This window comes from Streptomyces sp. NPDC002776 (assembly GCF_053592195.1).
The window spans coordinates 1-57,671 of the sequence record NZ_JBSFVG010000007.1 but is presented as its reverse complement, the minus strand read 5'-3'; the positions used below and the strand labels follow the sequence as shown (position 1 = coordinate 57,671).

At 72.9% G+C, this 57,671-nt stretch carries 47 protein-coding genes and 1 pseudogene (1 of these 48 running past the window's edge); 26 read left to right on the top strand and 22 right to left on the bottom strand.

The genetic code is table 11. The annotated features are described in order from the left end of the window. From ACWD11_RS16285 to ACWD11_RS16270, 4 genes are all read right to left on the bottom strand, one after another. On the bottom strand, positions 1–1,790 hold the 5' portion of the coding sequence (locus ACWD11_RS16285) for an ATP-binding cassette domain-containing protein (protein ID WP_451283585.1). It extends 43 nt beyond the left edge of the window; 1,790 of the gene's 1,833 nt are visible here — the first part of the coding sequence; its start codon is at positions 1,788–1,790; its stop codon lies beyond the left edge, outside the window. Positions 1,791–1,972: 182 nt separating this feature from the next. Beyond that, positions 1,973–2,101, bottom strand: coding sequence for a mycelium formation morphogenetic lantipeptide SapB (gene ramS / locus ACWD11_RS16280; RefSeq protein ID WP_345491208.1), 129 nt, complete (start codon positions 2,099–2,101; stop codon positions 1,973–1,975). Continuing rightward, complete coding sequence (gene lanKC / locus ACWD11_RS16275) at positions 2,098–4,779, bottom strand: class III lanthionine synthetase LanKC (protein WP_451283583.1); 2,682 nt, start codon at positions 4,777–4,779, stop codon at positions 2,098–2,100. The genes ramS and lanKC overlap by 4 nt, the downstream gene beginning before the upstream one ends. Before the next feature lie 1,012 nt (positions 4,780–5,791). Further along, positions 5,792–6,400, bottom strand: a complete 609-nt coding sequence (locus ACWD11_RS16270; RefSeq protein ID WP_389417119.1) for a LuxR C-terminal-related transcriptional regulator — start codon at positions 6,398–6,400, stop codon at positions 5,792–5,794. 312 nt (positions 6,401–6,712) lie between these two features. Between ACWD11_RS16270 and ACWD11_RS16265 the strand changes: the two genes are divergently transcribed. Next, entirely contained in the window at positions 6,713–8,869 is a 2,157-nt protein-coding gene (locus tag ACWD11_RS16265; RefSeq protein WP_389417467.1) for a SpoIIE family protein phosphatase, read from the top strand. A gap of 34 nt (positions 8,870–8,903) precedes the next feature. Here ACWD11_RS16265 and ACWD11_RS16260 read toward each other — a convergent pair whose 3' ends face one another. Further along, positions 8,904–9,761 (bottom strand): RICIN domain-containing protein, encoded by an 858-nt coding sequence (locus ACWD11_RS16260; RefSeq protein ID WP_451283580.1) that lies wholly within the window; start codon positions 9,759–9,761, stop codon positions 8,904–8,906. A 161-nt stretch (positions 9,762–9,922) separates the two neighbouring features. After that, on the bottom strand, positions 9,923–11,209 hold the full coding sequence (locus ACWD11_RS16255; RefSeq protein ID WP_451283579.1) for a S1 family peptidase: 1,287 nt from the start codon (positions 11,207–11,209) through the stop codon (positions 9,923–9,925). Positions 11,210–11,397: 188 nt separating this feature from the next. On the opposite strand from ACWD11_RS16255, the gene ACWD11_RS16250 reads away from it, so the two are divergent. The 11 genes from ACWD11_RS16250 to ACWD11_RS16200 all read left to right on the top strand — a co-directional run bounded on the left by ACWD11_RS16250 (position 11,398) and on the right by ACWD11_RS16200 (position 22,726). Then, a complete protein-coding gene (locus ACWD11_RS16250) occupies positions 11,398–11,811 on the top strand; it encodes a PaaI family thioesterase (RefSeq protein WP_451283577.1) in 414 nt (137 codons plus the stop codon). Positions 11,812–12,264: 453 nt separating this feature from the next. Further along, positions 12,265–12,480, top strand: a complete 216-nt coding sequence (locus ACWD11_RS16245; RefSeq protein ID WP_250071740.1) for a type A2 lantipeptide — start codon at positions 12,265–12,267, stop codon at positions 12,478–12,480. Between the two features lie 136 nt (positions 12,481–12,616). Continuing rightward, complete coding sequence (locus tag ACWD11_RS16240) at positions 12,617–13,423, top strand: HlyD family efflux transporter periplasmic adaptor subunit (RefSeq protein ID WP_389417115.1); 807 nt, start codon at positions 12,617–12,619, stop codon at positions 13,421–13,423. Then, positions 13,420–15,642, top strand: coding sequence for an NHLP family bacteriocin export ABC transporter peptidase/permease/ATPase subunit (locus ACWD11_RS16235; RefSeq protein WP_451283574.1), 2,223 nt, complete (start codon positions 13,420–13,422; stop codon positions 15,640–15,642). The genes ACWD11_RS16240 and ACWD11_RS16235 overlap by 4 nt, the downstream gene beginning before the upstream one ends. Position 15,643: 1 nt before the next feature. Beyond that, positions 15,644–18,460 carry an NHLP bacteriocin export ABC transporter permease/ATPase subunit gene (locus ACWD11_RS16230; protein WP_451283572.1) on the top strand — a complete coding sequence of 939 codons (2,817 nt, stop codon included), beginning with the start codon at positions 15,644–15,646 and terminating at the stop codon, positions 18,458–18,460. Between the two features lie 93 nt (positions 18,461–18,553). Continuing rightward, positions 18,554–19,579, top strand: a complete 1,026-nt coding sequence (locus ACWD11_RS16225) for a Ppx/GppA phosphatase family protein (protein WP_389417112.1) — start codon at positions 18,554–18,556, stop codon at positions 19,577–19,579. Between the two features lie 28 nt (positions 19,580–19,607). Further along, positions 19,608–19,799 carry a hypothetical protein gene (locus ACWD11_RS16220; RefSeq protein WP_451283571.1) on the top strand — a complete coding sequence of 64 codons (192 nt, stop codon included), beginning with the start codon at positions 19,608–19,610 and terminating at the stop codon, positions 19,797–19,799. 81 nt (positions 19,800–19,880) lie between these two features. Further along, positions 19,881–20,915, top strand: a complete 1,035-nt coding sequence (locus tag ACWD11_RS16215) for an iron-containing redox enzyme family protein (protein WP_389417110.1) — start codon at positions 19,881–19,883, stop codon at positions 20,913–20,915. Then, a complete protein-coding gene (locus tag ACWD11_RS16210) occupies positions 20,916–21,590 on the top strand; it encodes a HemK2/MTQ2 family protein methyltransferase (RefSeq protein ID WP_389417109.1) in 675 nt (224 codons plus the stop codon). It abuts the gene before it with no gap. Further along, entirely contained in the window at positions 21,571–21,768 is a 198-nt protein-coding gene (locus ACWD11_RS16205; RefSeq protein ID WP_389417108.1) for a CDGSH iron-sulfur domain-containing protein, read from the top strand. The genes ACWD11_RS16210 and ACWD11_RS16205 overlap by 20 nt, the downstream gene beginning before the upstream one ends. A 142-nt stretch (positions 21,769–21,910) precedes the next feature. Next, entirely contained in the window at positions 21,911–22,726 is an 816-nt protein-coding gene (locus ACWD11_RS16200; RefSeq protein ID WP_389417107.1) for a VOC family protein, read from the top strand. Positions 22,727–22,865: 139 nt separating this feature from the next. Here ACWD11_RS16200 and ACWD11_RS16195 read toward each other — a convergent pair whose 3' ends face one another. Continuing rightward, a complete protein-coding gene (locus ACWD11_RS16195; protein ID WP_389417106.1) occupies positions 22,866–23,300 on the bottom strand; it encodes a protease inhibitor in 435 nt (144 codons plus the stop codon). A 483-nt stretch (positions 23,301–23,783) separates the two neighbouring features. Here ACWD11_RS16195 and ACWD11_RS16190 point away from each other — a divergent pair, with 483 nt between their 5' ends. Then, positions 23,784–24,953: a lactate 2-monooxygenase gene (locus tag ACWD11_RS16190; RefSeq protein ID WP_451283568.1), complete on the top strand. Its 1,170-nt coding sequence runs from the start codon at positions 23,784–23,786 to the stop codon at positions 24,951–24,953. Beyond that, positions 24,950–25,933 (top strand): 2-hydroxyacid dehydrogenase, encoded by a 984-nt coding sequence (locus ACWD11_RS16185; protein WP_451283567.1) that lies wholly within the window; start codon positions 24,950–24,952, stop codon positions 25,931–25,933. The genes ACWD11_RS16190 and ACWD11_RS16185 overlap by 4 nt, the downstream gene beginning before the upstream one ends. On the opposite strand, the gene ACWD11_RS16180 is transcribed toward ACWD11_RS16185, so the two are convergent. The 3 genes from ACWD11_RS16180 to ACWD11_RS16170 all read right to left on the bottom strand — a co-directional run bounded on the left by ACWD11_RS16180 (position 25,920) and on the right by ACWD11_RS16170 (position 28,571). Next, positions 25,920–27,503, bottom strand: coding sequence for an RICIN domain-containing protein (locus tag ACWD11_RS16180; protein WP_389417104.1), 1,584 nt, complete (start codon positions 27,501–27,503; stop codon positions 25,920–25,922). The genes ACWD11_RS16185 and ACWD11_RS16180 overlap by 14 nt on opposite strands. Before the next feature lie 441 nt (positions 27,504–27,944). Then, positions 27,945–28,322 carry a toxin Doc gene (locus ACWD11_RS16175; RefSeq protein WP_389417103.1) on the bottom strand — a complete coding sequence of 126 codons (378 nt, stop codon included), beginning with the start codon at positions 28,320–28,322 and terminating at the stop codon, positions 27,945–27,947. A 3-nt stretch (positions 28,323–28,325) separates the two neighbouring features. After that, positions 28,326–28,571, bottom strand: coding sequence for a hypothetical protein (locus ACWD11_RS16170; protein WP_451283566.1), 246 nt, complete (start codon positions 28,569–28,571; stop codon positions 28,326–28,328). A gap of 247 nt (positions 28,572–28,818) precedes the next feature. Here ACWD11_RS16170 and sigJ point away from each other — a divergent pair, with 247 nt between their 5' ends. From sigJ to fxsT, 5 genes are all read left to right on the top strand, one after another. After that, complete coding sequence (gene sigJ / locus ACWD11_RS16165) at positions 28,819–29,763, top strand: RNA polymerase sigma factor SigJ (protein WP_451283565.1); 945 nt, start codon at positions 28,819–28,821, stop codon at positions 29,761–29,763. Next, complete coding sequence (qcrB, locus tag ACWD11_RS16160; RefSeq protein WP_451283563.1) at positions 29,760–31,232, top strand: cytochrome bc1 complex cytochrome b subunit; 1,473 nt, start codon at positions 29,760–29,762, stop codon at positions 31,230–31,232. Before sigJ ends, qcrB begins: the two co-directional genes overlap by 4 nt. A 137-nt stretch (positions 31,233–31,369) precedes the next feature. Next, positions 31,370–32,836 (top strand): VMAP-C domain-containing protein, encoded by a 1,467-nt coding sequence (locus tag ACWD11_RS16155; RefSeq protein WP_389417099.1) that lies wholly within the window; start codon positions 31,370–31,372, stop codon positions 32,834–32,836. A gap of 26 nt (positions 32,837–32,862) precedes the next feature. After that, the gene (locus tag ACWD11_RS16150; RefSeq protein ID WP_451283561.1) at positions 32,863–33,795 is read left to right on the top strand and encodes a MoxR family ATPase; all 933 of its coding nucleotides are present in this window, start codon (positions 32,863–32,865) and stop codon (positions 33,793–33,795) included. After that, a complete protein-coding gene (gene fxsT / locus ACWD11_RS16145) occupies positions 33,792–37,589 on the top strand; it encodes an FxSxx-COOH system tetratricopeptide repeat protein (RefSeq protein ID WP_451283560.1) in 3,798 nt (1,265 codons plus the stop codon). The genes ACWD11_RS16150 and fxsT overlap by 4 nt, the downstream gene beginning before the upstream one ends. On the opposite strand, the gene ACWD11_RS16140 is transcribed toward fxsT, so the two are convergent. From ACWD11_RS16140 to ACWD11_RS16125, 4 genes are read right to left on the bottom strand one after another with little or no spacing between them, the layout of a single operon-like run. Then, positions 37,532–39,448 carry an HEXXH motif domain-containing protein gene (locus ACWD11_RS16140; RefSeq protein ID WP_451283558.1) on the bottom strand — a complete coding sequence of 639 codons (1,917 nt, stop codon included), beginning with the start codon at positions 39,446–39,448 and terminating at the stop codon, positions 37,532–37,534. The two genes, fxsT and ACWD11_RS16140, sit on opposite strands and share 58 nt — an antisense overlap. 31 nt (positions 39,449–39,479) lie before the next feature. Further along, entirely contained in the window at positions 39,480–39,662 is a 183-nt protein-coding gene (locus ACWD11_RS16135; RefSeq protein ID WP_389417095.1) for a hypothetical protein, read from the bottom strand. Positions 39,663–39,692: 30 nt separating this feature from the next. After that, the gene (locus ACWD11_RS16130; RefSeq protein ID WP_389417094.1) at positions 39,693–40,826 is read right to left on the bottom strand and encodes an effector-associated domain 2-containing protein; all 1,134 of its coding nucleotides are present in this window, start codon (positions 40,824–40,826) and stop codon (positions 39,693–39,695) included. Positions 40,827–40,860: 34 nt separating this feature from the next. Then, positions 40,861–43,101 carry a glycoside hydrolase family 9 protein gene (locus tag ACWD11_RS16125; protein WP_451283556.1) on the bottom strand — a complete coding sequence of 747 codons (2,241 nt, stop codon included), beginning with the start codon at positions 43,099–43,101 and terminating at the stop codon, positions 40,861–40,863. Between the two features lie 279 nt (positions 43,102–43,380). Between ACWD11_RS16125 and ACWD11_RS16120 the strand changes: the two genes are divergently transcribed. Next, on the top strand, positions 43,381–45,762 hold the full coding sequence (locus ACWD11_RS16120) for a SpoIIE family protein phosphatase (RefSeq protein WP_389417092.1): 2,382 nt from the start codon (positions 43,381–43,383) through the stop codon (positions 45,760–45,762). Between the two features lie 378 nt (positions 45,763–46,140). Next, positions 46,141–46,289, top strand: a pseudogene (locus ACWD11_RS16115) (DUF4232 domain-containing protein); the annotation flags it as partial. 153 nt (positions 46,290–46,442) lie between these two features. On the opposite strand, the gene ACWD11_RS16110 reads toward ACWD11_RS16115, so the two are convergent. Both ACWD11_RS16110 and ACWD11_RS16105 read right to left on the bottom strand, forming a co-directional pair. Then, positions 46,443–48,275 (bottom strand): ricin-type beta-trefoil lectin domain protein, encoded by a 1,833-nt coding sequence (locus ACWD11_RS16110; protein ID WP_451283553.1) that lies wholly within the window; start codon positions 48,273–48,275, stop codon positions 46,443–46,445. A gap of 224 nt (positions 48,276–48,499) precedes the next feature. Further along, entirely contained in the window at positions 48,500–49,468 is a 969-nt protein-coding gene (locus ACWD11_RS16105) for an aldo/keto reductase (RefSeq protein ID WP_389417089.1), read from the bottom strand. Positions 49,469–49,646: 178 nt separating this feature from the next. Here ACWD11_RS16105 and ACWD11_RS16100 point away from each other — a divergent pair, with 178 nt between their 5' ends. Beyond that, positions 49,647–50,501 (top strand): hypothetical protein, encoded by an 855-nt coding sequence (locus tag ACWD11_RS16100; protein WP_451283551.1) that lies wholly within the window; start codon positions 49,647–49,649, stop codon positions 50,499–50,501. 10 nt (positions 50,502–50,511) lie between these two features. Here the strand turns inward: ACWD11_RS16100 and ACWD11_RS16095 are convergent, their stop codons facing one another. From ACWD11_RS16095 to ACWD11_RS16085, 3 genes are all read right to left on the bottom strand, one after another. Further along, entirely contained in the window at positions 50,512–51,429 is a 918-nt protein-coding gene (locus tag ACWD11_RS16095; protein ID WP_451283549.1) for an adenosine kinase, read from the bottom strand. 100 nt (positions 51,430–51,529) lie between these two features. Next, the gene (locus ACWD11_RS16090; protein ID WP_389417086.1) at positions 51,530–52,063 is read right to left on the bottom strand and encodes a flavoprotein; all 534 of its coding nucleotides are present in this window, start codon (positions 52,061–52,063) and stop codon (positions 51,530–51,532) included. 9 nt (positions 52,064–52,072) lie between these two features. Continuing rightward, positions 52,073–52,519, bottom strand: a complete 447-nt coding sequence (locus tag ACWD11_RS16085) for a nuclear transport factor 2 family protein (protein ID WP_451283547.1) — start codon at positions 52,517–52,519, stop codon at positions 52,073–52,075. 105 nt (positions 52,520–52,624) lie between these two features. Between ACWD11_RS16085 and ACWD11_RS16080 the strand changes: the two genes are divergently transcribed. Then, positions 52,625–53,176 (top strand): TetR/AcrR family transcriptional regulator, encoded by a 552-nt coding sequence (locus ACWD11_RS16080; RefSeq protein ID WP_389417084.1) that lies wholly within the window; start codon positions 52,625–52,627, stop codon positions 53,174–53,176. A gap of 2 nt (positions 53,177–53,178) precedes the next feature. On the opposite strand, the gene ACWD11_RS16075 is transcribed toward ACWD11_RS16080, so the two are convergent. Further along, entirely contained in the window at positions 53,179–53,856 is a 678-nt protein-coding gene (locus tag ACWD11_RS16075) for an FMN-dependent NADH-azoreductase (protein WP_451283545.1), read from the bottom strand. A gap of 66 nt (positions 53,857–53,922) precedes the next feature. On the opposite strand from ACWD11_RS16075, the gene ACWD11_RS16070 reads away from it, so the two are divergent. Then, entirely contained in the window at positions 53,923–54,819 is an 897-nt protein-coding gene (locus ACWD11_RS16070; RefSeq protein WP_451283543.1) for a sigma-70 family RNA polymerase sigma factor, read from the top strand. On the opposite strand, the gene ACWD11_RS16065 is transcribed toward ACWD11_RS16070, so the two are convergent. Continuing rightward, on the bottom strand, positions 54,803–55,009 hold the full coding sequence (locus tag ACWD11_RS16065; RefSeq protein WP_389417081.1) for a ferredoxin: 207 nt from the start codon (positions 55,007–55,009) through the stop codon (positions 54,803–54,805). The genes ACWD11_RS16070 and ACWD11_RS16065 overlap by 17 nt on opposite strands. A gap of 136 nt (positions 55,010–55,145) precedes the next feature. Next, the gene (locus ACWD11_RS16060; RefSeq protein ID WP_451283541.1) at positions 55,146–56,066 is read right to left on the bottom strand and encodes a cation diffusion facilitator family transporter; all 921 of its coding nucleotides are present in this window, start codon (positions 56,064–56,066) and stop codon (positions 55,146–55,148) included. Between the two features lie 172 nt (positions 56,067–56,238). Here ACWD11_RS16060 and ACWD11_RS16055 point away from each other — a divergent pair, with 172 nt between their 5' ends. Beyond that, a complete protein-coding gene (locus ACWD11_RS16055; RefSeq protein ID WP_389417079.1) occupies positions 56,239–57,249 on the top strand; it encodes a glutathione S-transferase family protein in 1,011 nt (336 codons plus the stop codon). Between the two features lie 9 nt (positions 57,250–57,258). Continuing rightward, positions 57,259–57,573: a DUF4235 domain-containing protein gene (locus tag ACWD11_RS16050; protein WP_389417078.1), complete on the top strand. Its 315-nt coding sequence runs from the start codon at positions 57,259–57,261 to the stop codon at positions 57,571–57,573. Positions 57,574–57,671: the final 98 nt, after the last annotated feature.

The window sequence follows — 57,671 nt, the reverse complement described above, 5'->3', positions numbered from 1 at the left end:
GTGTCCTGCGCGACCGCCGCTCCTGGAGCCACCGCCTCACTCTCGGCCCTCCCCGGGGGCACCGGAGACGACTCGGCCAGGAACACCGCGCGGTAGTCCGGGTCCTCCCAGAGCAGGCGGTGCGGCGCGCATCTGCGTACTCGTCCCGCCTCCAGCCAGACCACCTGGTCCGCGCGGGCCGCCGTGGAGACCCGGTGGGCCACGACGAGCTTGGTGCACGGCCGCAGCGACGAGGCGAGCGCGAGTTCCACCTGCCGCTCCGTCGCGGTGTCCAGGCTCGACGTCGCGTCGTCCAGGATCATCAGCCGCCCGGCGCCGATGAACGCCCGCGCCAGGCCCAGGCGTTGACTCTCGCCGCCGGAGAGCGGCGCGTCGGCCAGGGGAGTGTCGTACCCCTGGGGGAGAAGGCCGACGAAGGAGTCGGCGCTCGCCGCGACCGCGGCGTGACGGACCTCCTCCGCCCCGTCCTCGGCGGTGCGCGCGGTGGGCCCGCGCCCTGCGGCGATCGCGCGGCGGACCGTGGGCGTGGCGCCACTGTCGAAGGCGGGACGCGCGAAGGCGTAGGCCGTCGCCCCGCGCAGCTGCGCGCGGGCCAGCTCGGCCAGGTCCGTCCCGTCGAGGAGAACGCGCCCCTCGTCGGGGTCCGTCAGCCGGCCCGCGACAGCGGCCAAGGTGGACTTCCCGGCGCCGGAGCGGCCCACGACGGCGACCGTCGAGCCGCCGTCGATCGCGAGCGTCACGTCCGTGAGCAGCGGGACGCCGTCGCGCACCACCCCCACCCCCCTCAGTTCCAGCCGGCCGGGCCCGTCGGCCGGCAGGGCGGCGAGGCCGTGGGCCATGGGTGACAGATCGGCGAGTGCGGCCGTACGGCGGCCCGCGTTGCGGGCGCGGACCAGCGTGCCGAGCGGTGCCGCGATGCCTCCGATTCCCGCGGCGAGGGCGGCGTACCGCGAGGCGGCGAGCAGATCGCCGACGCTGAGCTGTCCGGCGGCCAGCCTGGCCCCGGCCACCGCCACGACGGCCGTGGTGAGCAACGGAAGAAGGACGCCGCTGCGTGCTACCGCGCGGCCGTGGACGAGCCACATGCGCGTGCCGTACCGCGTCATGTCCTCCAGCGGGGCGAGGATGCGTTCCTCCTCGCGGCGCGCCGTGTGGGCGGCGGCGATGGTACGCGCGCCGCTCAGCGCCTCGGTGAGCCGGGCGGCGATGGCTCCCTGAGCCTGCTGGTACCGGCCGACCGAGTCGGACGACTGGTGCGCGAACGTCCGCAGCAGCATCAGGAGCAGCGGCAGGCCGGCCGCGAAGACGGCGGCGGTCCAGGGGTCGATCAGGGCCAGGGCGACGAGGGCGCCGGCCGGGACGAGGACGGAGGACGCCGAGGTCGCGAGGGCGGCCGGGGCGGCGCCGCTGTCCGAGGCGTTGACGCACAGCCGGGCGGCGACGTCGCCGCCCGAGTACGGTGCGGCCCGGTGGGGGGCCGTGCCCAGCAGACCGGTCAGCGCGCGGAGGCGGACCCAGGCGGCGGCGCGGGCGGTGGTGAGCTGTGTCAGCAGGACCGAAGCGGTCTCCAGCAGGACTTCCGCAGCGAGCAGTACGGCGGCCCAGGCCAGCCACGTACCCCCGGCGGGATGGTGATGCAGCAGCAGGTCCAGCGTGCGGCCGACCACCGCCGGTAGGGCGAGCGCGCAGGCCGCACCGGCGACCGAGCAGACGAGAAGCGCCGCTGTGCTGCCGGCGGTGTGCCGTGCGGCGCCGCGCAGCAGCCGGTCGGACCCGGTCGGGGAGGCCATCCGATGCCCTTTCTCCTGACGAGTGCGCCAGGCACGATCGTCGCGGGCGGCCCGGCCCGGGCTCCCGCGCCGCCCGCCACGGCGGCCGGTGGCGCGATGACCGGTGCCCCGGGAGCTGGGCTCCCGGGGCACCGTGACTACGCGCCGGCGCCTCGACGGGCCGTTCGCGGAGTCGGATCAGGTCAGTTGCAGGTCGTCACGCTGAGGCTGCTGTCGCCGCAGAGGAGCAGGCTCGCGCGGCTGCCGGACTCGACGTCGCCGATGGCCTCGTCCTTGGGGGTCTCCAGCGACTGCAGGTCGAACAGGTTCATGATCGTTTCCTTTCGTTAGGGGACGGTGGTGCGGTGCGACCCCGAAGTGGGGCCGGTTCGTGGGCCCGCCGGAGCGGCGGGAGGAAGGGCAGCTGCGCCGGGCGGTCGCCCAGGGCTGCCGAGAGGGCCAGCAGGACGCCCGCCGTGCCGGTGGCGAGGTCCATCGAGAGCCGCATCATCTGTTCGCCGGGGAAGGCGAGGTGGCCGTCGTAGGACATGGCGTGCCAGGTCAGGCAGCCGACCTGACGGCGTACGTCCTCGGGCGCCGTGCCGGGCCCGTCGGCGTGGGTGCGGGCGAGGTGCAGGACCATGCCCGCGACGCCGCGGAAGAGGCCCGGCTGGGCGTAGAAGGTGGCCTGCGCCGCCTGCACGATGTCGCGCCGGGCCCGGTCGAGATCCTCGTCGTGGCGGTGGAGGAGGTAGTCGTCGATCACCATGCCGATGCCCACGCTGCCGGCGCCGAGGTACGGCATCGTGCGCCAGCCCTCGTCGACCTGCAAGGTGCCGGAGGCTCCGCGCACGCAGCGGGTGAGGTCGTCGTGGAGCGCTTCGGCGGCGAGGTCGAGGAGCGCGGTGTCCCGGGTGCGTTCGTAGAGCCGTACGAACAGCAGGGCTCGACCCGCCGCACCGTGCAGCAGCCCGGTACGCACCCGGCCCTGCGACGCGGGCAGGGCGGACCGCGTCGGCGCACTGGGCGGCCGGGCCGCCAGTTCGGCGCACCTCAGCGCCGCCGCGTGCAGGCCGGACTCGCCGGTGGCGTCGGCGAGGGCGTCCAGGGCGAGGCCCATTCCGGCCGTACCGCCGTAAAGGTCCGACGCGAGCGCGTCGTGGTCCTCTGCGAGGACGAGCTCGGCCAGTTCGAGGGCGGACGCCGTGTGCCCGAGTCGCTGGAGGGTCCACGCGATGCCCGTGAGCCCGTCGTAGAAGCCGAGCGGTGTGCCGGACTCGGGCTGCTTGGCGAACCGTAGGAGCCTTTCCTCCGCCGCGGGGATCCGCGCCGCCCCGCTCTCGTGCAGGGCATGGAGGACCCCGGCGGTGCCGTGGCCGACGGACATGCCGCCCCCGGCCGTGGCGAACTGGGCGATGTCGCCGGGGAAGAAGCGGTCCTCCCGGTCGGGCGTGGCGGACGCGAGGATCGCGCGGACCATCGAGTCGCGGCTGTCCGGCCACTGTCCCGGCTCCACGGGCAGGAACGGGACACCGCTGCCGGGCGCGGTCGCGCGACGTGCGGGGACGCGGGAGGAGGCGACGACGGGCTCCCGCAGGATCTCCCGCACCGCCTCGTCCAGGAAGCCCGGGGGCACGGGGAACTGCGCGGCCGCGACCTCGGCCAGGTGGGCGGCCTTGCCGCGGTCCACGGCGAGCAGACTGGTGAGCGGGACGAACAGCGCGATCCGCAGGCAGGCGAGGGCGTACCGGTCCACGTCGAAGCCGCGCCGGTCGGCGGGTGCGACGAACGCCGGGTTGGCGACGGTCTGCCGCCCGCCCTCCGCCGCCGGCTGGGCCGCCTCGAAGTCCAGGAGCACCACGGAGCTCTCGTCCTCGGAGACCATGATGTTGAACAGATGCAGGTCGTTGAAGACGATCCCCCGGGCGTGCACCGCGGCGACGGCCTGCTCGACCAGACCGTGGATCCGCAGGGCCCAGTCCGTGTACTCGGCGAGCCGCTCCGCCGGGGGGGCGGACTCCATCAGCGGATGCCTGCGGGCGAAGAACGTGTTGAGCGGGCTGCCCTCCACGAACTCGAGGACCAGGAAGTGATGGTCGCCGACGCTGAAGCTGTCGAGGACCTCCGGAGTGCAGGCGAGCCCGGACAGCTGTTCCAGCGCGGTACGTTCGCGGTGCAGCCGGGTCACGGCGTCCGCCCCGTCGGCGGCCAGGCCGGCGTACGGACGCGCCTCCTTGAGGACGACCCGCCGTCCGGTCTCGCGGTGCCGCGCCTCGTACACGCCCCCGCCGTTGGAGAAGTGCAGGGCCTTGTCGATCTCGTACGGCATCTCCCGCACCGTCACCGCGGCTCTCGCATCGAGGTGCGGTCGCAGGAACGGCGGAGGAGTGACCCAGTCGGGCACGCGGAAGACGGGCCCGCGCCGGTCGGGTACGAGGGTGCCGGAGCCGTCCTCCATGGCCGGCCGCAGCTCACCGTGCTCGTCGTAGCAGTGGCGGCGGGTGAAGCTGCCGTACCGCAGGTGCACGGGGCCCTTCCCCCAGCGAAGGTCGCTGAGGATGTACGGGCCCGGCTCGCCGTCGAGCAGCCGCGCGAGGTCGGTCGCCAGGCGCTCGCACTGCTCGTCGTCGGCCGGGTAGACCGTGATGAACTTGCCACTGGCCGCCCGGTCGGCGTACTTGGCGTTCCGCTGGTGCAGCAGGTACCGGCTCGGGACGAACTTGAACGCCACCTCGTGCCGCAGACAGTACTCCCGGACCGTTGCGAGGACCCGCTCCGCGTTGTCGAGACAGGCCGCGACGTGGATCTTCCAGCCCTGCGACGGGAGCGTGCAGCCCACCGGACGCAGGGCGAGCCAGTCACCCGTGCGATGGCTGGTCCACCCTTCGGGCACGGGGAGGGTGGCGGCCGGGTAGAGGGACTCGCCCGCTCCGTCGGCGAAGACGAGACGGTGCGGCGCGTCGTAGAAGTGACGGTCGGCGTCGCAGAAGACCGCGTACCCCTTGTTCACAACGCACTCCCTCGGTCGGTGACGGAACGACGTTGTCACGGGCCGGGAGGGCCCCAACAGTCGCCGCTGTCACCTCTCGCCCATGCAGTACGCACGGGTAACCGAGGCCGCGTGCACCCGGGAGGGTCGTTCGGCGTCGGGTGTGCGGCTCGCGCTGGACGCGGTCAAGCGCCGAGCGGTAGGAGGAGGGCGAGCGACCGGCCGCCGGCCCGTACCGCGTCGCCACCTGTCGGCACCCCGCTCGGCCCTTACGGCGGTCTCACGGGCGTCGCCCACGTCCTGGAACGGCTCGGCCACCGGCAGCGGGCCCCGACGTGGTCGAGACGACCCGAGCGGGCGCCGGCAGAATCTCGCCTCCGACCTGCACCGCGGCCTCGTCGGCCTCGGGCTGGTGCCGGCGCGAAGCCTCGTTTCCTCCGGGGCCGCGCCGGAATGATCCTCCGTCCGGCCCGCACCACCGCCCCGGCACCGGCGACCAGCCGCTCGCCGAGCAGATCACCGGGCGCGGCTGGTTCGCCATGCCCTGCCGGGGCCGACTGGCCTTCCCCGAACACCGGGGAGCCCTGACCCGGTACCCGAGGCGGAGTTGCTCACCGCGGCGCGGGCGGGCGGTGGGGCCGACCCCGCTGCTGAAGACGCTCGGCGGGCTGCGGGCGGTGGGCGGCAGAATGCGGGCTGCGGGCGACGGTCGACCCGGCGGCCCTGTCGGCGGGTGAGCGGCAACTCATCGCGCTGACCCGGGCCTATCTGTCGCCCGCGCCCCTGGTACTGCTCGACGAGGCGACCTGCCATCTGGACGCGACGGCGGAGGCACGGGCGGAACGGGCCTTCGCGGCCCGTCCCGGCGGCACGCTGGTGGTCGTCGCGCACCGCATCAGCTCGGCGCGCCGCGCGGACCGGGTCCTCGTCCTGGACGGCCGGCACACGGCCTACGGAACCCGAGGAGCTGATGGCCCGCCCGGCACCGTAGCGGGACCTCGTCGGCGACTGGACCGCCGTGCCCGCCGGGCGCTCAGAGCCAGCCCTCGCCCTGCGAGATGCGGATGGCCTCGATGCGGTTGCGGGCCCCGGTCTTGCGGGTGATGGCCGCCATGTAGTTGCGCACGGTCCCGCTGGACAGATGCAGGCTCCCGGCGATCTCGGCGATCGAGGCGCCCCCGGCGGCCAGGGACAACACGCTCAGTTCTCTCCTGGTCAGCGGCATCTCCGCGGCCTTGAGGAACCCGTAGCCCAGCGAGTCGTTGACGAAGCGTTCACCCTTGGCGACCCGGCGTATGCCGTCGACCAGGTTCTCCGGCGAGCCCGCCTTGTCGACGTAGCCGAGCGCCCCCGCCTCTACCGCCCGTTTCAGCAGCCCGGGCCGGTTCGCGGTGGCCAGGACCAGCAGCCTCGGGTGCACCGGGTCGGAGCCACGCACGCATAACTCGCCGAGTGGCGGGATGCCGTACGTGTCCGCGCACTCCAGATCGACCGCGCAGACGTCCGGCCGCAGGGATTTCACATGCGTGGGAGCGCTCCCCCAAGGACTGTCGAACACACTGAGGTCCGGCTCCCGGCACAGCCACTCCGCCAGGACCGACCGCACCAGACACGCGTCGTGCACCAGAAGCACCGTGATCACTACCGCCCCTTCAACATGTGTCGCCGGTTCTCGGTGTTGAGCGCGTGTCCCATTCTTAGCGGCCCTCACACCTCCCGTGCGCGCAGAACCGGCCATCGGGGTGCGCGGGGGCGCACACCCGGCTCACGCGCCCCACCGCGCGCATCGAATGTAGGGGCATGGGCTCACGGCAACGGGGTATCACGCGCGCCTCCCCCGGCACGGGCGTCCATGCCCGCCCCGAATCCCGGCCCCCGACGGCTCTCGCCGTGCGCGATGAGCCGCAAAGGGGCAGATTTGACCTCTGGGACCCGTCGCCAGCCGTGCGAGGAGGTGGTCGACGTGTCCGACGGGCAACCGTCCCACCAGGCACCGGCGACCGCCAGGACGCGGGTCGGCCGGCCGCTGCTCTCGCTCGCGCTGGCCTCGATGATGGACGAGGTCCACGCGCACTCCGGCGCGGTCTATCTGCTGGCGCCCCAGGAGCCGGTCCTGGAGATGGCGGTGATGGCGGGACTCCCCCGGGCGTTCGCGGCGCCCTGGGAGCGGGTGGGGCTGAGCGCGCCGATCCCGGTCGCCGACGCACTGCGCGAACGGCGGCTGGTCTGGGTGGGCGGCGAGGAGGAGATGGCCCGCCTGTATCCGCGGATCTCCGTGGTGCTGCCCTACCCCTTCTCGCTCGCGGCGCTGCCGGTGGCCACCGAGTCCACGGCGTACGGCGCGGTCTTCGTGACCTGGCCGGGATCGCACCCGCCCGAGCTGTCGGACCGGGAGCGCACCACGCTGAGCGCCGCCTGCGACCGGCTCGCCGCCCGGCTGTCCCGGGCCCTGCAGGAGAGCGTCCCGCTGCTGCCGGAGCCCGATCTGCTCGCCGCCCCCGCCCTGACCGGCGCCGCCGGCACCCTCGGCACGGTCGAGTCGGCGCGGATGGTGGCACGGCTGCCCTACGGGCTCTGCTCGCTCGATCTGCACGGCCGGATCTCGTTCGCCAACGCGGCGGCGGCCGAGCTGATCGGCGTACCGGTGAGCCAATTGCTGGGCACCCAGCTGTGGGCGTCGGTGCCGTGGCTCAACGACCCGGTCTACGAGGACCGCTACCGGGCCGCGCTGTTCAGTCAGCAGTCCACCTCGTTCGTGGCGCTGCGTCCGCCGGGCGACTGGCTGTCGTTCCGGCTGTACCCGAGCACCAGCGGGCTCACCGTCCGGGTCACCCGGGCGCGGGCGGTGACCGAGATGAACCGCGCGCACCGCCCGACGGGCGGCGGCACCCCGACCCGGCTGGTCACCATCTCCCAGGTGCTGAGCCTGGCCGGCGCGCTCACCGAGGCGGTGAGTGTGCAGGATGTCGTCCAGCTGGTCGCGGACCAGATCGCCCCCGCGGTGGGCAGCCAGGCCCTGGTGATGCTCGGTTCCCGGGCGGGCCGCCTTCATGTGCTGGGCCACCAGGGCTATCCCGACCCGCGCGTGGTCGAGCGGTTCGACGGGCTGCCGCTGCAGGAACGGACCCCCGGCACCCAGGCCCTGACCACCGGGGTGCCCGCGTTCTACGAGGACGAGGAGGAGTTGCAGCGGCTGTACCCGGCCCGCCAGGCCACGCCCGACGGGTTCGCCGCCTGGGCCTATCTGCCGCTGATCGCCTCCGGCCGTCCGGTGGGCACGCTGGTGCTCGCCTACGCCGAGCCGCATCCCTTCCCCGCCGACGAGCGGGCCGTGCTGACGAGTCTGGGCGGGCTGATCGCGCAGGCCCTGGAGCGGGCGGTGCTCTACGACGCCAAGCACCACGTGGCCCATGGCCTCCAGGCGGCGCTGCTGCCGCACTCGCTGCCGCCGCTGCCCGGCATCGACGCGGCCGCCCGCTATCTGCCGGCCACTCAGGGCATGGACATCGGCGGCGACTTCTACGATCTGATGCCCGCGCAGGGGCAGGCCGCGGCGGTGATCGGGGACGTGCAGGGACACAACGTGACGGCGGCCGGTCTGATGGGACAGATCCGCACGGCCGTACGGGCGTACACGACCGTCGGGCAGTCGCCCGGGGAGGTCATGCGCAGCACCAATCGGCTGCTGATCGATCTGGGCGCCGATCTCTTCGCGAGCTGTCTGTATCTGCGGCTGGACCCGGAGCACGGGCGGGCCGTGATGGCCCGGGCGGGTCATCCGCCGCCGCTGCTGAGACGGCCGGACGGGCGGGTACGGGTGCTGGACCTGGCCGGGGGTCCGCTGCTGGGCATCGACGGCTCGGCCACGTACCAGACGACGGAGGTCGATCTCGCGCCCGGATCCGTGCTCGTCCTGTACACCGACGGGCTGATCGAGTCGCCGGGCACCGACATCGAGGACGCGCTCGCCGATCTCGGGCGGGTGCTGGCGGAGGCGGGCGATCTTCCGCTGGAGGAGCTGGCCGACCATCTGGTGGAGTCCTGCGCGACACCCCGGGGCCGGATCGACGACGTGGCGGTGCTGTTGCTGCGCGCCCGGGCCCGGGGATGAAGCGGACGACGTGCGGACCCGGGTGCGCGCGTGGTCAGGCCGGGGTGAGCTGCTTCCAGAGCTGGGCGCCGGTGCCGTTGCAGTCGTGGATCTGGAGCTGGACGCCGTTGCGGAAGTCGCCGTGGGGGACGTCCAGGCACTTGCCGGACCGGGGGTTGGTGAAGGCGGCCGGGCCGGGGGCGTCGTAGCGCCACTGCTGGGCGGTGGTGCCGTTGCACGTGTAGATCTGGACCTTGGTGCCGTTGGCGGTGCCCCCGTTGGCCACGTCCAGGCACTTGCCCGAGTTCGGGTTCACCAGGGTGCCCTCGGGGGTGATCCGCCAGGTCTGCCCCAGCGAACCGTTGCAGTCCCACAGTTGCACCCTGGCGGCGTTCTCCTTGCTCGCGCCGCTGACATCGAGGCAGTGCGCGCCGCCGTCGGGGCTGTAGGTGTACGCCGTGGGCGTGGCGGGGCCGGTCACGGTGAACGCGCACCAGGCGGACCAGGCGGAGGGGCCGTCGCCGTTCTCGGCGCGGATCCGCCACTGGTAGTCACCCGGGGTGAAGGTGCTGGTCGGGATCTGTATGCCCCACTCGTGCCCGACCGGGCCCGTGGTCAGGGGGTAGGTGCGCAGCGGCGGTTCGCCCGGGCGCGCGAGTTCCAGCGTCCCGGCCAGGTGGGGCTGGGGGTCCAGGCCCTTGACCGAGGCCGCGAACAGGGGAGCGGAACCGTTGGTGGTGCTGAAGGTCGGCGGGGTCGGGGCGCCGCACTGCTGGAAGCCCGCGTAGGGGCCGTTGGATATCCGCAGTGCCTCGGGGACGTCGGGGGTGGCGGCCCACGCGGCGCCCGGAAGACCGAGGAGGGCGGTGGCCAGGCCCGCGGCCACGGCGACCACGTAACGCATCCATCTCATGAGTGCTCCATCGCAAGATCGACGATCGTGTCGATCAAGAGTTCACACCGCTGGATCCGTCCACGTCAGTCCCTCGGGGTGGGCGTAAGGATTACGTCATATCCGGATGGCCGGCCCTCCCGCCGAAGGGCCGGCCACCCGGGGTCGTACGGTGACGGGGGTCAGTGGGTCTCGGTCAGCCCGGAGTCATCGGCTCCACCGGCACCGACACCGGCGCCCTCGCCGACACCCGCCTCCTCGCCGACACCGGCGTCTTCACCGGCGCCCGCTTCCTCACCGGCACCGGCCTCCTCGCCCGCCCCGGCGTCGCCGCCTGCCGCGTCACCCGCGCCGAGGGTGGCGCCGACCGCTTCGAGCGCGGTCGTGACCGGCTGGAAGAAGGTCTCGCCGCCCACCGTGCAGTCGCCGCTGCCGCCCGAGGTCAGGCCGATCGCGAGTCCGTCCTGGGTGAAGAGCGAACCGCCGCTGTCGCCGGGCTCGGCGCAGACGTTCGTCTGGATGAGCCCGGTGACGGTGCCCTCGGGGTAGTTGACGGTGGCGTCGAGGCCGAGGACCTGACCGTCGCTCAGCCCGGTGGTGCTGCCCATCCGGAAGACCTGGAGGCCGACCTCCGCCTCCGCGGCCTGGCTGATCGGGACGGTCTGACCGCCGCCGACGTTGACCTCGCTCGGCGCCTCGGTGGCCGGGTCGTCGTACGTGACCAGGGCGAAGTCGCCCGCGCCGGGGAAGGTGGCGGTGGCCGCGTCGACGGTGGCGATCGGCGCGCCTCCCTGGGCGTCGGACCACTCGGCGGCGGCGACCCCGCAGTGACCCGCCGTCAGGAAGGCCGGGGCGCCGTCGCCCGCGGTGACGTTGAAGCCGGCCGAGCAGCGGGCACCGCCCGCGAAGATGGCGTCGCCGCCGGAGAGGAAGGTCTTGAAGGTGCCCTGGGACTTCTTGATGGTCGCCATGCCGGAACCGAGGCTCTGTACGGTCGACTCCAGCCGGTCCCACTTGGCGCCGGTGACGGTGCTGTCGGCGGTGACCAGGATCTTGTTGGTGCGGGGGTCGACGGCCCAGGCGGTGCCCGGGATGGTCGCCTCGGACTTCAGGGTCTGCGCCCCGGCGTCCAGTTCGGCCAGGCTGTTGTCGACCTCGCGGACCTTCGCGCCCGCCTTCTTCGCCTGGACGATGACGTTGTTGTTGTCACCGGGGACGACGTTCACGACCAACTGCCGGCTGCCGGCGTCGTAGTACGAACCGGCGAAGGCGTCGCCGAGCAGTCCGGCGAGCTGTGAGGCGAGGTCCGAGGCGTCCGCCGCCTTCAGGGTCCGGGGCGCCGCGGAGTCGTCCGAGGCGCCGTCCTGGGACGCGTTGGCGTGGGGCAGCAGGATGGCCGCCGCTCCGAGCGCCGCCACACCGCCCGCCGCTATCGCGGCCTTCCGCTTCGGCATTCGCTTGTGACTCAACCTTCTCGACCTCCTGGGGGGACGGGGTCCGTGCCGCCTTGCGTGCGACGGCTGTTCGGGGCGCCTGGATGGCCAGTGGTACGCACGGGTCACTCGGGGCGTTCAATTCCGTTGCCGCGCGCACGGCTCGAAACGCCGATTCGGCCACGGTCCGCGTCCCGGCGGCCGGGTCCGGGAACACTCCCCCCATGACGATGACCACCGCCGAAGCCGACAAGATCCTCGCCGACAGTTTCGCTGCCTGGGTCCTCGAACTGGGTCTGACCGTGGAGGGGCTGGACGACCGGCGCGCGGTCCTGCGGCTGCCCTGGTCGGACCGGCTGGCCCGGGAGGGCGGGGCGATGTCGGGGCAGGCCCTGATGGCGGCGGCCGACACCGCGACGGTGATCGCCGTGTCGGCGGCGCGCGGGGCCTACGGGCCGATGACGACGGTGCAGCAGTCGACGTCGTTCCAGCGGGCGGTGTCCGGCTCGGATGTCCTGATCGAGGCGGTGGTCACCAAGCTGGGCCGACGGATGGCGTTCGCCGACATCACGATGACCGACGGCAGCACGGGCGAGATCGCGGCCCACGCGAGCACGATCTACGCGATCCTGGGCTGACACGCACCGCATCCGGACAGTGACGCTCCGCTGCGGCCAAGGAGCGGAATCCTTGCTTCAGCGAATCTGCACATCGAATGCCCAACCACGTCACCGGGGACCGCACTCCCCCACAACCCGCTACCGCCGGTCACACCATTGGGGCGGGAGTGTCGCTTTCGCCTCCCGCCCCGCAAGAGCGCACACGAGCCGATGCCGTGACCGATGTGAAGAAGTCGCCGACAAGCCGTGCCCGCACCGTCACGGATTACCGCCCCTGAGGCTCAAGTGCCCAGGTGAGGGCGTGCGTTGATTGGAAGCGCGCACCGGCCGCGTGCTTTGATCCATCGCACCGCGGGGGCCGCTACGGCACCCGGAAACGGGCGCCGGGCGCCCTGCGGTCGCGGCCGTCATCTGTCCCCAGAGGGGGCCGCTCCCCCCTTGTGACATACCCATACGAAGGGAAGTTCCATCATGAACTCCACCCCCCAGGTTGAGACCGTCGAGATCTCCGACGCCGAGCTGGACAACGTCTCCGGCGGCCTTTCCGTGAACGCCCTCGGCACCGTCACCGGCCTGGTGGACGGCATCGCCCCGGTTTCCGGCCTGGTCAACACGGTCGTCGGCACGGTCGAGGGTGCCACCGGCCTGAACACCGCCCCGGTCACGAACCTGGTCGCCGGTCTCTGATCGCGCCTTTTTGTAACGTCGAGTCCCGGAGCCGCCCCCGGCTCCGGGCTCTTCGGGTGCCACAGCGCTCCCGTAAATGCCGTAACAGCTCTCCCGTATGCCGTAACAGCTCTCCCGCACAGGTGAGGGAAGTTCCTTGCAGTTCCGCCAACAGGCCCTCGCCAGGCTCCAGTCGCCGGAGGAGCTCGATCTTCCGGTGCGTTTCGCCCGTCCGCAGGGCTGGCTCACGCTGTCCGTGACGATCGTCGTCATGGCGGCGGCCTCCGTGTGGGCGGTGACCGGCTCGGTCGCCTCCACGGTCAGCGCGCCCGCGATCCTCACCCACGGGCAGGGCAGCTACCTCCTGCAGAGCCCGGTCGCGGGCCAGGTCACCGCGGTCCTCGCCGAGCAGGGCGAGCGGCTGCCCGCCGACTCCCCTGTCCTGAAGGTCCGTACGGCCGACGGCGACACGATCGTGCGCACGGTCGCCGCGGGCCGGGTCACCGCGCTCGCCGCCACCATCGGGCAGATCATCCGGACCGGCGCCAACGTCGCCGCGGTGGAGAAGGTCGCCCACGCCAAGGATCCGCTGTACGCGACGGTGTACGTGCCCGCCGAGAACGCGGCCGCCGTCCCCGACGGCGCAGCCGTCGACCTCACCGTCCAGTCGGTGCCCACCGAGGAGTACGGCGTGCTGCGCGGCCGGGTGGCGTCGGTGGACCGCGGCGCCCAGTCCGCGCAGTCCATCACCTCCTTCCTCGGGGACAGCCAGCTCGGCGAACAGTTCACGAAGGACGGCAGGCCGGTGGCGGTACTCGTGAAGCTGGACAAGTCCCGTCGGACGAAGAGCGGTTACCGCTGGTCGTCCGCGGACGGACCGCCCTTCTCCCTCACCTCGATGACCCTGGCCGACGCCTCCGTCCGGCTCGCCGACGAGCGTCCCGTCGACTGGCTGCTGCCGTGAGCGCCGCCCAGGACACCCGGGGCCGCCGCCGCGCCGCCCCGCCGAAGAGACCCGTGCCCAAGGGCGGGGCGAAGACGGTCCGTACGCCCACGGTGCTCCAGATGGAGGCCGTGGAGTGCGGCGCCGCCTCGCTCGCCATGGTCCTCGGCCACTACGGCAAGCACGTCCCGCTGGAGGAACTGCGCATCGCCTGCGGTGTCTCCCGCGACGGCTCACGGGCCAGCAACCTCCTCAAGGCCGCCCGCAGTTACGGCCTCACCGCCAAGGGCATGCAGATGGACACGGCCGCCCTCGCCGAGGTGCGAACCCCAGCCGTGCTGTTCTGGGAGTTCAACCACTACGTCGTCTACGACGGCATGGGCCGCCGCTTCGGCCGCCGCGGGGTGTACATCAACGACCCCGGCAAGGGCCGCCGTTTCGTGCCCATGGAGGACTTCGACGGCAGCTTCACCGGAGTCGTGCTGGTGATGGAGCCCGGCGACGGCTTCCGCAGGGGCGGCCGCAAGCCGGGTGTCCTCGGCGCCATGCCGGCCCGGCTGCGCGGCACCGCGGGCACGCTGCCCGCGGCGGTGCTGGCAAGCCTGCTGCTGGTGGTGGTCGGCGCGGCGGTGCCCGCGCTCAGCCGTACCTACATCGACATGTTCCTGATCGGGGGCCAGACCTCCCTGCTCGGCGTGCTGTTCGCGTCGATGGGGGCGTCCGTCCTGCTCACGGTGGTGCTGACCTGGCTGCAACAGGCCAATCTGCTGCACGGCCGGATCATCTCCTCCACCCTCTCCAGCGCCCGCTTCCTGCGTCATCTGCTGCGCCTGCCGGTGACCTTCTTCTCCCAGCGCAGCCCGGCCGACCTGGTGCAGCGCCTGCAGTCCAACGACGCGGTGGCCGAGACCCTGGCCCGCGACCTGGCGGCGGCGGGCGTGGACGCGGTGGTCGTCGTCCTGTACGCGCTGCTGCTGTACACCTACGACCCCCAGCTCACCGTCGTCGGCATCGGGGTCGCGCTGCTGAACATCGTGGCGATGCGGGTGGTGATCCGGCTGCGCGCGACGCGTACGGCGAAGCTGCGCGCCGACAGCGCCCGGCTCACCAACACCGCCTACACCGGCCTTCAGCTGATCGAGACGATGAAGGCGACCGGCGGCGAGGACGGCTACTTCCGCAAGTGGGCCGGACAGCACGCCACCACCCTGGAGGAGCAGCAGCGCCTCGGGGTGCCGAGCGCCTGGCTCGGTGTGGTCGCGCCCACGCTGGCCACCCTGAACAGCGCGCTGATCCTGTGGATCGGCGGCATGCGCGCGGTCGAGGGCCATATCTCCGTCGGCCTGCTCGTCGCCTTCCAGGCCCTGGTCACCCGGTTCACCGCCCCGCTGACCCGTCTCAACGGCGTCGCGGGCCGCATCCAGGACTTCGCGGCCGACGTGGCCCGCCTCAAGGACGTGGAGAACTTCCGGGCGGACCCGCTCTACGACCGCCCCGGCGGCGCCGACTCCACCCGCAGGCTGCACGGGCACGTGGAGCTGCAGAACATCACCTTCGGCTACAACCCGCTGGACAAGCCGCTGTTGACGGGGTTCGACCTCACCGTCGGTCCCGGTCAGCAGGTGGCCCTGGTCGGCGGCTCGGGCAGCGGCAAGTCCACCGTGTCCCGGCTGATCTCGGGCCTGTACACGCCCTGGGAGGGTGTGATCCGTATCGACGGACAGCGGCTGGAGGACATCCCGCGCGGCGCGCTCGCGTCCTCGGTCTCCTTCGTGGACCAGGAGGTGTTCCTCTTCGAGGGCACCGTCCGCGACAACGTGGCGCTGTGGGACCCCTCCGTCCCGGACGACGCGGTGACCGAGGCCCTGCGGGACGCGGCCCTGTACGACGTGGTCATGCGCCGCCCCGGCGGCATCCACAGCAGGGTCGAGCAGGACGGCCGCAACTTCTCCGGCGGCCAGCGCCAACGCCTGGAGATCGCTCGGGCGTTGGTGCGCCGGCCCAGCATCCTCGTCCTCGACGAGGTGACCAGCGCGCTGGACGCGGAGACCGAGCTGACCGTGATGGACAACCTGCGCAAGCGCGGCTGCGCCTGTGTGGTCATCGCGCACCGGCTGAGCACCGTGCGCGACAGCGACGAGATCGTCGTACTGGAGCACGGCACGATCGTGGAGCGCGGCCGGCACGCGGACCTCGTCGCACGCGGCGGCGCCTACGCGACCCTGGTCAGGGAGCGGTGAGATGACCTCCGTGCACGAGGGCGACCTCGTCCTGAGCGCCCTCGGTTCGATGGGCAGCCGTATCGACTGCGCCGGGTTCAGCCGGCTCGACCTCGAAGGCCCGCAGGTGCTGTGGCTGGTGGCGTCCGGGGCCGTGGACCTGTTCGCGGTGGACGCCGGGCAACAGGGCCACTGGCACCACCTGGGCCGCCTGGAGGCGGGCTCGCTGCTGCTGGGCCCGGTCGTGGGCCCGCAACACACCCTGGTGGCACGCCCGTTGCGCGACTGTGTCGTGCACCGCATCGGCCTGCGCGAGCTGTACCAGCCCGCCCCCACCCAGACCTGGTCCTACGACGAGTACGGCAACCCGCAGTACGTCCCGCCGACGACGAGCCCGCTGGAGTACGCCCTCGCCCTCGGCGTCGGCCGCAGCCTGTCCATCCTCTTCCAGGCCCCGATGGCCACCGAACGCGCCGCCGAGATCAGCGACGACGACGTCCTCTGGATGCAGGTCCCGCCCGGCAGCGTCCAGTACGGCTCCCTGTACGGCCAGGAAGCCGCCGCCGACCTGCTCATCGACCCGGCGGTCTGGCAGTCCATGGTCGACCAGCAGTACCGCCTGCTGACCACCCTGGACCGCTGGATCGAGCAGCTGGAGCGCACCCACGAGACGCGCACCGCGGAGGGCATCAGAGCCGGTGAGGCGGTGCGCGCCCAGGCCGACCGGACGCTGCTGGCCTCGATCGGCAAGCGCGGCGGCACGCGGACCACGGCCGCCGACGCGGACGCCACTCACGCGGCCTGCAAGCTGGTCGCCGAGGCGGCCGGGATCACGCTGGCCGACCCCGCGCACAGCGGCACCGAGAGTGACCGGCTCGACCCGGTCGAGCGGGTGGCCCTCGCCTCCCGTGTCCGCACCCGGGCGATCCGTCTCGACGGCCGCTGGTGGCGGGAGGACGCCGGCCCGCTGGTGGGCCGCCGGGCCCTGTCCGGGGCGCCGGTGGCACTGCTGTGGCGGCGCGGCGGGTATGTCGCCGTGCACCCGGCGACGGGCCGCGAGACACCCATCGAGAAGGCCAACGCGGAGGAGTTCGAGCCGCGTGCGGTGATGTTCTACCGGCCCCTGCCCGATCGTGCGCTCAGCCCGCTGCGGCTGGTCAGGTTCTGCCTGCGCGGCACCGCCGGGGATCTGACGAACCTGCTGCTGAGCGGCCTGGTGACGGTCGCGATCGGGGCGCTGGTGCCGGTCGCGACCGGCAAGGTGCTCGGCCAGTTCGTGCCGAAGGCGCAGACGGATCTGATCGTGCAGGTGTGTCTGGCGGTGCTGGTCAGCAGTGTGGTGGCCGCCGCCTTCATGCTGCTGCAGAATCTGACGATCCTGCGCCTGGAGGGCCGGATCGAGGCGATTCTCCAGCCGGCCGTCTGGGACCGGCTGCTGCGGCTGCCGACGAAGTTCTTCACCGAACGGTCCACCGGCGAGCTGGCGAGCGCGGCGATGGGCGTGAGTGCGATCCGGCGGCTGCTGGCGGGGGTCGGTCCCACGGTCGCCCAGTCGGTCACCGTCGGCGCGATGAACCTGGGGCTGCTGCTGTGGTTCAGCGTCCCGATGGCGCTCGCGGCGATCGGCATGCTGGTGGTCATCGCCGTGGTGTTCCTGGGGCTCGGGCTGTGGCAGGTGCGCTGGCAGCGGCGGCTCGTGGTGCTCGGCAACAAGCTGAACAATCAGGCCTTCCAGACCCTGCGCGGACTGCCCAAGCTGCGCGTGGCGGCCGCCGAGAACTACGCGTACGCGGCCTGGGCCGCGCAGTTCGCCCGCAGCCGCGAGCTCCAGCAGAAGGTGGGCCGGATCAAGAACCTCACCGCGGTGCTGGGCGCGGTCTATCTCCCGCTGTGCACCCTGCTGATGTTCATGCTGCTGGCGGGCCCGGCGCGCGGCTCGATGTCGGCGGCGGCGTTCCTCACCTTCAACACCTCGGTGACGATGCTGCTGACCTCGGTCACCCAGCTCACCGGCGCGTTCGTCTCGGCGGTGGCCGCGCTGCCGCTGTTCGAGGAGATCAAGCCGGTGCTGGACGCGACCCCGGAGGTCCGCACGGCGAGCACCCGCCCCGGCCCGCTGACCGGCGCGATCGAGGCCCGCCGCCTGTCCTTCCGCTACTCCGACGACGGCCCGCTGGTCCTGGACGACGTCTCCTTCTCGGTCCGGCAGGGCGAGTTCGTGGCGATCGTCGGCCCGAGCGGCTGCGGCAAGTCGACGCTGCTGCGCCTGCTGATCGGCTTCGACAAGCCGCTCTCCGGCAGCGTCCTCTACGACGGCCAGGACCTGGCCGCGCTGGACCAGTCCGCCGTACGCCGCCAGTGCGGGGTGGTGCTCCAGCACGCGCAGCCGTCCACCGGCTCCATCCTGGACGTCATCTGCGGCACCGAGCCGTACACCCCGGAGGAGGCGATGGCGGCGGCCGAGCTGGCGGGGCTCGCCGAGGACATCAAGCGGATGCCGATGGGACTGCACACGATCGTCTCGGGCAGCGGCGCGATCTCCGGCGGCCAGCGCCAGCGCCTGATGATCGCGCAGGCGCTGATCCGCCGCCCGCGGATCCTGTTCTTCGACGAGGCGACCAGCGCGCTGGACAACGAGACCCAGCGCACGGTGATCGAGAGCACGAAGGCGCTGGCAGCGACGCGGATCGTGATCGCGCACCGGCTGTCGACGGTGCTGGACGCGGACCGGGTGATCGTGATGGAGGACGGCAAGGTGGCCCAGCAGGGGCCGCCCGCGCAGCTCCTGGCGGACACCGGCGGACGGCTGCACGAGCTGGTCCGGCGCCAGCTCGCCTGACGGGTGCGCGGCACTGGCCGAAGTGCGACCCCCGTCCGCCGGGAGACGGCGTTTCCCCGTTCGTTCGCGGGGAAAACGGGTACTCACGCCGCCATGCGAATCAGCGTGGTGGATGTGGGCTCCAATACGGTCCGTCTGGTGGTGGCCGACGCCAATGACGGCGTACCGCTCCCGGTGCACACCGCAAAATGGCGACTACGGCTGTCCCAGCACGTCAGACCGGGGGACGCGATACCGGACGAGGCGGTCGAACGGCTGGTCGACGCGGTCGCCGAGGCGAGCAGAACCGCCGCCCGGTGGCGGGCGACCGACCCCGTGGCCTTCGCCACGGCCGTGGTGCGGGCCGCCCCGAACCGGCGCGAGGTACTGGGCGCGGTCCGGTCCCGCACCGGAGTGGATCTGTGCACCCTGCCCGGCGAGCTGGAGGCCGAGCTGACGTTCCTCGGGGCACGGCGGTGGATGGGCTGGCGGGCGGGACCGCTCGCCCTGCTGGACATCGGCGGCGGCTCGCTGGAAGTGGCCTTCGGCCGGGGCCGGCTGCCGGACTTCGCGGCCTCCCTGCCGCTCGGCGCGGGACGGCTGACTCATGAGTTCTTCGGCGACGACGACCCGCCCTCGCCCGAGCAGGTACGGGCGCTGCGCCGCCGGGTGCGGCATCAGCTGCGGGACGTCGCGGCCCGGATCCGCTGGGAGGGACCGCGTACGGCGGTCGCGACCTCACGGACGTTTCAGCAGCTGGGCCGGTTGTGCGGGGCGGCGCCCGGCCGCAACGGCCCCTTCGTGGAACGGCCGCTGCACAGCCGCGACCTGCGCGGTGCGGTGGAACGGCTGGCCGCGCTGCCCGCGGCCGAGCGCTCCCGGCTGCCCGGCATCTCCGCGCCCCGGGCCGCGCAGAGCCTGGCCGGGGCGGTCGTCGCGCACACCGCGATGAAGCTCACCGGGCTGCGGACGGTCACCGTGTGCCCCTGGGCGATCCGGGAGGGAATCCTGCTGCGCCACATCGAGGACGGCGCGTCCTGGTGGACGCGGGTCGCCCGGGCCGGCGAGGAGCCGACGCCGCCCGAACCGGTGCCGCTGCGCCTCGCGGGATCGAACGGCATGGCGGGCGCGAGCAGCTGAGCATGAGGACCGGAGAGAGGAGAATCCCGTGAGCGACGACCGGCACGACTCTCCGGAGGAGTCCGAGACGGCGCTGGACGAGGTCCTGCGCGAGATGTCCGAGGCGCAGCAGCGCCCCGGCGACGCCGGTGATCCGGCGCGCCGGCACCGCCGTGAGGGTGAGGCCGCCGACGCCATCACCCCCAGCACCCGGGCCCAGGAGGAATCCGAGGGCGGCTGAGGGACCGCTCCGCGCGGGGCGCGCCACGCCGTAATGGTTCTGGCACGGATGGCCGCGCCCCACGCGGGTACCCGGGCCCACATGCCACACCAGCACGACACACCACGTCTGCCCGCTGCCCGCGGCCCGGTCTCCGCAGCGGTGATCCGGTATCTGCGGGGGACGGGCCCCCTGCCCGGCGAGGACGACCTGGCGAGCGCCGACGTCTACGGCGACGATCTCCAGCTCGCCCTGTACGTCTGCTACGAGCTGCACTACCGCGGTTTCGCCGGCCTGTCCGCCGACCGTGAATGGGACCCCGACCTGCTGCGGACCCGCGCGGCGCTGGAGCAGCGCTTCGAGGCCGCCCTGCGCGCGGACACCCCCGCCCACGACGGCGTACCGGACGCGATCGACGACCTGCTGGTCGAGCCGGTCGACGGCACGGGCGTCTCCCACTTCCTGCGCGACGAGGGCGAGCTGTGGCAGCTGCGCGAATACGCGGCACTGCGCTCGCTGTACCACCTCAAGGAGGCCGACCCGCACGCCTGGGTGCTGCCCCGGCTGTCGGGCCGGGCCAAGGCGGCCATGGCGGCGGTGGAGTTCGACGAGTTCGGCGGTGGACGCCCCGAGCGGGTGCACGCCCGTCTCTTCGCCGACCTGATGACCGACCTCGGCCTGGACACGACGTACGGCCACTACCTGGACGCGGCGGACGCCGAGACGCTGGCCACGGTCAACATGATGTCCCTGTTCGGTCTGCACCGAAGGCTCCGGGGCGCGCTCGTCGGCCACTTCGCCGCCGTGGAGATCACCTCCTCGCCCGGCTCCCGGCGGCTGGCCGAGGCGATGCGCCGCACGGGCGCCGGACCCGCCGCCGAGCACTTCTACGACGAGCACGTCGAGGCGGACGCGGTGCACGAGCAGGTCGTCCGGCACGAGGTCATCGACGGCCTGCTGACCGACGAGCCGCATCTGGCGCCGGACATCGCCTTCGGCATCGACGTCACCGGCTATCTGGAGGACCGGCTCGGCGAACGCCTGCTCACCCACTGGCGGGCCGGCCGGTCGGCGCTGCGCGAGCCGCTGGACGCCGAAGGGCGCCCGCAAACTTCTGAAACCTCCCTTATTTCCTGAATGTCGGGGTACTCGAGCGCTGTGAATTTTCTGGTGCTACCGGGCGTCTACGCCCCACAGGAGGACACCGAGCTGCTGGCCGGTGCCCTGGCCGACGAACCGCTGCCGACCGGCGCCGAGGTCCTCGAAGTGGGAACCGGCTCCGGCGCACTGGCCCTGAAGGCGGCACGGCGCGGCGCGCGCGTGACCGCCGTGGACGTGTCGCGGCGGGCGGTGTGCACGGCACGGCTGAACGCCTGGCGGACCCGCCTTCCGGTGCGGTTCCTGCACGGCGACCTCTTCGAGCCCGTGCGCGGACGGTCGTACGACCTCATCCTGGCCAATCCGCCGTACATGCCGACGCCCGCCGCGGACACCGAGCCGCGCGGCAGCGCCCGGGCCTGGGACGCGGGCCACGACGGCCGGCTCGTCCTGGACCGCATCTGCCGGGAGGGGCCCGAGCTGCTGCGGCCCGGCGGGGTCCTGCTGCTGGTGCACTCCTCGCTCAGCGGTCCCGACCGGACCGTGGAGTGGCTGCGGGCGGCCGGGCTGAAGGCCGCCGTGTCCCGGCGGTGCCGGATCCCGTTCGGGCCGGTGATGCGTGCCCGTGAGGAGTGGCTGCGGCAGCGAGGGCTGCTGTCCGCCGCCGACGAGAAGGAAGAGCTGGTGGTCGTCCGTGCCGAACGCACCGTCTGAGCCGCCCCGCCGGGTGAAGGTCCAGCGCGCGGGTCCGCTGATGCTGGAAGGGCCCGTGGAGATCGAGCTGGAGGACGGCAGCACCGTCGTCTCCGACCGCTTCCGGGTCGCCCTGTGCACCTGCCGGCGCAGCCGGCGCTATCCCTGGTGCGACACCAGTCACCGCAAGAAGGCCTGACTTTCCCGCCCGCCGATGAGTTCTGCGGGCGCGCGGGGTCCATCCCTTCGTAAGGCACCCGTCAGCCTGGCCACCCGTCCGCCGTGCGCGGCCGACGGGCCGGTGCCAGGCTGACGGGAACGGACCTGCGAAGGGAATCCTCATGATCACCACGGACCCCGTCCACGGCGTGCCGTGCTTCCTCGACCTCGGCGCCCCTGACGTGCGGGCCGCCGCGGCCTTCTACGGCAGCGTGCTCGGCTGGGACTACGAGGCCATGCAGGGCGGCGAGGAGACGGAAGGCGCCGAGGAGATGGAAGGCGGCATGTTCCGCAAGGACGGCAAGGTCGTCGCCGGCCTGGGCAAGCTCACCGAGGAGGGCGCCCGCTCGGCCTGGATGATCTACTACAACGTCGCCGACGCGGACGCCACCACCCAGGCGGTCGAGAAGGCGGGCGGCACGGTCCGGGTGGCACCCCGGGACCTCGGCGAGTGGGGCCGGATGGCACAGCTCAGCGACCCGCTCGGCGGCCAGTTCGCCATCTGGCAGCCCGGCACGGACGGCGGTGTGGAGCTGGTGGACGCCCCGGGCGCGCTGTCGTGGACCGAGCTGTACACGAGCGACCCCGAGGGCGCGAAGAAGTTCTACGGCGATGTCTTCGGCTGGTGGTACAGCGACATGGAACTGCCGGGCGGCGGGGGCACGTACTCCCTGATCACCCCGGCGGACCTGCCCGAGGAGCGGATGCAGGGCGGCATCATGGGCCTGCCGCAGGAGGCCCTCGCCCTGGCGGGCGGGAAGCCGTACTGGCACCCGGTCTTCGACGTCGAGGACTGCGACGCCGCGGTCGCCCGGGTCACCGGGAACGGCGGCAGTGTGCAGATGGGCCCCGAGGACGCCGAGGGCGTGGGCCGGCTCGCGGTGTGCGTCGACCCGGCGGGCGCGGACTTCGTGGTGCTCACCCCCGTCAAGAGCTGAACACACGAGGTGCCGGCCGGGCGGCCCCACTCCGCCCGGCCGGCCCCCGATACGAGATCGCAGGCCACTGTGACAGGACTCGCACTCCCCAGTCACGGGCCGCTGCACATGATCACGCCGGCCATGCGATCCCGGTCCCTCAGAACGCGAAGACGCTCGCTCCGAGGGAGCTCTTCACGCACTCGTTGGAGAAGGTGCGCTCGTAGGAGACGCGCTCTCCGCGCCAGACACCGTCGACGGTGACGACGACGGGGTCGTACTCCCTGGTGCACATGATGTCGTCGTCGCTCGCGAGCGCGTCGAAGTCTCCTTGGGCCGCGCGCAGTTCGGCGCAGGCCCGGCCGGCCGCCGGGTGCGTGCCGGAGGGCGCGGGCGTGCAGACGAGGGTCACGGCGCGCTCCGGGGCGGTGAGCGCCGCGCTCTCGCCGTGGGCCACGGTGAGCACGAGCGCGGAGGGGGCGTAGAGCGAGCCGGTCGCATTGCCGGGGGCCGCGGGGGCGGCTCCGGCGAGAGGGCCGCAGACGGCTGCCGCCGTCAGGCCGAGGGTTGCTGTCCAGCGCGCGGTGTTCCGCATTGTGTGCATCCTTCCGCTCGATTCGGGGGTGTGCCGGAGCCCGCCCGATCGGACCGGAACCGGCGACCGCGAGTCTGCCGAGTCCGCCGCCGGAACACACATCGACCCCATGTGTTTCAGTAACCTTGCGTATTGAATCAGTGGCGTGAAGTAACGGAATTCGACTGTTCCAACCCTTGCAACGGCCGGATCTTGATCGCCCGAAGCAGCCAACTGGCCGAATACCCCGCGCTCTGCAATAGGCCTGAAACATTCCGATTCTGCCCTCGCTCGATCACTTCCTGACATCGAAACGGCCCCTCGAAGCCGTGGAGGATTCATCCACTGACGTAACGACAGATGGATGAACCGTCACGGCGCCCCCGCCAACTCGCCGTAATCCCGGCGCAGTCCGCGTGGGGAGCCTGACCGGTCACGCCTCCCTACTGGTCGGTATGGTCTGCGTACTGCGCGTTCTCAGCGACGAGAGGCGGGATGGACGACATGGCCAAGCACTGGGCGGACTTCCAGTACGAGATCTATCTCAACGGCATGACCGGTGCCGTACCCCGGCTGCCCACCGATCTGACCCGGCTGGAGGAGCTGACCGAGCAGCGCCTCGGCCCGGGTCCGGTCGGTTACGTCGCGGGCAGCGCCGGGGACGGCAGTACCGCCCGCGCCAACCGGGCCGCCCTGGAGCGCCGCCGGATCGTGCCGCGCATGCTGCGGGACGTGCACGAACGGGACCTGTCCGTCGAGGTGCTGGGCCGCGCCCTGCCCGCGCCGCTCGCGCTGGCCCCGGTCGGCGTGCTGTCGATCATGCATCCGGACGCCGAGCCGGCCGCCGCCCGGGCCGCCGCAGCGCAGGGCGTGCCGTACATCCTGTCCTCGGCCTCCAGCACGCCCCTGGAACAGGTCGCCGAGGCGATGGGGGACGCCGAGCGCTGGTTCCAGCTGTACTGGCCCAAGGACCCCGAGGTGGCCCGGAGTTTCCTGGACCGAGCGAAGGCGGCCGGGTACACCGCCCTCGTCGTCACCCTGGACACCCCGCTGCTGGCGTGGCGGCCCCGCGACCTGGACCAGGCGTACCTGCCGTTCCTGCACGGGGTGGGCACCGCCAACTACTTCACCGACCCGGCCTTCCTGGCGGGCCTGGCCAAGCCGGTGCACGAGGACCCGAACGCCGCCGTGATGCACTTCGTGGGCATGTTCGCCGACCCCGGCAAGACCTGGCCGGACCTGGCGTTCCTGCGGGAGCACTGGGACGGCCCGATCGTCCTGAAGGGCGTCCTGCACCCCGACGACGCGCGAGCGGCGGCCGACGCCGGGATGGACGGGGTCGTCGTCTCCAACCACGGCGGCCGGCAGGTGGCCGGTTCCGTCGCGGCGGCCGACGCGCTGCCCGGGGTGGTGGCGGCGGTCGGCGACCGGCTCACCGTCCTCTTCGACAGCGGGATCCGCACCGGCGACGACATCGTCAAGGCGCTCGCCCTCGGCGCGCGGGCGGTACTGGTCGGCCGGCCGTACGTGTACGGGCTGGGCCTGGACGGACAGGCCGGCGTCGAGCACGTCATCCGCTGTCTGCTCGCCGAACTCGACCTCACCCTCGCGCTGTCGGGACACGCGGGCCCGGCCTCCCTGAGCCCGGCCGACCTCGTCGAGGAGTCCGCATGACCGCCCCGCGCAACGTCCTCGCCGTCATCTCCGCGCACGTCGGGGGCCGCAGGACCGGGGCGGGGCTCGCCACGCTCTTCCCCGCCGAGGCGAACGTCACCGTCGTGGAGAGCACGGGCGAGGACCCGGACGCCCTGCTCGCGGCCCATGCGATCATCACCGGCCTTGCCCCGGTGACCGCCGAACACCTTGCCGCCGCACCGGAGTTGCAGCTCGTTCAGTGCGCGAGCCATGGCTTCGACTACGTCGATCTGGCCGCCGCCCGGGAGCGGGGCGTGCGGGTGTGCACCATCGGCTCCAGCGGCGCGGAGGCACAGAACGTCGCCGAGCAGACCTTCGCCCTGATGCTCGCCCTCGCCAAACAGCTGATCCCCGCCCACACCGCGCTCACCGAAGCCGACTGGGCCCTCCCCCGCCTCCAGGGCTCCCTGACCGAACTGTCCGGCAAGACGCTCGGCATCGTGGGCCTCGGCGGGATCGGCCGCGAAGTCGCCCGCCGCGCGGTGGCCTTCGACATGACCGTCGTCTACGCCGGACGCACCCGGGCCGACCCCGGCACGGAGGCCCGGCTCGGCGGCGCCCGCCATCTCCCGCTGGAGGATTTGCTGCGCACCTCGGACTACGTCTCCCTGCACGCTCCGCTCACCGAGGGCACCCGGCATCTCCTGGACGCCTCGCGGCTGGCGCTGATGAAGCCGACGGCGTTCGTGGTGAACACCGCGCGGGGCGCCCTGATCGACCAGGACGCCCTCGCCGACGCCCTGGAGAAGGGCACCCTGGCCGGGGCGGGCATCGATGTCTTCGAGCCCGAACCACCCACTCCGGCGCTGCGGTTGCTGCGCGCCCCGAACGTGGTGCTCTCCCCGCACGCCGGGGGCGTCACCCGGGAGACCCTGGTGCGGATCGCCCTGGCCGCCGTGCAGAACGTGACCGGGTTCCTGTCGGGGGAGCCGCCCCGGGACGTGGTCAGTCAGCCCTAGCCGGAGGCGCGGCGACCGACAGCGGGTCCGCGGGCGCCGACCGGCCCGGATCGGCGAGCCAGCGCTGGGTATCGGTGCCGTCCCGGACCTTGACGACGATGTCGGCGCCCGCCGTGCCGTTGGTGGAGGTGAGGGCGAGCCGTTCGTCCCAGCGGGGCAGCAACTCGCCCTGCACGGTCAGGTCGTAGCGCACGTCGTCGGCCCGGTCGTCGTCCTCGTCGGCGCACCGCCCGAGGACGACGACCCCGGCGTCCACCTTCGAGTCCAGGCACAGGCCGGGCTGCGCCGCGCTGCGCAGCAGCCCGTCCTCCTCGTACGACCACTGCTGGGTGTCCGCCGCCGAGCAGGCCGCCAGCTCGGTGCCGGCGCCGGGCTTCGGCGTGTCGCGGATGTCCAGGCACAGGTCGGCGGCGGCGTTGCGCAGACCGGTCCGCCGTGGCGGGACGGGGAGTCGGGCGGTGCCCGGGGGTGCGGTGGAGACGGTGGGCGGGGCCTGGGTGCCGGTGCCGCCGTCTGCCGCGGAGCCGGGCGGAGCGGAGCCGTCGTCGTCGGACCAGACACTGGCGGCGAGGACGGACGCGAGCAGCCCGGCGGAGGCGATCCCCACGCCGGTGAGCAGCGCCCGGGACGGACGCGGTCCGTCCGCCGCCCCGCGCAGTTGCGGGGGGACCCTGGGCAGCAGGCGCCGGCGTCCGCCGCCGTGCCGGGCGGGACCGCGGGGACGGGGGCTCGGCCGGGTGCGGCCCGGGCGGGAGTCCAGATAGCGGCGGGCGCCCCAGCCGAGCACGGATTCGGCGAGCAGGGTGCCCAAAGCGCCCTCGAAATGGCTCAGTTGTTCGGCCGCGGAACGGCAGTATCGGCACTGGGCGAGATGCTGCTGGACGTCCGGCAGCAGGGCTCCGCCGCGCCGCATGGGGACGTCGAGCAGACGGTTGTAGAAGCGGCAGTCTTTCGTCGGGGCGAGTTCCCGATGCGCGAGGACACAGCCTTCCCGGAATTTTTCACGCGCCTGTTCGAGTGCGACCGACGCGGTGTCGGTATCCATGCCCAGCAGTCCCGCGGGCACGGTTATCGCCTCCGCCTCCACCTCGGTGTGCCACAGCAGACACCGGGCCGGTCCCGGAAGGGCGTGGAATGAACGTCCGGCCAACTTCCGATTTTCCGCGGTCATCGACTTCGCGGTCCGTATACCGCGACCGCCGGCCGGTTTCCCGAGGTCCGGCAGAACGGCCGATATCCGTTCCTCGGCGGCCCACAGCCGGACCGTGTCCCGTACGGCGACCAGCAGCCGGGGCCGCAAAGCCGTGCCCGGTTCGCCGCGCGCCAGCCGGTCGAGGAGCTGGTGGAAGGCGGCGGAGGTGACCATCGCGGCGGCCTCCGCGCGGGAGGCCAGGCAGATCACCGCATATTCCTGGGCCGTGCGCCAGTGGCGCGCCATCAGCAGGGCGACCGCGGGGGAGGTCTCGCCGTCCGGTCTGCCTCTGAGGCGGGCGGCGAGACCGTCGTCCGATTCCTCGGGGGCGCCGGCGGGCGGGGGGTAAGGGGGGCGAGGGGGGTGGGGGGTGGGCACTGAGCGGATTCCTTCCCACGCGCGGAGAACAGCGCGGGGAGCGTGAATTCACCACTTCTCATCCGGTCCCGATCCCCCATCGGTACGAATGCGACCCGGCTTTTAACCCCCCGCACGGGCACTTAACCCTCGCACAACCCACTCACGCCCAACAAGGCACTCGGGCAACATCCGCACCGTTGAAAGAAAGTCAGAAACAGTGGCAACTCCCGTCACCCGCACCGGCTTTCGACTTTGCCCCGCACCCCGTGTGAATCACGCACCCGCGCCGGAGCGCCACGCACGCTCCCGGCGCGCACGAGCCCGCGGTGAACTGGGAGCGGCCCTTAGGAAGGCCCCGCGCAGGACAGCGGCTCCTGTGCGCAGGGGCCGCCGACCTCGATCCTCCCGCCCTGGGTCGGCGGCCCCGAGGGGGCGGGCCCGGCCGACGGCCCCTGAACCTCAGATCTGCCAGGACCGCAGCCGGTCGGCGGCGCCGAACACATCCACCCTGCCGTCGATCAGATCCCGGGCGAGGTCCACCAGCGCGCCGTACGGCGGATCGATGCCGACGCCGCTGACGAACATGTAGGCCACGGCCGTGGCGCAGGCGAACCGGGCGTTGGCCGAGGGCAGCGGCTTGAGCAGGGCCAGGGTGTGCAGCAGCGCGGCCGCCCGCCAGGCCGGGTCGGAGTCCACGCCGAGCCGCGGCGGGTCGACACGGTGCCGGGCCACGGCGGCGACCAGCGCGGAGAAGTCGTTGATGACGGGCTGGTCCGGCAGGACCTCCTCGTGCCGCTGGAGCAGCCAGGGCACGTCGATGTGGATGACGGCTGCCATCGCTCAGGCGGCCCGCCCCTCGCCCTTGGCGGGTGGTTCGTCCTCCGGGAACGCGGCGGCGAACTCGTCGGCGTGCGCGGAGAAGAACCGGCGGAAGGCCTCCGCACCCTCCTGGAGTGCCCGGTGCCGGGCGATGTCGGCCGCCGCGGCCTCCCGTACGAGCGCCTTCATCGACGTACCCCGCTCCTTGGCGATCTGCCGCAGATCCTCAAGTTCGCGGTCGCTGAACTCCACGTTGAGAGCTGGCATGACTTCACGGTACCGCGCGGGTACTTACCCGTAAATACGGCCAGGTCAGATGTGGTGTGCAACGGTACCTGGTGGGGTGCAGTACACCGCACGGGTGAGCACCGTCCGCCCGGGCCGTCGGCACGCGCTCGGGATCGTCTGCCATGGCGCGGCGTGAGAGCTGGGTCACATTACCCCGCTCGGGTGTCACAAACGGACCCCCTCATGGCCTCCCAGGGGTGAGCGCACCGCAGCGGAGGCCACCGTCATGTCCGAGACACCCCTTCCCGACACCGACGACCGGTTGGACCAGGCGACCGGCGTCTTCGTCGACCATCGCGAGCTGCTGTTCGGCGTCGTCTACAACGTCCTGGGCAGCGTCGCCGACAGCGAGGACGTCCTTCAGGAGACCTGGCTGTCCTGGACCGCCCGGGGCGGCGGCGACCCGCTGGCCGGGGTCGACAATCCGCGGGCGTACCTCGTCCGCGTCGCCGTCAACCACGCCCTGCGCCGGCGCGCCGCGATCAGCCGCCGCCAGGAGACCTACGTCGGCCCATGGCTGCCCGAGCCGCTGGTCGCGTCCGACGACGGCGCGGACGACCCGGCGCTGCGCACCGAGTCCGTGTCCCTGGCGCTGCTGGTGGTGCTGGAGTCGCTGTCCCCGCTGGAGCGCGCGGTGTTCGTGCTGAACGAGGTGTTCGGCTACCCGCACACCGAGATCGCGGACATCCTCGACCGCACCCCGGCGGCGGTACGGCAGCTGGCCCGGCGCGCCCGCGCCCATGTGCACGCGCGGCGGCCGCTCTACCAGGCGCATCCACGGGTGCGCAGGGAGGCGACGGAGCGGTTCGTGCGGGCCGCGCTCGGCGGGGACATCGCCGCCCTGATGGAGATCCTCGCGCCGGACGTCACGGTGTGGTCGGACGGCGGCGGCAACCGCAAACCGTCGGGACTGCGCCCGGTGCACGGCCGGGACAAGGTGGTCCGGCTGCTCACCGGGCACGGGGCACGGCCGGACGTGAGCGCCCTGGAGGTGCGCTACCGGCGCGTCAACGGCGACGACGCGGCGGTGCTGTTCGAGGGTGACTCGCCGTTCGCCGTGATGGTCATGGACCTCACCCCGGAGGGCGACCGGATCTCGGGCGTCTACATCGTCAGCAACCCCGACAAGCTCGCACACGTCGAGCGGGGCGAAGCGGAGGAGGGGGCATGAAGCAGGCGTCCCGCGGCGAACGCGTCGCCGACTGGTTCGACGGCCGCCTCGGCAGCCACGCGCTCGGCCGCACGTACCTGCGCAAGGTTTTCCCCGACCACTGGTCGTTCCTGCTCGGCGAGATCTGCCTGTACAGCTTCGCGGTGCTGATCCTGACCGGCGTCTGGCTCACCTTCTTCTTCCACCCGTCCATGAACGAGGTGACCTACCAGGGCAGTTACGTCCCGCTCAACGGCGTGCGCATGTCGGAGGCGTACGCCTCCACCCTCGACATCAGCTTCGAGGTGCGCGGCGGACTGCTCATCCGGCAGCTGCACCACTGGGCGGCGCTGGTCTTCGTGGCCGGGATGCTCACGCACATGATGCGGCACTTCTTCACCGGCTCGTACCGCAAACCCCGCGAGGTGAACTGGCTCTTCGGGTGGCTGCTGCTCTTCCTCGGCATGTTCGAGGGCCTGTTCGGCTACTCGCTCCCCGACGACCTGCTCTCCGGCACCGGGCTGAGGTTCGTCAACGGCGCCCTGCTGGCGGTGCCGATCGTAGGGACGTACCTGTCGATGTTCCTGTTCGGCGGGGAATTCCCCGGTGACGACATCGTGGCGCGCTTCTACGCGCTGCACATCCTGGTGATCCCCGGCATCATGGCGGCCCTGATCGTGGCGCACGTCGTGCTGGTCGTCCACCACAAGCACACCCAGTTCGCGGGCCCCGGACGGACCGAACGCAACGTCGTCGGCGCCCCGCTCATGCCGGTGTACCTGGCCAAGGCGGGCGGCTTCTTCTTCCTGGTCTTCGGCGCCCTCACCCTCCTCGCCGCGATCGCCACGGTCAACCCGGTCTGGGCGTACGGCCCGTTCCGCGCCGACCAGGTCTCCACCGGCGCCCAGCCCGACTGGTACCTGGGCTTCGCGGAGGGCCTGGTGCGCGTGATGCCGGGCTGGGAGATCAACTTGTGGGGACACACCCTGGTCCTCGGCGTCCTGATCCCGATCCTCGTCTTCCCGCTGCTGCTGATCCTGATCGGGGTCTATCCGTTCCTGGAGTCCTGGGTCACGGGCGACCGGCACGAGCACCACCTCCTCGACCGCCCGCGCAACCACCCGGTCCGCACCGGCCTCGGCGCGGCCTGGATCAGCGTCTACCTGATCCTCCTGGCGGGCGGCGGCAACGACATCGTGGCGACCCAACTCCACCTGTCCATCAACACGGTGACCTGGGTGATCCGGATCGCGGTCTTCGTCCTCCCGGTAGCGGTCTTCGCCCTCACCCGCCGCATCTGCCTGGGCCTGCAGCTGAGGGACCGGGAACTGATCGAACACGGCCGCGAAACAGGCATCGTCAAACGCCTCCCGCACGGCGAGTACGCCGAACTCCACGAGCCCCTGACCCAGGCCCGCCTGCACACCCTGACCGCCCACGAACGGCCCCGGGAATTCGTCGAGCACGAGTCCCGGGCGGAGCTTCCCTAGCCCTCCCCCGCCCTGTTCGCCGATCCCCTTCCGTCAGCGGCGGTGACCCCTAATCTTGTGTCACTGGCGGTACGAGCGAGTCGTCGCACAGGGCGAGGAAGCGCGCCCCCGGGCGGGGCGTCGGAGGGGGGCCTCCTTTGCGCGAGGAGATCGAGGACCGGATACGGCGCGCCGCCGTGGACGTCCTGGTGGACTGCGACGGTCTGCGTTCGACCGAGGACCGAGACCAGTTCCTGGCCCTGGTTCTCGACCGGCTCGGCGGCAACGGCCGGCTCCCCCGCCACTCCATCCCGCGCAAGCAGTACGTCGCCCTGCTGCTGTTCTGCATGAAGGACACCCCCGGCGGCCCCGCCCCGGACGGCCTGGCCTGTCTAGCCGCGGTCCTGGACCTGCTGGACCCCGGTTCCGCGGAGTCCCTGCTGATGGCCCGGCTCTGCGACGAGTGGCGGGCCGCGCGCACGCTGCCACCCGAATTCACCACATCCTGGGCCCTGTTGGGGGACTGCCTGGCCGCGCTCCGGCTGCCCGACGACGAGCGCCGCCGTCTGCTGGCGCGGGCGACACTGTCCCGATTACGCACCCCGCCCGACCACTGCACCACCCCCTGGTCGGACTTCCTCTACCTGGTGGGCCAGAACACGGCACCGGGCCAGGTGCCGCCCTGGATGGCGTACCTGGATGAGGTCTCGGCCTGGATGGACGCCCCGCACCGCCAGGAGATCCGCGCGATCAACCGGCGGCGCGCCGTGCACTGGGAGCTGGCGCAGACCCTCGACCGCAGACGCTACGGCCGGGAGGCAGAGCGGCAGCCGCCCGTCCATGACGAGCACCTGGCCATCCGGATCATGCCGGCGCCCCTAGACGAGGGCCACTACACGGTGTCGTACTGGTTCCACTCCGACGCCCGGGGGCCCGACTTCGAGGGACGGCGGGACGGCGCGGTGATCCCCTTCGCCGAGCTCCAGCGCACGGTCAGCGAGGTGATCTCCGAGGTGGAGCGGGCCGAGGGGGACCGTCCGGGGCACCTGCGGCTGGAGTTCGTGCTGCCGCTGGAACTGATCAACCTGCCCGTCGAGTCCTGGCCCCTGGACGCCGCCGAGGATCCGCATCTGCCCCTCGGCATGACCTATCCGGCGGTGGTGATCCGCAGTCTGGACCGGCTGCTGGATCAGCGCTGGCACGGCTGGTGGCGGCTGCGCTGGCAGAAGCTGCGGCAGGAGCCGCAGACCGGCTCCGTCTACATGAGCATCCCGAACACCGGCCCCCAGGATCCGCGCCGGGTGGTGGCCGGCCTGCTGGACGAGGAGCATGTCGCCGCCGTCCTGAGTGAACCGCCCGAGGAGGGCCGTCCGCACGGCTGTCTGGAGTTCAGGACGGCACTGCGCACCGGCTATCCGGTGGTGGTGTGGCATCGCACCAGCGAGTCGACGACGGAGTTCCGGCAGGTGCTCAGCGAGCTGTTCGCCGGTGGCTTCGCGGATCTGCTGCCCCGTATCACCCGCTTCCGCCGACAGGCCGCCGCGCTCGGCTCGGGCGCCCCTGAGCACCACATCGGCCGGCATCTCGCGGTGCTGTGGGACGACCCCGACCGCAAACCGCTGTGATCGCGCTGCGCAGAGAGGAAACGCCCATGGACTCCTGGTGGCTCTACCGGGGCACCGGCATCCCGCTCGATCCGGGCGACCGGGACCGCCGATGGCCCGCCCCGCCGCCCTGGCGCACCTACCCCGGCGGCCCGGACGAGCCACCGGCGCCCCCGGACGAGGCCGCCACCCGGATCCTCGGAGCCACCGGTACCGCCCGGACGCCGGACCCCGACGAGGTGGCGGCGGTCAACACCGCGCTGTACCTGCGCCGTCCGCTGCTGGTCGGCGGCGCACCGGGCACCGGCAAGTCGGCGATCGCCCATCGGATCGCCCGGGAACTCGGCCTGGGCGCGGTCCTGCGCTGGCGCATCACCGGCGCCACCTCCCTCGCCGAGGCCTTGTACGATCCGGCCGGGCCCGGCCCGGTCCGCCTGGGGCCGCTGGGCACCGCTCTGCTCCCGCGCCGATTACCGCGTGTCGTCCTCGTCGACGACCTCGACCGGGGCGGCTTCGACCTCCCCGACGAGCTGCTGGCGGTCCTGTATGACGGGGAGTTCACGATCCCGGGACTCGCCGGCCAGGACAACGCCCTCGTCCACACCTGCGAGCCGGGCGGTACCGCAACGGTCCGCGACGGATTCGTCCGGTGCCACGAGCCGCCCCTGGTCGTCGTCACGACCGGCGGCGAGCGCGACCTGTCACCCGCCTTCGGGCGCCACTGCGTCCGGCTCGAACTGCCCCCGATGACACGGCAGCGGCTGGCCGAACTCGCCCGCACCCGATTCCCCGACATCCCGGCCGGATGGCTCGACGCCCTCCTGGACCGCGCCGAGCGGGAACCCTCCGGGGCCGGCCGGTTCCTCGACGTCCTGCACCTCGTGCGGACGAGTGCCCTCGGCGGAAGCCGGGAAGGTGACGAGGAAGGGAGCGCGGCCCTCGACACCCTGTGGCGGCGGGTCGCCATGGAGGGGCCATGACGACGTCCGAAGACCGCCGGGACGCCCCGTCCGCGCGCTGGACGGACATCACCGACCCGCAGGGCGTCCTGCGCGCGCTGCGCGGACTGCGCGGGCACCGCTCCTGGGACGTGGTCGTGGCGGTCGACCCCGACCCCGGCATGGCGGTCTGGCGGGACACCGTCCGGGAGTTCACCGAACTGCTGCGCCGCTCACGCGCCTTCGGCCGGGTGGACCGGTGCGCCCTGCGCGCCCTGCCACCCGGTCACCCCTCCCCCGGGCGCCTGACGCTGGCGGTCACCGACGGCAACGCGCCCGGCTGGCGCACCGGCGCCCTCGGCCAGACCCTGCACCGCTGGGCGGCCTCCGGCACCCTGGCCCTCGTCCATCTGCTGCCCCATCCGGCCTGGCCCGAGTCCGGTGTCCCGACCTGGCCGCTGTCGCTGCGCTCGGCGGGACCCGGCGTGCCGAACCGCCGGCACGGCACCCGGCCACGGCAGCTCGGCCTCGGCGCACCCGAGGAGGGCGGCCCCTACCTGCCCGTTCCCGTACTGGAGTTGACCCCCCGCGGCCTGGAGTCCTGGGTCCGGCTGGTCACCGCCGCTCGGGGCACCTGGACCCGGCTCCCGCTCACCTTCGCCGCCCCGCGCCCGGAGGGCACCCGTCCCGCACCCACCGACCCCGGGCCCGGACCCGCCGAGCGCGTCGCGTCCTTCCGCCGCTCGGTGTCGCCCCGGGTGTCGGGCCTCGCCACCCTGCTCGCCGCCGCCCCGCTGACGGTCCCCGTGATCCAGCGGGTGCTGACCCGGCTGTGCCCCGAGGCGCGGATCTCCGACTTCACCCACCTGCTCACCCACGGGCTGATCCACCCGGTCACCGGACCCGGCATCGCCTACGACTTCGCCCCCGACGTCCGCGGTGAGCTCCTGGCCGCCGGACGGACGCAGGAGCTGCGGCGGGTCGTCGGCCTGGTCGGCGAGGCCCTCGGCCCGTCCGCCCACCGGCTGTGGCAGGTCCCCGAACTACTGGCCGGGCGCAAGCTCCCCCGCCCGCTCGGCACCGACCCCGAGACCCGCGCCTGGGCCGCGCCGCAGATCGCCGTACTGCACGCCCTGTCGGGCCCGCACGCCGCCCAGGCGCGGGCCCTGGAGCGCATGACCGCCGTATCCCGCCCGCATGCCGCCATCCGGCAGGACTCCGTCCGAGCCCCTTCACACCTGCGGAAGCAGGAGGACCTGGTGAACCAGCCGAGCACACCGCCGCAGCCGCGCACCGACATCCCGCCGGGCACACCCCCGGATCCGGCCGACCGCCGCACCGGCCGCGGCACCCCGGCCGTGTGGGGCAACGTGCCACCGCGCAATCCCAACTTCACCGGCCGCACAGAGCTGCTGGACGCTCTGCACCGCAGGCTCCGCAAGGAGCAGGCGACGGCCGTGCTGCCCAACGCGCTGCACGGCATGGGCGGGGTCGGCAAGACACTGCTCGCCGTGGAGTACCTCTACCGCCACCTCGGGGACTACGACCTCGTGTGGTGGATCTCCGCCGAACGCACGGCCCAGATCGCGCTGTCCCTGGTCGAGCTGGCGCCACGGCTCGGCCTGGAGGCGGGCAGCGACGCGACCTGGTCGGTGACGGCGGTCCTGGAGGCGCTGCGCCGCGGTGAGCCGTACGACAACTGGCTGCTGGTCTTCGACAACGCCGACAGCCCGGAGGCGGTGCGCCCCTACTTCCCGTCCGGCGGGCCCGGCAACATCCTCGTCACCTCACGCAATCCGCAGTGGGCGAGCGTGGCCAAGCCGCTGGAGGTGGACGTCTTCCGGCGTGAGGAGAGCATGGAGCTGCTGCGCCGGCGCGGTCCGGTCATCACCGACGACGAGGCGGACCGGCTGGCGGAGGCCCTCGGCGATCTGCCGCTGGCCGTCGAACAGGCCGCTGCCTGGCGGGCCGAGACCGGAATGCCCACGGACGAGTACCTGCGGCTGCTGGACGAGAAGCAGGTCGATCTGCTGAGCCTCGCGGCGCCCGTCGACTACCAGCTGCCGGTCATCGCGGCCTGGAACGTCTCACTGGACCAGCTGGAGACGAAGAACCCCGCGGCCATGCAGCTGTTGCAGCTGTGCGCCTTCTGCGCGCCCGAGTCGATCCCCCGCAATCTGTTCGCAGGCCGCCGGGGCGCCGCCATCACTCCTGAACTCGACACCGTGCTGCGCGATCCGATTCGCCTCGCACAGGCCATCCGGGAGATCGGCCGGTTCTCGTTGGCCCGATTCGACCTGCGCACCAACTGCCTCCAGATGCACCGACTCGTCCAGGCGGCACTGGTCTCCCGGATGACGGAGGCCGAAAGGCAGCGCATGCGGCACGGCACGCACTTGCTGCTGGCGGCCAACGATCCCGTCGACCCGCACAATGCGAGTCATTGGCCGCGCTACGGAGAGCTGTACCCGCACCTGATCGTCTCCGACGCGGTCAACTCCACCGACTCATGGGTGCGCGGCCTGATCGTCAACGAGGTGAGGTACCTGACGCGTTGGGGGAACTTCGAGGCGGCTCTGCAACTGGCCGAGTCCGCCTACACCACGTGGGCGAGGGACACCGGGGAGGCTGATCCCCAGACCTTGGCGGCGGGCCGGTGGCTCGGGGTGGTGCTGTTCAGAATGGGCCGGTACAGCCAAGCGTCGACAGTCAACGACCAGGTGCTGAACGCCTGCCGGAGCGCGGTCGGCGAGGACCACGAGGACACGCTTGACGCGCTCGGAAACGTGGCCGTCGACCAGCGGATCAAGGGTGATTTCGCGGCTGCCCTGGAGTTGTCGGAGTCGGTGCATCAGCGTTATGTGCGACTGCTCGGCGCCGAGGATCCCGAGACCCTGCGCGCGGCCCACAACCTGGGTGTCAGTCTCAGGCTCGTGGGGGACTTCGCCCGGGCCCGGGAGCTGGACGAGCACACCCTGCACTCCAAGCAGCAGCAATACGGCCAGGACCACGTGGTGTCCCTGGTGACGTGGGTCAGCCTCATCCTCGACATGCGCGAGCTGGGCGACTACCACACCGCCCTCTCCTACCAATGTGAAGTGACCGAAAGGGTCCTGAGACTGCTCGGCCCGGACAAGCCGTTCACCCTGGCCAACCACCGTCACCTGGCCGTGGCGCTGCGCAAGGCGGGCCACCACGCGGAAGCCCGCGCCACGGCCGAGCGCGTTCAGGCCGATCTGGTCAACCGGTACGGGGAGAACAACCCGGAGACCATGGCGGCGACGCTGGAGCTGACGATCGACCTCCGGCACGCGGGCGAGCTCATCACCGCCCGGAACCTCGGCACACGCATCCACCGGCAGTACGCCGACCTGTACGGGCCCGCGCATCCGCACACCCTGTCGGCGGAGATCGATCTCGCTGTCACGCACCGGCTCCTGGGCGACGAGGAGGCCTCACGAACCATCGATGAGCGGGTGCTCGGGGTCCTAGGCCGCGACCTCGGGGAGCGCCACCCCTCGGCCTTGGTCTGCGCGACGAACCTGGCCAGCGATCTCTACGCGCTCGGCGACTACGAAGCCGCCCGCGAACTGGACGAACAGACCCTGGCGCTCTCCACTGACGTGCTCGGCGCGGACCACCCCTCCACCCTGGCCTGCGCCGCCAACCTGCCGATGGACCTGAGCGCGCTGGGAAGGCACGAGGAGGCCGAGCGTCTGCACAGCGCCACCGCCGAGCGGCTCAACCGCGCGCTCGGGGCGGACCATCCCGCCGTGCGTCAGGCCGTGGACTGGGACCATCGCGCGGACTGCGACATCGACCCGCTGCCGCTGTGACCGCCGTCGTCGTCCCAGGCGGCGGCCAGCCAGTCGGCGAGCTCGGCCGGTGGCGGGATCCGCCCCGAACCGCGGGCGATCGCCGCGGAGACGGCGCGCAGCAGTTCGGGTCGCTCGGCCACCCCGCGCCGGCCGTGGAGCAGCCCGAGCCCGCCCCAGGCGGCGGGCCGTGCGGTCTCCTCGGCGTACAGCGCGGCGGCCTCGGTCCGCTCGCCCGCCACCCAGGCCAGGTCCGCCGGGGTGACGTCCTTCGGCCGGGGGCCGCCGGTTCGTGCCCCGGCGAAGGCCTGCGGGTCGGTGATCCGCAGGCGGACAAGGTGCGCGAACGCGTCCAGACGACAGCCCGCGGAGTCGGTGACGACGTCCCCGCCGGTCTCGTCGGTCACCGCGAGCGGCGGTCGCGTGCCGCGCAGCCAGGCGTCCGCCGCGGCCCGCACCGTCGGCTCCGCGGGCACGACATGGTGGGCGCGCCAGGCGGCACGCTGGTGGGCGGCGGCCCGCTCGGCGAGCCGCAGCGTCGTCTCGGGCACCGGATCGGCGTCCCAGGAGCGGATGTCCGCGAGGAGGGCGCGGACCAGGCGGCGGCCGGTCGCGGTCAGGGCGGGGTGGGGGTGCAGGATCTCCAGCGTGGCGCGCGCCTCCCGCCGCCACAGGGCGAACTCGAAGTGGGCGCGTTCGCGGGTGCTGCCGCTGTCGCGGGCGCAGCGCTCGCGCCAGAAGCGGGCGACGCCGGAGAACGCGAAGGCCCCGTGCAGCACCCCGCTGAGCGGTCGGGGGTCGTCCCGCCAGGGAGCGTGGAAGAGGTCGGGGCAGTCCTCGGCCAGCGGGGTGAGGTGCATGAGGCCGTTGAGCAGGGTGTGGCGGAACTCGTGGACCAGGGTGACCGCCAGCTCCACCGCGGCCTCGGCGTCCGGCACGTGAGCTTCGGGCGCGGAGAGCATCACGCAGCCGAACGCCTCGGATGCGGAAGCGCTGCGCGGCCGGAAGCGCTCGGCGGGCGGCAGCGGGACGAGCGAGAACAGTCCCGCGGCGAGGGCCTCGGCGCTGTCCCGGTGGTCCTCGACCAGCAGCCGCCACGCCCGGTCGAGGCCGCGCCGCCAGCGCCGTAGCGCCGTCTCGTCCAGCCGGCCGGGACCGGCGGTACCGGCGATGACGGGGTAGCGGGCCAGGTCGTCGACGGTGAGGGTGAGCGTCAGTCCTCGGTGGCTCAGGGACAGCCGGCGCAGGCCGGTCCAGCCGGGCCCGTCCTGGGCGGCGTCCGTCGGCACCTGGACGACGGGTCCCTCGCCCTGCGTGCGCACGCGCGCCGTCCCGTCGTGCGCGCCGACCTCGGCCACGCCCCACGGCTCGCGGGCGTCCCACTGCGCCTGGCCCAGGCACGGCAGGAGTACGGCGCCCTCGCGGGCCGGGACCCGAATCCGGAAGTCTAGGCCGGCGAGGACGGCACCGGCGGCCGCCAAAGCGTGCAGCCCGCCAACGTCCGACCAGAGCGGGGCCTCCTCGTCCTGCGCGCCGCGCAGCCGACGCAGCGCATGGGCGGCCCACAGCCCGGTCTGCGGGTCCATCAGCAGCCGGTGCACCGCCTCCGGGCGCTGCCGCTGGGCCCGCGCGAGCAGGTCCCACGCCTCGCGCGCCGGATCTAGGTCCCCGACGGACGCCGGGTGCGCGCAGACCTCGTCGACCAGGACACGCAGCAGCAGAAGGCGCCGGCTGTACTCGGCGTCCAGCAGGGTCCGGGTGGCTGGGCGCGCTTCCCCGGCCGAGCAGAGCATGCCGAACGAGACGTCGTCCAGACGGTGAGGCCGCAAGGGATGCGCGGAGTTCTCGGGTTCCTCGGCGGCTTCACATGACGTGCCCACGAACGCTTCCTCACGGTGAGTCGGATCTCGGTCAACTGGGCTCGCTGCCGCCCCTGGTGCTGAACGGCCGGTCGACGCCGGCCAGGAGCATGTCCACCGCGGGCCGCAGCGCGGCATGGCCGACGCGAGGGAGTTCGTCCAGCGACAGGTGGGACAGGCGGGGCAGCCAGGACTCGACGCTCGCGGACTCCGCCGCAGCACAGGACTCGTACATGAGGCCCGATCGTAAGGGAAGCGGGACGGCTCACGCAGACGCCTGGACGATCAGCTCGTGTGCCGTCTCCGCCTGCGGACTCCCCCCCGCGCACAACAGCACCGCCTCCGCCAACTCCCGGAGGGCGCCGGGGCGGCGGGCGCAGGTGCGCAGGATGCTGATGGTGTCCATGCGGGGGCGGCTGTGCCGGGGGATCGCGGCGCGGACGCCGATTCTGAGCAGGCCGAGGATCTCCTCGCGGCCCTGCGGCTCCACGAACTCCTCCACCGCCAGGAGCGCGTCGGTCAGGGCACGGAGCCGTTCGGGGGGCAGGTCGGGGTGGAAGGGGCTCGTGGGGTCGGGGCCGCCGCGGGACAGCAGCTGGCCCTCGTCGCCGTCCCAGGTGCGGGACCACAGGTAGGTCGGGGTCTGGGAGGCGCGGCCCTCGGCGCGAAGATGGGTGAACCGTTCCCGCAGGCGGTCCATGACCGCGCCGGGGTCCGGTGGCCAGCCCGTGCCGAGCGTCGTGTCACCGGTGAGCACGGCCAGCGTCTCCCGGCTGAACAGGCCGGTCCCGGTACCGCTCAGATTGGTCGCGGCCTCTCCCGGGCGGGCCGCGAAGAGCACCGCCTGGTCGCGGGCGGTGCGCGGCATCGGGGTGCCGTAGTCCTCGCGCGGCAGATGGCGCCGGCCGCGCCAGGGGTTGTGCAGGAGCTGGCAGGCGTCGACCAGCCAGATCTGGCGCGGGTGGCGGGGCACGGCGCGGTAGTACGTCAGGAGCGCGTCGAAGTCCAGGTTGAGCGGGTCCTCCGCGGTGGCGTCCGCGTAGAAGAGCCGCCGTCTGCCCTCCGCGTCCACCACGCCGTGCCCGCCCCACACCACCCACAGCAGCTCGCTCTGCCCGGCGGCGACGGTCCGCAGGAGGGTCTGGTGCACGGTGGCCCGGTCCGCGCGGAGGACGCTGTACGGCACCTCGCGCGCGGCGCCGGTCCGCTCGGGCGGCGCGGACAGCAGCGCGGTGATCCGCTCGGGCGGCACACCCCGGGCGAGGAACCAGTCCGCGAACCGCAGCGCGTCGGACACGGGTCCGTCGAGTGCCCAGCGCGCCCCCGCCTCGTAGGCGTCGACGCCCACCACGACGACGGTCGTGCGACGGGGATCGGCTTGCGGTGCGGGCGGGTTCATGCGCCCAGTGTGCCGCCCGAGCGGCCTCAGCGGGTCATCCTTGGTCCGCCACGAAGGAGGCCATCCGGGTCAGCGCCGAGTTCCAGTTGATGGTGTGCTCGTTGGTCGACCAGGACTGGATGTCGTCGATGTAGCAGAACTGGCCGACGCAGCCCTGGAGTTTGCTCTGAGCGAAGGGGTCCTGGATGCTCGAGTTGGGCCCTCCGGCGAGCGTACCGGCCGGCGGGTTCGGCTGGCTCGGGTCGAGTTGGTTGGCGTACCAACGGGCGTGCTGGTTCTTGGCGTTGACCTCGCCGTAGCCGGTCACGTACGAGATGTTCAGCGCGTTGCGGCCGAACACGTAGTCCATGCTCTGCAGCGCGCCGTCCCGGTACTTCGAGGCGCCCGATATGTCGTACGCGGTCGCGATGACCACCGCGTTGTGCAGGAGCTGGTGGTTGGAGCCCCAGTCGTAGCGGTTGTCCTCGGGGGCGTACGGCATGCCGTAGGGGTGTGCCCGCAGCGTGGCCAGGTAGGCGTCCGCGCCCTTGAGGACGGACTGGCGCACCTTGTCCCGGCCGGGCAGTGCGCTCGGCACGGTCGCCAGGTCGAGCCGGGCCGCTGCCGCCGTCCGGGCCCAGTCGTAGCCGAGGGGGCCGAAGATGTCGGCGGTGTGGACCGGGGAGTTGAGGACGCGGTCCCGGAACTTCGCCTCGCCGGTGCTGAGGTACAGCTCGGCGGCGGCCCAGTAGAACTCGTCGGTGACGTTGTTGTCGGCATAGGCGCCGCCGCCGATGCCGTCACTCTCCGAGGCGTACCGGTCGGGGTGCTCGAGCGCGGCCGCCCATGCCTTGCGCGCGGCGGCCAGCGCCTCGGCGGCGAACTCCCGGTCGTAGGGCTTGTACAGGCGGGCGGCCTGCGCGGCCGTCGCCGCGAGGTTCAAGGTCGCCGCGGTCGACGGCGGGTGCAGTTCGCGCTTTTGCGGATCGTCGCTCGGCAGCAGCGGCAGGCCCGTCCACTTCTCGTCGTGGATCTTGTGGTGGGCCATGCCGGCCAGCGGCTGCCCCTCCGGCACCTGCATCTTCAGCAGGAACTCCAGCTCCCAGCGGACCTCGTCGAGGAGGTCGGGCACCCTGTTGCCGCTCTCGGGGATGGCGAGGGTGCGGTCGCCCAGCTTCGCCGGGTCCCCGGTGCGGGCGTGCAGCGCGCGCTCGTAGGTGCTGAGCAGCTCCCAGACCGAGATGCCGCCGTTGACCACGTACTTGCCGTGGTCGCCGGCGTCGTACCAGCCGCCGGTGACGTCGAGGGTGTAGTCGCACACGCCGGGCTGGCAGGGCACGTCCCCGTCGCCCTGGTTCGGCGCGACGTCCACATGGCCCGCGGGGCGGCCGTAACCGGGCCGCAGGTCGTCGCGTATCGCGATGCCGCTGCGCTGGGTGTAGTAGTACTTCGCCGCGTCCAGGCGCAGCCGCTCGTAGGCGCTCGCGTCGATGTCGAAGGGGCGGCTGGTCTCGCCGTCGGCGACCAGGGTGAGGCCGGTGCCGCGGGTGCGGTAGGAGCCGAAGTCCAGGGAGTGGACGTTCTGCCCGGAGGAGGCGTCGGTGCCGCGCGGCACGGTCCAGCCGCGGGCGGCCACGGTGCCGTCGGCCCGGCGGAGCTGCCACGGCAGCCGCTCGGTCGCGTCGGTGACGAGGGTGGCGTTCTTGGGCCCCGCGGGCAGATAGGCGACCTGGTTCACCCGCATCCGGGGCCCGGTGTCGGGCTCGTACGGCTCCGGCTGCACCCCGCCCAGCAGCGAGACGTCGTCCAGGCAGAACCGCCACGGGTCGTCGCTGCCGCCGACCTGGAGGCCGACCTGACCCTGAGCGGTGTCGGCGGGTGCGGTGAAGGTGTACGAGTAACGGTTCCCGGAGACGCTGAGCTGCGGTGACACCTCGAAGTAGGTGTCGTACGGGGCCACTTGGAGGCCGACGATGGCGCGCACCACATGCGCGTCGGGCAGCCCGGAGGCGGTGAAGGAGAAGCGGTACGACTCCCCCTTGACCAGGGTGATGTCGTTCTGGCCGATGGCCGCGTCCCAGCGGTTGGTGGTGCCGCCGGGCACGTCCGCGCAGAGCTGTCCGTCGGACAGGCCCGCGGTGACATTGCTCGTCCACCACGGTTCCGCGGTGGTGTCGAAGGTGCCGTTCTTGACCTGCTCGATCTCCTCGGCGCCGGCCACGGGGGCGGGCAGCGCGACCAGGGCCGCTCCAAGCAGGGTCGTCAGGGACAACACGGCGGTTCTGCTTCGTTTCACGTCTGCGCTCCTCGGCGGAGGTGCGGGAGCGCTCCCATGGGAGCGCTCCCAAAACGGTCGGGGGACAGCTTGTGGCAGCCGTGAGATCCCGTCAACGGTCCGGACAGAGCTCGTGCAACTGACCTGGCGCGCGGGGCTGTCCGGACAAGGGCCGGAATGCGGCCTTGACGGTTCCGGCCGCCCGCACCGGGGTTCCTGGTTCGTCCCGGGCGCGGACGCACTACGCTGGAACGCATGTGACCACCGGTCACTGTGAGTGTCCGCGTTGGAGTGGCGACGATGACCCCGCACGACCCGATCGACGACGCCGCGACGGCTCGGGCCGTCATCGACGAGCACGGCACCCTGGTGGAGTGGAACGCCGGTGCCCGGCGGCTGCTGGGCTGGTCCGCAGCCGACGTCGTGGGCCGCCCGGCCGCCGAGCTGCTGGCCGACGGCTCGGTGCCCGTCCCGGCGGGCCCGCGCTGGGACGGCACGCTTGCCTTGCGTCACCAGGACGGCCACCGGGTCCGGGTATGGCTGCTGGCCCACCACCGGCCGCCGGGCGAGGACCGCGCGGCGCACTGGCTGGTGGTCACCCCGCTGGAGGCGGAAGGTCCCCGCTCCCCCGACGACCCGCTGGCCACGGCCGCGCTCACCCAGTCGCCGTGCGCCGTCGCCGTCTACGACGAGCGGCTGCGGCTGAGCCGGATCAACGACGCCATGGCCGAGGTGCTCGGCCTGCCCGAGGAACGCATCCAGGGGCTCAGGATCTCCGAGATCGGCGGCCGGGCGCAGAGCGAGGAGCTGGAGGAGCACATGGCCGGCGTGCTGGCCACCGGCCGGCCCCGGGACGTGCAGACGTACATGCGCACCGGCGGCGAGAGCCGCGCGCACGCCTGGCTGGCCCGGATGGCGCCCGTCACCGACGCCGAGGGCCGGGTGCGGGGAGTGTGCCTGGCCGCCCACGACTTCACCGAGAACTACCTCTCCCGGGAACGGCTCCAGCTGGTCAACGAGGCCAGCGTGCGCATCGGCACCACCCTCGACGTCACCCGCACCGCACAGGAACTCGCCGATGTGTGCGTGCCCGCGCTCGGCGACTTCGTCAGCGTCGACCTGCTCGACCCCGACGACGAGGGCACGACCGCGCCCGCGCCGATCGCCGCGCCGGTAGGGCTGCGCCGCGCCGCGCACCGGTCGATCAGCCCCGGCAACCCGGAGGCCGTGGTCGAGCCGGGCCGTCTGGAGCTGTACCCGGCCGAGTCCCCGCAGGCCGCCTCCCTCACCGCGGGCCGCACCGTCGTCGCCTCGGTGCCCTCCGGCGATCTCGACGCGTGGCTGAGCTGGGACCGCAAGCGCAGCGACCGGGTCAGGGAGCACGGCATCCACTCCACGATGTCCGTGCCGATCCAGGCCCGCGGGGTGACCCTCGGCGTCGCGGTGCTCACCCGGTTCCGGCGCCCCGACCCCTTCACCCCCGACGATGTGCTGCTCGCCGAGGAGATCACGGCCCGCGCGGCCGTATGCGTGGACAACGCCCGCCGCTACTCCCGCGAACGCGAGACCGCCCTCGCCCTCCAGCGCAGCCTGCTCCCCCAGGGGCTCCCGCGCACCCCCGCGGTGGACGCGGCCTCCCGCTACCTCCCGGCCGCCCGCTCCGGTGTGGGCGGCGACTGGTTCGACGTGATCCCGCTGTCCGGGATGCGGGTCGCCCTGTGCGTGGGGGACGTGGTCGGCCACGGCGTCCAGGCGTCGGCGACCATGGGCCGGCTGCGCACCGCCGTCCGCACCCTCGCCGACATCGACCTGGCCCCGGACGAACTCCTCACCCACCTCGACGACCTGGTCGTACGGCTCTCCGAGGAGGCCGGCGGCGAGGGCAGCCCCGGTGAGGTCGGCGCCACCTGCCTGTACGCCGTTTACGACCCGGTGTCGCGGCGCTGCACCCTGGCCCGGGCCGGCCATCCCCCGCCCGTGCTGGTCCCGCCGACCGGTGCGCCCCGGTCGGTCGACCTGCCCGCCGGGCCACCGCTGGGCCTGGGCGGACTGCCCTTCGAACCGGCCGAGCTGGATCTTCCCGAGGGCAGTGTGCTGGGGTTCTTCACCGACGGTCTGCTGGAGCACCGCGGACGCGACGTCGACGCCGGTCACGCCCTGCTGCTCGACGCGCTCACGACCGCCGACGACTCGCTGGACGACATCTGCGACCGGGTCCTGCGCACGCTGCTCCCGCCCGGCGGGGCCTCCGACGACGTGGCCCTGCTGCTGGCCCGCACCCGGGGCCTGCCCGCCTCCCAGGTCGCCACCTGGGACATCCCGGCCGATCCGGCACTGGTGGCGCCGATCCGCAAGCAGGTCGTCGACCAGCTCGGCTCCTGGCAGCTGAGCGAGGCGTCGTTCACGGCCGAACTGGTGGTGAGCGAACTCGTCACCAACGCCATCCGGTACGGCTCGAAGCCGATCCGGCTGCGGCTCATCCATGACGCGGCCACGCTGATCTGCGAGGTGTCCGACTCCAGTCACACGGCCCCGCATCTGCGCCGGGCCAAGACCTGGGACGAGGGCGGCCGGGGGCTGCTGCTGGTCGCCCAGCTCACCCAGCGCTGGGGCAGCCGGCACACCGCGCAGGGCAAGACGATCTGGGCGGACATCGCCCTGCTCGACGAGGGCGAGGGCTGAGCGGCCGCGGGCTCCCCGCTTTTCCCCTACGCACGGCGGGCACCCGGGTAGATGACGAGCCCTCAGGAGCGTGCAGGCCATGGCGAACACCTCCTCCTCCGCCGGTGCGGTCGTGACGCTCGGCGCACCGACCGCCTGCGCCAACACGGACGGCGCGGCGACCGCGCCCCGGCAGCCGCCCGACCGGAGCGACCGAACCGCTCCCGGCGAACAAACCGCCACCACGACTGAACCGGCGCCCTCCACGGCCGCAGACGCGCGGCGGTCGGGCCGCTGCCGCACCGGCGAACTGCGCGCGAGGTCGGCCGCATGGACCCCTGAGCCGGCCAGCGGAACTTCCCGGTCGTCCTGACCAACACCTCCGCGCGCACCTGCACCGTGTACGGCCATCCGGGCGCCGCCTTCGTCGACGCGTCCGGTGAGCAGCTCGGCCTGACCCCGAGCGCGCTCCCGGTTCACCGGCGCGGGTGACGATGGCGCCCGGGGAGAGTGCCTGGGCGGGTCTGTCGTACTCCAGTCCGGAGGTCAGCGGGGCGCGCACCGCTCGTCCGGCGGCACTGCTGGTGCCCCCGCCGGACGCTCGGGGCCGATCGAGGTGCCGTGGCCGGGAACGCGTCGTCGGTGTCTTTGACGGTGCTCGCGCCGGGCTCGGGGCCCTGACGGCCCGGCCGTCCCGAGGGTCAGCGGCGTCCGCCGCCGTAACCGTGACCGCCCCGGCCGTCGTGGTCGTCGTCGCCCCGGCAGGCGTACGGGTCCGCGGTGCAGTCGTCCGTGGCGGAGGGCGTCGGGGTGGGCGAGGGAGCCGGGGATGCGGTTGCCTTCGGGGGCTTCGACGGGGTGGGGGACGGCTTCGGCGTGGGCGCCGCCGGGGTGGTGGGTTCGGCCCAGTTGACGGCCTTCAGCTGCAGCTCGGGCGTGGAGGTGTCGATCACCCAGCGCTGGGCCGGGTCGTCCGTGCGGGTCTTGAGGACCAGTGCGCCGGAGCCGTCGGTCGCGGCGGGTGTCAGCGCCAGCTCCTGGTCCCGGCGCGGGACGAGGGTGCCCTGGAGGTTGAAGTCGTAGCGGACCTCTTCGGTGTGCGTGCAGGGCGCGAGCCGTACCGAGTAGCCGAGGCGGGAGTCCAGGCACAGATCGGGCTCGGCGGCGCTGCGCAGCCGGCCGTCGGTCTCGTACACCCACTGCTGGCCGGCCTGCGCGGAGCACTCCGCGAGCCCGGTCTCGGCGCCCTTGAGGGCCGTGCCGCCGACGATGCCGACACAGAGCCCGGAGGCGAGGTTGCGCAGCCGCCCGGTCAGCGTGCCCTGCGCGGCCTCCTCGGCCCCGGCCCACGAGGGCCCGGTCGTCGGGGTCGGGCCCTTGGAGCCGGCGGGCTCGGAGCCGCGGCCGGTGGAGCCGGTGCCGTCCTTGGGGCCCAGGGCGGACCACAGCACCACGGGGACCACGACCAGCGCGCCCACGGCCGCCCCGGCGACGGTGAGATGGCGTCGGCGCACGGCACGGCGGGCGGCCTTGCGGGCCCGACGGCTGCACCCGGGCCGCGAGACCGCCGGGGAGGAATCGGGTGCGGACCCGGCGGGCGCCTCGGGTGCGGGTCCGGCAGGTGCCTCGGGTGCCGGTCCGGCGCCGAAGTCCTCGCCGAGGACGGTCGCCGCCTGAGCCACCGGCGCGCTCTCGTCGTCCGCGCTGCGCGCCCGGGACTCGACGTACTCCCGTGCTCCCCATCCGAGGACCGCCTCCGCCAGCGCCGGGCCGAGTCCGTGGGGGAAGCAGGCCAGCTGGCCGGCGGTGTCCCGGCAGTGCCTGCACCCGTCCAGGTGGGCACGGAGATCGGGGTCGACGTCGACACCGCCGCGACGGTAGGTGACGTCGAGCAGCCGGAGGTAGCGGCGGCAGTCCTGGTCGGGGGCGAGTTCGCGGTGGAGCTGGAGGCACTCCTCGCGCAACCGCTCGCGGGCGCGGCCGAGTTCGACGCGGGCGCCTTCCACGTCCAGGCCCAGCAGCCCCGCGGGTGTCTCCAGGGGCTCGGCCTCGACCTCGGTGTGCCACAGCAGGCAACGGGCCGACTGGGGCAGCCGCTGGAAGGCGCCGGACAGCAGACGGCGGTGGGCCGGCGGCAGCAGCCGGGCGGCGACGCGCTCGCCGCCGGGGGCATCGGAGCGCAGCTCGGGGTGGAGCAGTTCGCGCCGCTGGTCGGTGTCCCACTCCCCCGCCACCTGACGCACGGTGACCAGGAGATGAGGGCGCCAGGCGGAGGTCGGACCGGTCTGCCGCAGGGTCTGTCCGAAGAGCCGGGTGAACGCCGCGGTGGTGAGCATGCCGGCGGCGCGGGCCGTACTCGTGCACAGCCGCGCGTAGGCGAAGCCCGCCGCCCAGTGCCGGTCGAGGAGTTCACCCACGGGCTGGAGCGCGGGTGACGCGCCCGTCCACTTCTTGAGTTCGGCGCTCAGTTGCGCGTCGGTCAATTCGAGGAGGCGGGCGTTTCCTGGGGAATTCGGCAAGCCTGCGTCGTGCACGCGGCATTCCTCCGGAGGGCATGCGGCATCATGCGAGGTGAGGGGGCGGGGTTCACCTTTGCACAGGTCAGCGACAGGGAACAAGAGTTCCCGCGGTTTTGTGCATTGCGCGCGCTCCGCGGCAATCGAATACGCGTCAATAAAGGCGTTGAACACTCTGTTGCAGTGAAAAAGGAACGGCCCGTGCGGAACCGGAACCGGCGTGCCGCACGGACCGCACGGTGTCAGTGACCGACGATGTCCCGGGCCGTGTACGGCTGTTCCAGTTCCTCGATCTCCTTGTCGCTCAGCCTGAGTTCGACCGCGGCGACCGCGTCCTCGATGTGCCCGGGCCTGGCCGCGCCGATGATCGGGGCCGCCACCGTCTCCCGGTGCAGGAGCCAGGCGAGGGCCACCTGGGCCCGGGGGACGCCCCGGTCGTTCGCCACCCGGGTGACCGCCTCGACGATCGTGCGGTCGCTCTCCCGGTACAGGCGGCCACCGAAGTCGTCGGCCGCGCTGCGGTCGGTGACGGTGCCCCAGTCGCGGGTGAGGCGGCCGCGGGCCAGCGGGCTCCAGGGCAGGACACCCACGCCCTGGTCCGCGCAGAGCGGCAGCATCTCGCGCTCCTCCTCGCGGTAGAGGAGGTTGTAGTGGTTCTGCATGGAGATGAACCTGGTCCAGCCGTTGAGCTGCGCCGTGTACTGCATCTTGGAGAACTGCCAGGCGTACATCGAACTCGCGCCGATGTAGCGGACCTTGCCGGCCTTCACCAGGTCGTGCAGCGCCTCCATGGTCTCCTCGACCGGGGTGTGCGGGTCGAAGCGGTGGATCTGGTACAGGTCGACGTAGTCGGTGCCCAGGCGGCTGAGGCTGTGGTCGATCTCCGTCATGATCACCTTGCGGGACAGGCCCGCGCCGTTGGCGCCGGGCCGCATCCGGCCGTTCACCTTGGTGGCCAGCACATACTCGTCGCGCCGGGCGAAGTCGGCGAGCGCCCGGCCCACGATCTCCTCGCTGGTGCCGTCGGAGTAGACGTTCGCGGTGTCGAAGAAGTTGATGCCCGCCTCGAGCGCCTGCCGGATCAGCGGGCGGGACGCCTCCTCGTCGAGTGTCCACTCGTGCACGCCTCGGTCGGGCAGCCCGTAGGTCATGCAGCCCAGACAGATCCGCGACACGTCCAGGCCCGTCGAACCGAGCTTCACGTACTGCATCGTTGCTGCTCCTGCTTTCGGGGTCGGTATCAGGGGGAGCGTACGACGCGGACGGGCCGCGCATTGCTGCCCGCAGGTGACCGTGCGGCGTGGGAGCGGCTCGCGGGCCGGATCGCTCCCGCATTCTCGGCGCAGAGGACCGGCCACCGGCCGGTCACGGCCCTGCGGGAGGAATGCGGTGCGTCTTGACAGGCTGAGGACTCTGCTCGGAGCGGCCCTGGTGCTGCCGCTGGGGCTCGTGGCACCCGCGTGGGGCCTGCCGGACCCGCCCCCGGCGCCGGCCGTCACGGGCCCGGCCACGCTGTGCGCGCCCGCCGGGATGCTGCACGGCCCGGAGGGGCAGCGGGCCTCGGTGTCCCTGTGCCTGGGCAGCGGTACGCCGATGATGGCGGTCTCGGCGCCCGCGACCTGCCGGCGGGCCGGTTCGTCCGCGCGGTCGGCCTGTCTCACCTCGGGCTCCTGGACCGCCCGGCGGAAGGGCGCGACCGTCGCCTCCGGGACGCTGCCCGGGTCGCGGGAGTACCCCGGTCCCGGCACCTACGACATGGAGGCCGAGGTCCGGGTCCGTTCCGATCCCGCCGGTGTGGATCTGACCGGCACGGTCCGGGCCACCCTCACGCTCAGCGCGCCCAAGGCGGCGCCCACGCACCGCGTCGAGGTGGACCGGTCGACGCTGCGGCGCGGTGCGGCGACGACGCTGACGTACACCGTGCACCGGGACAGTGAACGGGGCGACGGCAGCGCGCGGTTCGGGCTGATCGGTGAGGAGGCCTCGGGGGTGGTGCTCACCACGAACGACGCCCGCTGCGTCAACCCGCTGGTCGGCCGGCACCCCTCGACGAGCCGCAACCGGTACGCCCTCGACTGCGCGCTGACCGACCTGCAGCCGGGCCACCCGGCCACCGTGGTCGTCCGGGTCGCGCTGCGGGACACCTGCTCCACGGTCGTCTCCAAGCTCGGCTACTGGATGCCGCAGGGGCAGGCCCTCTACACCGGCGGCATGCTGGCGGGGCCGACGGTCGACTGCGTCTGACCGTCCGGCGTCATACCGGGTCCGCTGCCAACTCCTCGACGCGGGCGAGGAGTTCGGCGCGGCCGATGGCGTCGGCGCGGGTGGCGGGCACGGTGCAGGCGTACGCCCCGGCGACGGCTCCGTACCGGGCGCACCGGACGGGGTCCTCGCCGTTCAGCCAGCCGAGCAGGAAGCCGGCGGCGAAGGCGTCGCCCGCGCCGTTGGAGTCGACGACCGGGGCAGGCGGGGGCACGGCGGGGATGTGGGTGAGGGTGCCGGCGCTCAGCAGGTGGGCGCCGTCGGCTCCGGCGGTGGCGACGACGACCCTGGCCCGGCCGCGGGCGGCGATGTCCCGCATCGCGCGCTCATGGTCCGGCAGGGCGGTGGTCGACAGGAAGACGACGTCGGCGGCGAGGGCGAAGGGCTCGTGATAGGGGTTGGCGCCGTCCCAGTTGTGCAGGTCGGTGGAGAGGGTCAGGCCCGACTCCCGCAGCAGGGACAGGGCGTGGGCGCACGGGTGGGTGATGACGACGTGCGCGTGGCGGGCGGCGGCCGCCAAGGAGCGCACGGTCTCCGCCGGGAAGCGGTCGGCGTCCCGGGAGCGGGTGTCGTCGTACAGGGACAGCCGGCGGCCGTCGGGGTCGACCAGGTTGACCGCGCGCTTGGTGCCCGCGGGCTGCGGTACGGCGGTCAGCGGGATGCCGTGGTCGCGGTGGAAGGCGCGGACCAGGTCGCCCTCCGGGTCCTCGCCGAGCATGTCGAGGTGGTGGGTGCGCAGGCCCAGGGCGGTCAGGCCGAGCGCGACGAAGTCCCCGCTCTGTCCCGCGCGGCTGGTGATGCCGGGCCGGATCATGTAGCTGTCGGCGTAGGGCAGGGGCAGTTCGGGGACGTGGACGATCGTGTCCACGCCCGCGCCGCCCAGGACCAGGACGTCGGTCTCGGTGCTCATGGCGTTGCGTCGTTCCTCTCGGCTCGGAGAGGCGAGTCAAACAGCCCGGCACCCGGGACTGCAATAACTTGCTGCAAATTTCGGCAACTTGCTTGCCGTGCTACACCTGGTCCAGCAGGTCCAGGGCGCGCTCCCACCCGAACTCCGGCCGGCTGCCGTCCGGTCGGGGGTCGCCGGTGTACGGCTCGCCGAAGCGGACGCCCATCCCGCGCAGCCGGTCCAGGCTCTCCTGGTACGCGGGATGGGCGGCGAGCGCGTCGGCCACACAGGGCAGGGCGGCGACCGGGACGCCCAGGCCGGGGGCCTCGCACAGGGTGGCCACGGCGAGCGTGTCGGCCAGGCCCCGCGCCCACTTGTTGACGGTGTTGAAGGTGGCGGGCGCGACCACGATCGCGTCCGGTGGCGGGAAGGGGCGCGGATCGCCGGGAGTGCGCCAGGCGGAGCGGATCGGGCGGCCGGTGAGCGTCTCCACGGCGGCCGTGTCGAAGAAGCCGTTCATCGCCACGGGCGTCGCGATGACCCCGACCTCCCAGTCCCGCTGCCGTGCGGCGAGGACGAGTTCACCGACGCCGGCGGCGATTCCGGCGGCACAGACGACGACGTAGAGGAAGGGTGTCCCGGCCTGTTCGGTCATCCCGGAACCCTACTGAACGGGCAGCGGCTCCTCGCGGCGCGGGCCGGGGATCCGGCGCTCGTGCTCCTCGATGCGCAGGTCGTTGATGCTGGCCTCCCGCCGGGTCATCAGACCGTGCGCGTCGAACTCCCAGAGCTCGTTGCCGTACGACCGCCACCACTGGCCGTCGACGTCCTGGCACTCGTACTGGAAGCGGACCGCGATGCGGTTGCCGTCGAAGGCCCACAGGTCCTTGCGCAGGGCGTACGCGTGTTCCCGGGCCCACTTCGCGGTGAGGAACTCGACGATCTGCGCCCGGCCGGTGAGGAAGGTGTCGCGGTTGCGCCAGACGGAGTCCTCGGAGTAGGCGAGCGCCACCTGGTGCGGGTCGCGGGTGTTCCAGGCGTCCTCGGCGGCGCGCACCTTCCGCGCGGCGCTCTCGCGGGTGAACGGGGGCAGGGGCGGGCGGTCGGGCACGGGGCCTCCTGACTACGGGAGAACGAGCGTTCTCCGCTACGCTCGGCACGGTAGGAGAACGCACGTTCTCGCGTCAAGGAGCCGTCGGACGGGGAGTGGCCGGACATGGACAGCACGACCGCCCGGGAGCGGGCCCTGGACGCCGCGGAGGAGCTGTTCTACCGCCGGGGCATCCAGTCGGTCGGCATGGACGAGCTGCGCGGCGCCTCGGGCGTCTCCCTCAAGCGGCTCTACCAGCTCTTCCCCGCCAAGGAACAGCTGGTCGAGGCCTACCTGGAGCGCCGCGACGGACGCTGGCGCGGCCGTCTCGCCGCCTGGGTGGAACGCGAGCCGGACCCCGCCCGGCGGGTCCTCGCCGTCTTCGACTGGCTGGCACGGTGGTTCGCCGAGGACGGCTTCCGCGGCTGCGCCTGGATCAACGCCTACGGCGAACTCGGCGCCGGCTCGCACCGGGTGGCGGAGCAGGTCCGGGCGCACAAGCGGGCGTTCCGCGACTACCTGGGTGCCCTCGTGGCCGACGCGGGCCTGCCGGACGAGCTGACGGGGCCGCTGTTCCTGCTGGCCGAGGGCGCCATGGTGACGGCGGGCATCACGGGCGGCGCACAGCCCGCGGCCGAGGCCCGCGAGGCGGCGTGGCGGCTGCTGGAGTCCCGCTGAGGTCAGGCGGCGGCGAGCGCCGTCACCGCATCACGGGCCCGGGCCAGGGAGTCCTGCGCGAGGGGTGCGAACGGGGCCAGGTGCGGCAGCAGCCCGGCCAGGGTCAGCTCGGCGGCGACGAGGTGGAGGTTCTCCGGTCGTACGCCGAGATGGCCGAAGTAGGCCCGCAGGTACGGCGTCTGGAAGTCGTCGTGCTCGCGCGGGGTGCCCGGGCCGTAGCCCCCGCCGCGGGCCATGACCACCACCACCCGCAGCTCCCGCAGCAGGCTCTCGCCGGTGTCGGGCTCGGTGAAGGCGCCGGGGAAGGTGACGCGGTCGATCCACGCCTTCAGCGAGGCGGGCACCGAGAAGTTGTACGTCGGCACGCCGAGCAGCAGGGTGTCCGCGGCGCGCACCTCCTCGATCAGGGGGCGGGTCAGCGCCCACGCGTGTTCCTCGGCGGGGTTCTCGACGAGCGCGGGAACCTTCTCCGGCGCGACCAATCCCGCCAGTTCCACGCGTCGGCCGAGGGTGGCCTGGGCCGCGGTCAGCGGGGGCACCGGGTCGGCGCACAGGTCGCGGTGACGGTGGTGCCCGGTGCGGTGGGCAGTGCGCCAGGTCGTCGCGAACAGCGCGGTCAGCCGCCTGGTCACCGAGTCGTCGGCGGTGTCGGCACTGGAGTCGATGTGCAGCAGGTTCATGTCGGTCACCTCTGTGGGCCGGGATGCGTCACAGGGGTGACGGCACACGACGAGGAAAGGTGACCCATGGCCGGGGACGAGACGCTGGCGCGGCGCTTCGAGGCGGAGCGCGGGCGGCTGCGGGCCATCGCGCACCGGATGCTCGGCTCGCCCGACGAGGCGGACGACGCCGTGCAGGAGGCCTGGCTGCGGCTGTTCCGCACCGGCGGCGACGGCATCGACAATCTCCCGGCCTGGCTGACCACGGTCGTCTCCCGGATCTGCCTCGACATGCTGCGGGCGCCCTCGGCCCGGCGGGAGGAGCCGTACGGGCAGCAGCCGCCGGAGCGGAACCGCGCCGCGGACGGCCCCGAGGACACGGCGCTGCTCGGCGACTCGGTGGGGCTCGCCCTGCTGGTGGTCCTGGACCGGCTGGGCCCGGCCGAGCGGGTCGCCTTCGTGCTGCACGACCTCTTCGGCGTGCCCTTCGACCGGATCGCCCCCGTCGTCGGCCGGTCCAGACCCGCCGCGAAGAAGCTGGCCAGCCGGGCCCGGCACAAGGTGCGCGGCACACCGGCGGTGTCCGGCGCCGAACTCGACCGGCACCGACGGGTCGTCGAGGCGTTCCTGGCCGCCGCACGGGGCGGGGACATGGATGCGCTGCTCGATGTGCTGGCCCCCGACGTGGTGCGTCGCGCCGACCCCGCGGCCCTGCCGCCCGGGGCGGCACCCGAGCTGCGCGGCGCCCGGGCCGTGGCGGAGGGGACACTACTGCTGCGGGAGCGCTCCCGGTACGCGGCGGTGGCCCTCGTCGACGGGCGGGCCGGGATCGTCGTCGCCCCGCAGGGACGGCTGCTGCTGGCCCTGCGGGTCACCGTCGAGGGCGAGCGGATCGGCTCCTACGAGGTGATCGCCGGCCCGGACCGGCTCAGCCGGGTGGAGGTGGGTGTGCTCGGTCCGCCGCGGCTCAGCCGGACACGGTGATCGCGCCGACCGGGCAGGCGCGGGCCGCCTCGCGGAGCATCGGGTCGCGGAGCACCGGGTCGCCCGAGCCGGTCTCGTGGCCGGGGAGCAGGAGGCTGAAGCCGTCGTCGTCCTGGGTGAAGACGCCGGGCGCGGCCAGGGCGCACTGGCCGGCGCCGATGCAGACGTCCTTGTCGATGTCGATGTGCATGCCCGTCAGCCTTGTACAGGTCGGGGGTTCCGGCATCTCCAGGGCGGCTATCGGGCGGCTGACGGGTGGTTGACGGGCCTCGCGGGAGATTTTTCCTCCGGGGCGCATGAACCCCCGTCCGCCGGGCACTCGAGCGTCAGGCCCCGCCGCGCTCCCCCGTCGCGGCGGGGCTTTGCCGTGCCTCCTGGGCGGCCCGGTCGGTGATGTCCAGGAAGATCTGCTCCGCCTCCGGCACGCCCTCGCCGACGGCCCGCTTGATCCGTACGGCGACCTGTTCCACTTCTTCGCTGTCCAGGCCCGGCACCAGGTCGACCCGCGCGGCGACCAGCGCGCTCTCCAGACCCGTCTTCATGGTGAACAGCGCCTCCACGCTGTCGATCTCGGGCTGTTCGCACAGCAGCGCCCGGATCCGCTCGGCCGCCTCGGGGTCGGCCGCCTCGCCGATCAGCTGGTCGCGTGCCTCGCGGCCCAGCCGGTAGGCGACGTAGACCAGCAGGGCGCCGATGGCGAGGGAGGCGGCCGCCTCGTAGACGACCTGGCCGGTGACCATGTGCAGGGCCATGCCCGTCAGGGCGAGGGTCACGCCGAGCACCGCGGTGCCGTCCTCGGCGACGACCGTGCGCAGCGCCGGGTCGCGCAGCCCGCCGTCGAGGCCGCCCTGCCGGTGCGCCTGGTACAGCGCCCGGGCCAGCGAGGCACCCTCGGCGAGCAGGGCGAGGGCCAGCACGATCAGGCCGGCCACATAGCCCTCCAGCTTCTCCTCGGTGCCGCTCCGGAGGGCCTCGACGCCCTGGTAGAAGGAGAAGCAGCCGCCCATGACGAAGATCCCGACGGCGGCGAGCAGCGACCAGAAGAAGCGTTCCTTGCCGTAGCCGAAGGGGTGCCGGCGGTCCGCGGGACGGCGGCTGCGGCGCAGCGCGGCCAGGAGGAAGACCTCGTTCACGCTGTCGGCCACCGAGTGCGCCGCCTCCGACAGCAGCGCCGGTGACTGCGCGGCCAGGCCGCCCAGCGCCTTGGCCACCGCGATGACGAGATTGGCCGCGAGCGCCACCAGCACCGTGACCCGCGTCCTGTGGTCCGCATCCGTAGTCCTGCGGTCCGCTTCTGTAGTCGTGCCACTCATGCTTCGGCGGATGCCCGGGACCGGGCCGGTCACACGGTGCCGTCCGGTGAAATCGGGGGACCCGGTGGAGGACTTGGTGGAGGTCCGACAGGAGAGGAGGGGCGCGATGCCCGACGACGGCAACGCCGCCTACGGCCACAAGTCGTTCACCCGGTCCGCGAGCCATTTCGCCGACCGGGTCACCGCCGACGGCCGGGACGGCTGGCCGGTGGAGGCGGGCCGCTACCGACTGGTCGTCAGCCGTGCCTGCCCGTGGGCTGGCCGGGCGGTGATCTCCCGGCGCCTGCTGGGCCTGGAGGACGTCCTGTCGATGGCCGTCACCGACCCGATCCAGGACGACCGCAGCTGGCGCTTCACCCTCGACCCGGACGACCGCGATCCCGTCCTCGGCATCCGCTTCCTCGCGGAGGCCTACGACGCGCGCGAGAAGGACGCTCCCGGCGGGGTGAGCGTGCCCGCGCTCGTGGACGTGCCGAGCGGGCAGCTGGTCACCAACGACTACCAGCGCATCACCCTGGACCTCGCCACCGAGTGGACGGCCCTGCACCGGGACGGGGCGCCGGACCTGTACCCGCGCGAGGCGCGGGACGAGATCGACACGGTCATGGCGGAGATCTACCGGGACGTCAACAACGGCGTGTACGCGGCCGGGTTCGCCACGGACCAGAAGGAGTACGAGGCGGCCTGCGCGGGGGTGTTCCGGCGGCTGGAGCTGTTGTCCCGGCGGCTGGAGGGGCAACGGTACCTGGTCGGCGACACGATCACCGAGGCGGACATCCGGCTGTTCACCACGCTGGTGCGTTTCGACGCGGTCTATCACGGTCACTTCAAGTGCAACCTGTGGAAGCTGGCGGAGAACCCGGTGCTGTGGGCGTACGCCCGCGATCTCTACCAGACGCCTGGGTTCGGTGACACCGTCGACTTCGATCACATCAAACGGCACTACCACCAGGTGCACACCGGCATCAATCCGACCGGCATCGTGCCGCTCGGCCCGGACCTGTCCGGCTGGCACGCCCCGCACGGCCGGGAGAGGCTGGGCGGCCGGCCCTTCGGCACCGGCACCCCGCCCGGGCCGGTGCCCGCGGCCGAGCAGGTTCCGGACCTGACCCTTTAGGAGACACACGTGGCCAAGAAGAAGGCACAGAAGCTGAATCTTCCGCTCGCCTACAAGCCCTTCGGATTCGCGATCGGCTGGGCGGGCGGCGCGCTCGCGGGCCTCGCCTTCCAGAAGACGTGGAAGGCGATCCGGGACGAGGACGACGCCCCCGACGCCCTGGACCGGGAGCGCGGCTGGGGCGAGATCCTGCTCGCCTCCGCGCTTCAGGGCGCCATCTTCGCGGTGGTGCGCAGCGCCCTGAACCGCACGGGCGCCAAGGCCGTCGAACGGACCACTGGAGTGTGGCCGTCCGACGTCAACAAGGACGGCAACAACCCCTAGCCCCAATGCCGTTGTTTTAGTCTGCGGGCGTACGCTGCTGCGTAGTGCTTCCCGGGGGTGGTGCGGGTGTCTGCGGATGTCGGCGAGTTATCGGGGCT

Bases quoted from the DNA above. Each gene is read 5' to 3' on its own strand.
- ramS (WP_345491208.1), bottom strand. From the start codon at position 2,101: ATGAACCTGTTCGACCTGCAGTCGCTGGAGACCCCCAAGGACGAGGCC.
- ACWD11_RS16260 (WP_451283580.1), bottom strand. From the start codon at position 9,761: ATGAGATGGATGCGTTACGTGGTCGCCGTGGCCGCGGGCCTGGCCACC.
- ACWD11_RS16250 (WP_451283577.1), top strand. From the start codon at position 11,398: ATGACGATGACCACCGCCGAAGCCGACAAGATCCTCGCCGACAGTTTC.
- ACWD11_RS16245 (WP_250071740.1), top strand. From the start codon at position 12,265: ATGAACTCCACCCCCCAGGTTGAGACCGTCGAGATCTCCGACGCCGAG.
- ACWD11_RS16230 (WP_451283572.1), top strand. From the start codon at position 15,644: ATGACCTCCGTGCACGAGGGCGACCTCGTCCTGAGCGCCCTCGGTTCG.
- ACWD11_RS16225 (WP_389417112.1), top strand. From the start codon at position 18,554: ATGCGAATCAGCGTGGTGGATGTGGGCTCCAATACGGTCCGTCTGGTG.
- ACWD11_RS16215 (WP_389417110.1), top strand. From the start codon at position 19,881: ATGCCACACCAGCACGACACACCACGTCTGCCCGCTGCCCGCGGCCCG.
- ACWD11_RS16210 (WP_389417109.1), top strand. From the start codon at position 20,916: ATGTCGGGGTACTCGAGCGCTGTGAATTTTCTGGTGCTACCGGGCGTC.
- ACWD11_RS16200 (WP_389417107.1), top strand. From the start codon at position 21,911: ATGATCACCACGGACCCCGTCCACGGCGTGCCGTGCTTCCTCGACCTC.
- ACWD11_RS16195 (WP_389417106.1), bottom strand. From the start codon at position 23,300: ATGCGGAACACCGCGCGCTGGACAGCAACCCTCGGCCTGACGGCGGCA.
- ACWD11_RS16190 (WP_451283568.1), top strand. From the start codon at position 23,784: ATGGCCAAGCACTGGGCGGACTTCCAGTACGAGATCTATCTCAACGGC.
- ACWD11_RS16185 (WP_451283567.1), top strand. From the start codon at position 24,950: ATGACCGCCCCGCGCAACGTCCTCGCCGTCATCTCCGCGCACGTCGGG.
- ACWD11_RS16175 (WP_389417103.1), bottom strand. From the start codon at position 28,322: ATGGCAGCCGTCATCCACATCGACGTGCCCTGGCTGCTCCAGCGGCAC.
- ACWD11_RS16170 (WP_451283566.1), bottom strand. From the start codon at position 28,571: ATGCCAGCTCTCAACGTGGAGTTCAGCGACCGCGAACTTGAGGATCTG.
- sigJ (WP_451283565.1), top strand. From the start codon at position 28,819: ATGTCCGAGACACCCCTTCCCGACACCGACGACCGGTTGGACCAGGCG.
- qcrB (WP_451283563.1), top strand. From the start codon at position 29,760: ATGAAGCAGGCGTCCCGCGGCGAACGCGTCGCCGACTGGTTCGACGGC.
- ACWD11_RS16150 (WP_451283561.1), top strand. From the start codon at position 32,863: ATGGACTCCTGGTGGCTCTACCGGGGCACCGGCATCCCGCTCGATCCG.
- fxsT (WP_451283560.1), top strand. From the start codon at position 33,792: ATGACGACGTCCGAAGACCGCCGGGACGCCCCGTCCGCGCGCTGGACG.
- ACWD11_RS16135 (WP_389417095.1), bottom strand. From the start codon at position 39,662: ATGTACGAGTCCTGTGCTGCGGCGGAGTCCGCGAGCGTCGAGTCCTGG.
- ACWD11_RS16130 (WP_389417094.1), bottom strand. From the start codon at position 40,826: ATGAACCCGCCCGCACCGCAAGCCGATCCCCGTCGCACGACCGTCGTC.
- ACWD11_RS16120 (WP_389417092.1), top strand. From the start codon at position 43,381: ATGACCCCGCACGACCCGATCGACGACGCCGCGACGGCTCGGGCCGTC.
- ACWD11_RS16105 (WP_389417089.1), bottom strand. From the start codon at position 49,468: ATGCAGTACGTGAAGCTCGGTTCGACGGGCCTGGACGTGTCGCGGATC.
- ACWD11_RS16095 (WP_451283549.1), bottom strand. From the start codon at position 51,429: ATGAGCACCGAGACCGACGTCCTGGTCCTGGGCGGCGCGGGCGTGGAC.
- ACWD11_RS16090 (WP_389417086.1), bottom strand. From the start codon at position 52,063: ATGACCGAACAGGCCGGGACACCCTTCCTCTACGTCGTCGTCTGTGCC.
- ACWD11_RS16080 (WP_389417084.1), top strand. From the start codon at position 52,625: ATGGACAGCACGACCGCCCGGGAGCGGGCCCTGGACGCCGCGGAGGAG.
- ACWD11_RS16075 (WP_451283545.1), bottom strand. From the start codon at position 53,856: ATGAACCTGCTGCACATCGACTCCAGTGCCGACACCGCCGACGACTCG.
- ACWD11_RS16070 (WP_451283543.1), top strand. From the start codon at position 53,923: ATGGCCGGGGACGAGACGCTGGCGCGGCGCTTCGAGGCGGAGCGCGGG.
- ACWD11_RS16065 (WP_389417081.1), bottom strand. From the start codon at position 55,009: ATGCACATCGACATCGACAAGGACGTCTGCATCGGCGCCGGCCAGTGC.
- ACWD11_RS16055 (WP_389417079.1), top strand. From the start codon at position 56,239: ATGCCCGACGACGGCAACGCCGCCTACGGCCACAAGTCGTTCACCCGG.